The following is a 57,671-nucleotide window of genomic DNA, read 5'->3' as shown; positions in this document are numbered from 1 at the left end:
AGGAAAAACGGAAAAGCAAGTCCGCTTCTTTAAAGCGAAAGTTTTAGATGGTCACAGCGGCGAAGAAATCAATGAGGCTATTCAAGAATCCATTGATAATCAAAGTATTATTTTTACTGATAAAAGTTCCTCTTATGTGGACATTGCAGATTTTGTAGAACTTCATATTATGGAAAAAAGTTCAAAAGAAACCACAGAAGAAACCTTAAAATGGGTTCATATTGCTATCAGTAATACTAAAAGAAATCTTCTTGGTAATTACCATAAAATAAAGAGAAAATACCTCCAACTCTATCTCAATGAGTTTATTTACAAGCTAAATCGAAGATATTTTGGAGAAAAGTTATTTGAAAGGCTGATTATTGCTAATATCACAGCTTTAGGTTAGAAAACGGATATTCAAATAAAATAATGAACATAACAGAATAAAAGCAAGATTTATTCTGTTTTCTAGTAAATATTTTTGTCATTAACATTATATTTGCCATTAATTTTTCAGAATGCTTTACACCATAATAAAAGCGCTTCATATTATCTTCATGGTAAGCTATTTTGCGGGAATTTTTTATCTCGTAAGAATTTTTGTGTACTATAAAGATACCGATGAATTTGCGGAAGAAAAGAAGAAAATCCTCAGAGAACAATATACGTTTATGGCCCGAAGGCTCTGGAACATTATCACCGTTCCTGCCGGAGTAATTATGACGGTTTGCGGACTGACGATGATTTTCCTGAATTCAGGATTGATGAAAATGCCATGGTTTCATTTAAAACTAACCTTCCTGATCGGTTTAGCGGTTTACCATTACTGGTGCTGGAAAAAAGTTTTAAAACTGAAAGAACTCAACGGAAGTACACTGGAAACCGCCAATATAAAACTAAGACAGGCAAATGAAATCGCTACTTTCATTTTGTTCCTTGTCGTTTTCACCGTGATTTTAAAAGCTCAGGTTATTGAATACTGGTGGCAATTAATCGCCGGATTTTTCGTTCTGGTATTTTTAATCATGATGACGGTGAAGCTGGTAAATAAGAATAAGAAAAAGTAATGATTCGGTTGATGGTTGTGTGTTTATAGTTGCTGAATAGATTTTTACATCAAAAAAAGTCAGCTAAAAACAATCAACAATCAACAATCAACTAAAAACAATCAACATTTGACAATAAAACTATGATTGCAATTTTAAAAAAAGAACTTTGGAGCTACTTTGGAAACTGGAGCGCGTGGGTAATCATTGCTGCTTTCAGTCTGATCGCGACGCTGTTTCTGTTTTTTTTCGACAACGACTCCAACATTTTTGAGATCGGAATGGCTTCACTGCAAAGTTATTTCGTTCTGGTTCCTTGGTTACTGATGTTTATTATTCCCGCACTTTCCATGAAAACTTTTGCGGAAGAGCAGCAGACCGGAACCTTAAACTGGCTGTTTTCCCAACCGCTGAAAGTTTCAGATCTGGTATTCGGCAAGTTTCTTTCGGTTTGGATCGTTGGAATTTTATGCCTGATTCCATCGTTAATTTACCTTTACACAGTGTATGTTTTGGGCGTTCCTGCCGGAAATGTAGATCTGGGAATGACGTTCGGAAGCTATATCGGGTTAATTATTTTAATTGCAGCATTTTCAGGAGTGGGAATTTTGGCGTCTTCGCTTTCCCAAAACCAAATTATGGCTTATCTGTTGGGCGTTTTCATGTGTTTCATCATGTATTTCGGGATCGAGCAACTGGCAAGTTATAAATTGTTGGGAGGCGCAGATTTTATTTTGCAGAATGTAGGGTTTTACCAGCATTTCTTAGGCTTTACAAGAGGTCTTATTGATTTTAAAGATGTGGCTTATTTTGCTTTAATCATCGGTGTTACATTAGTTTTGTCCAATCATTTCATTAATAAAAAGAAGTAGAATGATGAAGAAGATACAGTTCAAATCTCCGTTAGGAATTTTACTTTTCGTGGTTTTGCCATTGGTGGTTATTCTTGCTATTTCAGGAATGAGGTTGGATTTAACCAAAGAAAAAAGATATACGCTTTCCGATAATACCGTTAAGGTTCTGGAATCTGTAAATAAACCTTTGGTCGTTGATGTTTATCTGGAAGGAGACTTTCCGGCAAGTTTCAAGCAGCTTCAGAGCGAAACGAAATTTATGCTGGAAGAATTCAGAAAAATTAATCCGAAGATCGATTTTAAATTCATCGATCCTATTAAAACCAAAATGTCTAAAGATACTTTGATGGCGATGGGAATGCAGCCTTCCATGCTTCCGGACATCAAAGACGGCAAAGTTTCTCAGATCATGCTCTTTCCTTATGCGGTTGTGAAATACGACAAAAGGGGAGTTTCCATTCCTTTGGTGGTTCAGCAGACAGGAATTGATGCCGATCAGCAGCTTACGAAATCCATTGAAAATTTAGAATACAATCTGGTTTCAAACATTAAAAATATTGCGGCGCATAAAAGAAAGAAAATCGGGATTCTGGTGAATCAGGATGAGCTGAATCCAAGAGAATTTCAGGGATTTATGCAACTGGCAACGGAAAGTTATGATGCAGGTCCTATTATTCCTAAAAACCAGACCGAACTTTCCAACGCAGATATTCCGACCTTAAAGCAAATGAATGCTTTGGTGATCGCAAAACCAAGAAAAGCTTTCACAGACGGTGAAAAAGTAATTCTTGACCAATACATCATGAACGGCGGAAAAACTTTGTGGATGATTGATGCCGTAAATGCAGAAATGGATACGTTGATGAGGTCTCAGAAAGTGATGCCTTTTCCTGTAGACATCAATATGACGGACTTTTTCTTCAACTATGGAATCAGGATCAATCCGGCTTTGGTAAAAGATGTGAAGAAGTTTGCGCTGTTGAGATTAGTAACGGGAGAAGTGAGCGGAAATCCACAGTACACCAGTCTTCCGTGGCCGTATTTTCCTTTGGGAATTGCAGAAAGTAACAATCCGATCACTAAAAACATCAATCCCGTAAAGTTTGAATTCCCGACTTCTATCGATACATTGGGCGGAAGAAAAAACATCAAAACGAACGTTCTTTTTGAATCCAGTGAAAGAACTTTACTAAAGCAGGTTCCGAATTATGTGGATCTGAAAGAAATTTCCAGTGTCGACAGTCTCGGACAAATGGAAAAACCAAGCACACCGAAGATTTATGCAGTATCTTTAGAAGGAAAATTCAATTCTGCATATGCTTCAAGAATCGAAAGAAAATCCTACCCGAATTTCAAAAGTTCGAGCCCTGAAAATAAAATGATAGTGATCGCCGACGGAGATGTTGGAAGAAATAAAGTTCTGAAAGGCGAACCGCTTCCTTTAGGCGTAGATCTGCTTACTAACGAACAGTTTGGAAACGAACAGTTCCTGAGAAATGCATTAGATTATCTTCTGGACGACAGCAATCTGATGGATCTCAGAAACCGAAACATCGAAGAAAGGCTTCTTGACCGACAGAGAATTACGGAAGAGAAAAACAACTGGCAATGGTTTAATTTGCTGCTTCCTTTAGTGATTATTGGTATTTTGGGAGGTTTGTTCTTCTGGCTGAGAAAGAAGAAGTTTGGATAACTGATATAGAAAAAGAGAAGTTTTTGGCTTCTCTTTTTTATTGTTTTTCTTCGAATTTGAATAGGTTAAGAAATCTAATCTTTGTATTCTAATTAAACAACCTCCTAAACTCCCCCGGAGACTGATTCGTCTTCTGTTTAAATAACTTACTGAACGACTGTGGATGCTCAAAACCCAGTTCATACGCAATTTCACTTACGGATAAATTCGTTGTACTCAGACGTTCCTTTGCAAGAGCAATCAGCTTATTCTGTATGTGTTGCTGCGTGTTCTGCTGCGTATGGATGCGTAATAAACTTCCCAGATAATTGGGTGAAATATTCAGTTGTTCGGCGATGGTTTTCACAGAAGGAATACCGTGTTCGAGAAGATTTCCGCTGTTGAAATACTGCGAAAGAACGTCCTCAAATTTATCCAGCAATTCGTGACTGGATTTTTTTCTGGTCAAAAACTGTCTTTCGTAAAAACGTTCAGAATAGATTAAAAATAATTCCAGTTGCGCAACAATAAGCTCCTGCGTGAATTTATCAATATTTGTCTGATACTCCTTTTCGATGTTTTTAAACAGATCCACAATAATTTTTTCTTCCTTATCCGACAGAAAAAGCGCTTCATTGATCTGATAACTGAAAAATTCGTAGGATTTCATTTTTTTGATGAGCGAAGTTCCCCAAAGAAAATCAGGATGAATCAGCAAAAGATATCCGGTCGGTTCAAACTCAACATCTGGCTTCATCTCAATTCTTAGAAACTGCATCGGCGAAACAAAACACAGCACGCCCGAATCAAAATCATATTCCTGCTGACCGTAATTAAACTTCGCGTTTACATTCCTTTTCAGCCCCACCGAATAAAAATTCTGGGTCCATTTCAGTTCCGTATCATTTACGGGATAGCGGACTTTGCTGTAATCAATCAAGCTGATCAGCGGATGATCCGGACTCGGCAGATTACAGAAAGCATGAAAATCGGAGATCGAATGAAAACGGAAGGTCTCTTTCATAATAACGAAGTTAATTGTTTTTACTGATTTTTTTTAAAAATAATTGTTCTTTTGTCTTGAAACAAAAGAACCAAAAATTCAAGACTTGGAACCTTTCACTAAAAATTTAAATTTAATCCTAAAATTCCCAAAACTCGCGCGGATTACTATTGATGTTTCGGTTCAAAACAGTACCCGCGCTCAAACAGTGGGAATTTTTTAACGGATTAAATTTAAATTTTCTTAACGCTTCAGTTTCCTATGTCGTCAGCTAAAATGAAAATAATTAAATTCCAGTAGAATTTGCTAAAACCTCCCATTTCCTTGCATCCCCAGTAATCGCATCTACTTTATTGGTAAGAAATTCCATGGTTCCTACGCCTAAAAGGAAATGTACCGGCGGATTTTTCTCTTTGCTCAGCTGAATCAGAACATCTGCTGCTTTTACAGGATCATTAGGCTGGTTTCCGTTGATTTCGTCAAGATGTGCCTGTTCCGAACTTCTTGCCGCTTCATAAGCCTGAATAGGATTTGCCGGAGTTTTCACCGAATCTTTAGCCAAAAAATCTGTACGGAAATATCCAGGATAAACTACTGTTGCATGAATTCCGAAATCTTTCGCTTCTTCAGCCAAAGCTTCTGTAAATCCTGCTACTGCAAATTTAGTAGAGCAGTAAATTCCCCAACCCGGAAAATTTCCCGAAAAACCTCCGATGGACGAAATATTGAAAATATTTCCCGATTTCTGCTCACGAAGATAAGGCATTGCATTTCTGATGACGTTTAAAGTTCCGAAAACATTTACTGCATAATTTTCCCTTGCTTCCTCATCCGTAAGCTCTTCCAGCGTTCCGATCTGTCCGTATCCTGCATTATTAACCACAACGTTAATCTGTCCGAAATGCTCTGTGGTTTTTGCAATGGCAGATTTTACATCATTATTGTCTGTAATATTTACACTTAAGGGCAGAAAGTTTTCCGAAGCCTCTCCGAAAGCAGATATTAAAGAATTTACAGTGCGGCTTGTTGCAGCCACCTGAAATCCTTCGGATAACAATTTTTTAACCAGTTCAAATCCTAAACCTTTTGACGCTCCCGTTACGAACCATACTTTTTTTGTTTCCATTTTTAAATGTTTTATTGTTTTTAATTGATGGTACAAAGATGGAAAGTTGTGCAGTGGGAAATGTAGCCGAATCGGGAAAGAATGTATTCAGATCGTGAATGATATAAAAACAAAAAAGAGAAACGGGAAAGTTTCTCTTTAATATACTAATCGTGAGTTCGATGTAAAATCAGGACAAAATATCAATAGGAATTGGCTTTAGCACATTTTAATAGGATGTTTAAACTTAATAGTTACAACCATCGCAAAGGCGAAAATATTTATTAAATACGGTCTCTTCCTAAGGCGCATAGATTTTATCTGCGATAAAATTAAGCATCAATCTTTATTGAAAATCTTTGATTTTCTTGCGCCTTAAAGATTTGAGATTAATAAAAATCTTGCGTCTTTGAGTTTTCCAACAAGAATATTTTATTTTTAAAAGTTTAAACAAATTCAATTAAAAAAAACAATTGGTTTTAGCCAAAAACTTATACTAAATTTCGGTTAAAATTAATTTTCAATCTTCTAACATCAAACTTACTTTAATTAAGATAAAATCAATCTTCCAAAACAGGAATAATATGTTCCCAATTCAGTTGTCGGGCAAAGTCCAAAGCTGTTTTTCCGGATTTTGTCTTTAAATTTTTATCCCCTCCTGCTGCAAGAATCACTTCCACAGAACTTAGATTTCCGGCAATTGTTTCCGCATGAAGCATAGAGTAGCCGTTAATATCCTGACCTGTAATCTCATCCGGATTTTCGCCGACGAATTTTACCAGCTCTTCCTTCATATTTCTGCTCATCGGATGCTCCACAAGATTTTCAGGATGTTCTTTCTGTTCATAGACAATTTCAATATCATTAAAATCTCCGAAATCCATTTGCCACGCATTATCATGTGCTTTTCTTTCTGCCAGAGGCATATCCGAACGCATTTTCTGGATCGTAAATCCGCCATAAGCTTTCGGAGGAAGAGATTCTGAAGAAGATGAAAACAGTTTTGAAAGTCCTTTCGTTTTTTTTGCACGTTGCGGCATGGCAAAAAGCCAGTCGCTGATTTCGTTTACAGAAATTTCCACATAATCTCCGACTTCAACATTGGTGAGTTTATTCGGTTTGTTGATGAGGTAGCCTTTGATAAGATCGCCATCGAAATGGATGTCATTGATCCACATATGTTCTACAATAGGTGAGTCTGAAGAAGGATCTTCCTGAGAAAAAGCCACTTTCACGCATGAAACGCTCAGTGCCGGAATAATTCTTCTGTATTCCCAAGATTGCTCTCTCCAGAAATATTTAAAGGTTTCCTGCGCTTTTTTATAAGCTTTAGACATTTCAGGATCTGCTGCGTCTGCGAAAAATATTTTATTTTCTGACATTTTGTTTTAATTATTAGTTTTTATTTTTTCAGTTTATATTTTGCTGAAAATTTATTCTGTTATTTTTATTTTGACCAAAATACAGAAAAATATAAGAACAGAAGGTTGAATTTTACATAAAAATCTGTTTAAACTTTTTATTTAACCGCAAAAGCCGCAAAAGATGAACTAAATGTTTATTTAAAGCTGGTAATTATAAATAAGAAGATCACAATAGTTTTTAAAAATCTTTGATTTTTATTCTTTTAAGTGCTTTGATTATTCTTGAAATTCGCTTTATCATTATTTTTTGCATCTTTTGCGGTTAATTCTGAAATTATTTTAATCACAAGTTTAAAAATATTTACGCGGCTTCCGATCCTGATTTGGATTAAAAAGATTCATCTTCTTGACACAAAACTAACCTTGAAATCTGTTTTCAGGCTTCGTGCAGCAAATTTCATTTGCCTTTGCCTTCTCAAAATTATACTGATAAAAATAATCTTTGCGTTAAAAAAATCCAAATTGAGAAAAGTCCTTAAATTTTTCTTTTGTTACCGCATTTCAGAATCAAAATAAGCTAATCTTAAATTAATAAGATCTGTTTTCAAGCTTCGCGCGGCAAATTTCATTTGCCTTTGCCTTCTCAAAATTATATTGATAAAAATAATCTTTGCGTTAAAAAAATCAAATTGAGAAAAGTCCTTAAATTTTTCTTTTGTTACCGCATTTCAGAATCAAAATAAGCTAATCTTAAATTAATAAGATCTGTTTTCAAGCTTCACGAGTCAAATTTCATTTGCCTTTGCCTTCTCAAAATTGTATTGATAAAAATAAATCTTTGCGTTGAAAAAATCAAATTGAAAAAAGTCCTTAAATTTTTCTTTTGTTACCACATTTAGGGCAGAATGTAGCGGTTTCCGTCCGGTAAGGTTTTCCGCAGTTTTCACAATCAGGACCATACATATCGATGAAATGATGCATGATGGCATTAGGATTTGTTTCTTCAAAACCGGTTAAATTATTGTAATAATCCAGCAGTTTTTTGAAATTTTCGTTTAAAGGCGTTTTTCTGGCTGTTTTAACTTCCTGAAATCCTTCAGTTAATAATTTCGAAGCAATTTTCCCCTCTTCTTCATCAAGCATGGGAACATCCATTCTGCACCTCCAGCAATATCTTATTTTCATGATATATTTTTGTATCCTTTAGAAACTATTTACTAAACATCTTTTATAAAATCCTCATATTCATAATAAAACCGCTCGAAGCCATCCATTTTTTCAACAAAAAATTCAAAGGCTTCCCGCCATGTATTTTTATTGAAAACAGAAATACCGTGCTTTTCAACCCAGATTCGGCTGATAACTTTTCCGTTTTCCAGCGTATAAAATTCTTCCTTGTGAAAATCGCCGATAAAATCCTTCAAAATATCTTCCAGTGACCATATTTTGTTGTAATACGCATCTCTGAAAACTTCATCCTTCATTTCGATATCCAGAGAAACTTCCGCTTTTTTCTTATCCGCATAAAATTTAAACGACATATCCTTGATTTTGGTATCGTACAAAATCCATTTTCTTGGAAAAGACTTTCCGAAAGCCGTCCAAAACTCTTTCTTTAACTGCTGTGCTTCCTGTTTACTGAACATGTGGCAAATTTAGGGATTTTGGACGGAAGAAGGAAGTACGAAGAAGGAAGTAATACGGTCTCTTAAAACTCCCGACCTCCATCTTCTAACTTCCGATCTCCTTATTATACATATCAAACAATTTTCTTATTTTTGTAGTAATGCTGTCTAAAAAATCTCAATACGCTTTCAAGGCACTGTCATATCTTGTAGAAAAGAGAAATGACGGACCGATTCTTATTTCCGAAATTGCCGAACACAAGAAAATTCCTTTAAAGTTTTTGGAAAATATCCTGCTTGAGCTTAAAAAAGCGGACATTCTCGATAGCAAAAAAGGAAAAGGAGGAGGCTATTTTTTCAAAGAAAATCCGGAAAATGTAAAGCTGGCGAAAATTATTCGTCTTGTGAACGGACCCATCGCACTGCTTCCTTGTGTAAGTTTAAATTTTTACGAAAAATGCGACGACTGCAGTGAAGATCATTGCGGTCTACACGACGTTCTGATTGAAGTTCGTGATGCTTCGCTGAATATTCTGGAGAAAAGAACGTTAATGGATTTGGTAGATTAATCAGATCCTTTTTTTTAAAATAATTAGTCTACTTTTTTGGTAGGATAATTATTTTATCTGATATTTGCATTACTTCAAATGAACAAAATATGATTTCAAAAGAAGATGCAGAGTTACTCAAACAGCTTTCCGCAGAAGAGGGACTGAAATTTATTTCTTCAAAAATTTCTGAAGGGGTTGTTTTTTCCACCTCACTCGGTCAGGAAGATCAGGTAATTACGGATATGATTTTCAAAAATCATCTGCCGGTAAAAGTGTTCACGCTTGATACAGGAAGACTTTTTTACGAGCACTACGAGTTGCTTTCCCAAAATAATTCCCGATATAAAACAAAAACCGAAGTCTATTTTCCGGAAAGTTCAGACGTAGAAAAATATGTGAATGAAAAAGGAATCAACGCATTTTATCATTCTATAGAAAACAGAAAAGAATGCTGTTTTATCCGCAAGGTTAAACCTTTAAACCGTGCGTTGGAAAATGCAAAAGTCTGGATTACAGGATTGCGTTCCGAACAGTCTGAAAACAGAGAAAATATGCCGGTTCTCGAATGGGACGACGATCGTAAACTTTACAAATATAACCCCTTAATTCACTGGAATTACCAGAATGTTTTAGATTATCTGAAAGAAAATAAAGTTCAGGAATTGTCTTTACACAAAAAAGGATTCATCAGTGTCGGTTGTCAACCCTGTACAAGAGCAATCGAAGAAGGAGAAAATCCGCGCGCCGGACGATGGTGGTGGGAAAGTTCACAGAAAGAGTGCGGTCTGCATTCTCATTAATTAAAAAAATAAAAAATGACGACACATACGTTAGATTATCTGGAGCAGTTGGAAGCAGAAAGTATCTACATTATGAGGGAAATTGCCGCTCAGTTTGAAAAACCTGCGCTGCTTTTCAGTGGCGGAAAAGATTCTATCACTTTGGTTCATCTGGCAAAAAAAGCTTTTGCTCCGATGAAAATTCCTTTTCCGTTAGTTCATATCGATACAGGACATAATTTTCCTGAAGTATTGCAGTTCAGGGATTATTTAGCAGAAAATATCGGCGCGGAACTGATTGTAAGAAAAGTGGAAGATACCATTAAAGCTAAAAATTTAACCGAACCGAAAGGAAAATTTGCTTCCAGAAACTGGCTGCAAACCCACACTTTATTAGATACAATTGAAGAATTCGGATTCGATGCATGCATTGGCGGAGCGAGAAGAGACGAAGAAAAAGCCAGAGCCAAAGAACGTTTTTTCTCTGTGCGTGATGAATTCGGACAGTGGGATCCGAAGCTGCAGCGTCCCGAATTGTGGAACATCTACAACGGAAGAATCAACAAAGGTGAAAATGTAAGAGTTTTCCCGATTTCGAACTGGACGGAGCTTGATGTCTGGAATTATATTAAAAAAGAAAATATCCAATTGCCATCCATTTACTTCGCACATGAGCGTGAGGTGATTGAGTATGACGGGCAGTTAATTGCCGTATCGGATTTTATTCAGATTGATGAAAATGATACGATTGTAAGTAAACAAGTCCGTTACAGAACCGTCGGAGACATGACCTGTACCGCCGCAGTAGAAAGTGCTGCCGAAACTTTGGATGAGGTAGTGAATGAAATCACCGCATCCAGAATTTCCGAGCGCGGCGAAACCCGAATCGATGATAAAGTGACGGAAGCTGCGATGGAAGACCGGAAGAAAGGAGGTTATTTTTAGGCTGGAAGTTGGAGGCAGGAAGATGGGAGCTAGAAGCTAGAAGATGGAAGATAGAAGTTGGAGGCTTGATGTTGGTAGATGGAAGTTTTTGTAGTAAGCCTTTAATCTTAATCTTAATCTTAGCCTAAACCTTAACCTCACTCTCAACCTCACTCAATTACTCATTATTAATAAAACAAACGTGGACATATTAAGATTTATCACGGCAGGAAGCGTAGACGACGGGAAAAGTACCCTGATCGGAAGACTTCTGTACGACAGTAAAAATATATTGATCGATCAGCTTGAAGCGCTCGAAAAACAGTCAAAAAATAAAAACGAAAACGGAGTAGACCTTGCTATTTTAACCGATGGCTTAAGAGCAGAAAGAGAGCAGGGAATTACCATCGATGTTGCGTACCGTTATTTTTCGACGCCGAAAAGAAAATTTATTATTGCCGATGCACCGGGACATATTCAGTATACAAGAAATATGATTACGGGAGCTTCCAATTCGCAACTGATTGTTATTCTGATTGATGCGAGACAGGGCGTGATTGAACAGACAAGAAGACACTCCATTATTGCTTCTTTATTGAAGATGAAAAATGTGGTGGTCGCCATCAATAAAATGGATCTCGTTGAGTATTCTGAAGAAGTTTTTAAGGATATAAAAGCTCAGTATGAATTGGTTGCAGAAAAATTAGGGTTAAAAAATGTAAATTATTTCCCGATTTCGGCATTTCATGGCGACAATATTGTTGAAAGATCAGAAAATATGGCTTGGTATGAAGGTTCTACGCTGTTGGATTTCCTCGAAACAGTTGAAATCAATTCAGATCAAAACTTTCAGAGTCCGAGATTTCAGGTTCAGTATGTCATTCGTCCGCAAACGGAGAATCTGCATGATTACAGAGGGTACGCAGGAGAAGTTCTTTCGGGAATTTACAAAAAAGGTGACGAAATTACGGTGCTACCTCAGAATATTCAGACTAAAATTTCAAAAATAGAAACAGGAGGCAAAGAAGTGGAATTTGTTTTTGCCAATCAGCCCGCAGTTCTGCATGTTGAAGATGATATTGATATCAGCAGAGGCGATTTTTTAGTAAAAACCGAAAGCCTTCCGAAGGTTGAAAATGAAATTGAAGCCGTTGTCTGCTGGCTGGATAAAAAGGAATTAAACGAAGGAAACAAATATTTCATTCAGCACAAAAGCAAACTTTTAAAAGCGATTATCAAAGAAATTGAATATAAAATAGACGTTAATACTTTAGAAAAAACGCCGGTTTCTGAAAGCATAAAATTAAACGAAGTCGTAAAAGTCCGTTTAAAAACAGCTTCACCCCTGGTTTTCGACAGCTTTGAAGAAAGCAATGCAACAGGCAACGCTGTATTGATCGACGAGACAGGCAATTCAACGGTGGGAGCCGTAATGATTTTGTAAATTAAACAAACATAATCTTAGTCATTTAGGAAAGATTTAAAAAGGTAAGCTGATTTAAAGTGAATTTTCTTAGCTGCATAAATATTTCAGTAATGGTTTAAAACGATAGAAAACAGAAAAAATGGTTATTTCAGGAAAAGTTCAGTTCAGGTTAAATGTATTTTTTGTGACGATCGCACTTCTGTCGGTTGTTGCCTTTACGATGTATGAACTGGGCTATCTGGATGAACTGTTCACTGTTTTAGCCAAAGACAATTACATTTTCTACTGGATGATGTTGGTGGGAGTTTTGGCAGAAATCGTTGCAGGATCAATGGGAATGGGATATGGTGTAATTTGTACGACCACGCTTTTGTTTCTCGGAATTCCGCCTCATGCGGTGAGTGCGAGTATTCATTCTGCGGAAAGCTTTACAACAGCAGCCGGAAGCATCAGTCATATCAGACTGAAAAACGTAAGCAAAAGTCTGGTGAAAAGACTCGCCATTCCTGCGGTTTTCGGAGCCGTTATCGGGGCGGTTTCGCTCACATATCTCGGAGAATATTATTCAAAAATCACCAAAACAATTATTTCTTTCTACACATTATATCTGGGAATTCAGATTTTATCCAATGCGTTTAAAAATAAGCAGGACAAAAAATTGAAACGGAAAACAAATTTAACGCGTTTGGGAGTGATCGGAGGTTTTATCGATTCCTTTGCCGGAGGAGGATGGGGACCGTTGGTAACGGGAACTTTAATTAAAAATTCCTTTACGCCGAGATTTGCGGTGGGAAGTTCTACGGTGGCAAAATTTATTTTAACCTTAACGGCAGCCATTACTTTTATTTTCACATTGGGAATTCAGCACTGGAATATCATTCTCGGTCTTCTGATCGGAGGAATTTTTACCGCTCCTTTTTCTGCGATGTTAACGGCAAAACTTCCTGTGAAAAGTATGTTTATCATCATCGGAACTCTGGTCATCGTGATGAGCTCAATTACCATTTACAAATCTGTTTTTTAGTGATAAAATCTGTTAAATGTGGAAAAATAAAAGCATGAAATATATTTTCGGTTTTGAAAATATTCTACATTTACACCACTAAAAAAATAACAATGAACATAAACGTAGTTGCGCTTTTCAGGTTTAATGAGAATTATCTGATGGAAGCAGTTGAACTTTTCCAGATTCTGGTAAGAGAAACCAGAAAAGAAGAGGGATGTCTGCAGTATGACCTTATTGAAGACAAAGATAACAAAGGAACTTTTTTCATGGTGGAATTGTGGGAAAGTGAAGAACACCTGAACCGCCACAACGGGCAGGATCATTTGCTGAATTTCAGAAGAGACGTTTCTAAAATGCTGGAAAGTTCTACTCAGGTATTTAAAGGATTTAAAACTCTGTAAACTGTAAGAAGAAAGTTAGTCACTTAAAAATAACTTTACTCTTCCTGAGGGAAGCATAAACTAAAAGGCTGTTCACTATTGCGGACAGCCTTTTATTAGAAAAAATAGAAAGTATTATCAATAAAGCTCCTGTGAACTTTTGTGATCCTGTGAAAAGTTTATTTTTTAATGAATTTTGATTTTACGATTTCTCCTTCCGCCGTTTCAATCAAGATGTAATAAACTTCGGTTTGAAGCGTACTGATGTCAAACGATCTTCCGGATAATTTTCCTTCGGCTGTTTTCTGACCTCCCGCTGAATAGATCTGAATTTTTTTCGGTTCTTTTTTAGCAACAAACTGCAATGCGGTATTGTCGGAATTCACGGCAAACTCTACACTTTCCTTTGATTTTGCCTGATCTGAAACTGCAAGTATCGAACTTACGGCATAAGAAATATCATCCAACTGAATCGCTGTGTGATTAAGACTTCCTACAATTCTGAAAGCAATATATTGTTTATTGGATGCAGGAATCGGTACGGAATACTGCGTATCTGTTGAAGTAAGCGTAATCGTATTTCCAATCTTTGTAAAACTTGCCATATCTGCTGTTGTAACGCCGTCCACAAATCCAACTTCAATAGTTCCGGTGCTTCCTGCGGAAGATCCTGCTGTAAGGGAAGATTTAAACGTAAGTGTCTGACTTCCATTAGGTGCAACAATTTGCGGAGCAATAGCATAACCCGGTGTATTCGTTGTGAAAAAGCTGTAATACTGGATATGTTTGTCCGCAGCATTTGAATTATCAACATATACCCAGGGTCCGGAACCACTCTGCACACGGTTCCAGTTATTTTGTGGCCATGCTGCACCTGTTCCTGCCGTAAAAGATTCAAAATTTTCATTAATCGCTGTTACTTGTGCATTTCCCGAAATCGCTGTAAGCAGTAAACCTCCAATAAGTAGTCCTAGTTTCATAACATTATTTTTATTTAGAATTATTCTACAAAATTATATAATTATTTTTAATTGTTCTAAATAAAATATTATATTTGTCAAAAATTTTTTGATCCTATGAAGAAGAAATTGCTTTCTGTTCTTGCTTTAACGATGATTTTGTGGATGGACGCGCAGAAAAAAGATTCTGTAAAGCTGGAAAAAATTGAAGAAGTTGTCCTTACCGGACAGTATACTCAGCAATCCATTAATAAATCAATTTATAAAGTGGAGGTCATCGACGCGCAGCAGATCAAAAATATGGCAGCAACCAATGTGGCAGATGTTTTAAATCAAAGTCTGAACATCCTGATTACTTCAGACCGCAATTCCGGAAATTCAACGGCGAGTTTACTGGGACTGGGTGGAGAATATACCAAAATCCTGATTGACAATATTCCTGTGGTGGGAGATGTGGGACTGGGAAACAATATAGATCTCACCAAACTCAATATCAATAATGTAGAACGTATAGAAGTGGTAAGAGGTTCAATGGGAGTGGATTACGGAAGTAATGCCGTTGCCGGAGTCATCAATATCATTACCAAAAAAAGCACTCAGAAAAAATTAACGTTAAATGCTTCCGTTCAGGAAGAAACCGTAGGAAAAGAATACAATTGGTACAAAAAAGGAGAAGGAAGACATATTCAAACGCTGAATGCAGGATATAACTTAAATGAAAACTGGTATATCGGAGCCAATATCAATCATAACGATTTTCAGGGATTCAAAGGAACGCAGGAAGGATATAAATATTTTGAACAGGACGGAAAAAGAGGATATCTGTGGCAGCCGAAAGATGTTCTGAATATCGACGGAGTAATTCGCTACAGTAAAAATAAAACTTCCGTTTTCTATAAATTCGGCTTCGTTAATGAACAACTCAATTTCTACAGCCCGATTGTTTCAGAACTTTATTTAGGAGAAGGCAACAGAACCTATACTTCTGCCGACAGAGATTACCTCACCACAAGATACGTTAATCAGTTAAATGTTCAGACCAAATTAGGCAACATCAATTATACAGGTGATTTTTCATATCAGACTCAGGACAGAAAATACAGAGATTTTACCTATGATATTCCGAACAGGAAAGTGATGGGAACCAAAGAAGCTTATCAGTCCTATAACAAAGCAGATGTCATTTATTCACGAGGTGTTTTCAGCAATTTTCTTGATGATAAAAAAATAGATTTCCAGTTGGGTTATGAACTCGATCATACCAAAGGATACGCAGGTTTTATAGCAGGAGATTTTGCAGGAAATAATGTAGACCGAAAAATTTTCAATTACGCCAATTTTATTTCTGCAGAATGGAATCCTACAGACTGGCTCTCATTAAGACCCGGTTACCGTTTGGCGCTGAGTGATAAATTTGATACACAGCACAATTATTCTTTAACGGTAAGAGGTAAAATTGATGATTCCAGTAATATCCGACTCGTTGCAGGAAGCGCGAACCGATTTCCGAATTTTGATGAACTCTACACCTACTTTGTAGACAGCAACCACGACATCAGAGGAAATGAAGATTTAAAACCGGAAGAAGGAATCACGATCTCTTTAAACGGAGACAAAAAATTCACGACCAATTCAGGATGGAATGTTCAGGTAGGAGCGAGCGCAACGTACATGGATCTCAAAAACAGAATAGAAGTTCTGCAGATCAATCAGAGTCCGTTGCAGTACAAATACATCAATATCAACAAATTCAGATCATTACTTTTTGAAGCCAATTTTAAAGTTCAGAAAAACCAGTTCAGTCTTGCTGCCAATGCCTCTTATTATGGCATCGGAAAAGAACTCTTTTCGGGAACTCTGGTTTCTCCCGATGATTTCTTTTACACATTCGAAGGAAAACTGGCTGCAAACTATACCCTCCCAAAAACCGGAACCAATGTTTCGTTGTTTTACAGACACGTCGGGAAACTTCAGATGTTTGTCTTAGACAGTCAGGATATTGCCCATCCTTTTTATTATGTGGGAGAGCGCGGCAACTTTAACATGATGGATTTCGTCGTAAGTCAGCCCTTTTTCAAAAATCATTTTGAACTCAGTGCAGGAGTCAAAAACATTTTTGATGTTTCATCCGTAAGAGACACCACCGTTGCCGGAACCGCACATGGAACCACCGATCCGAACTCGAACCTTTTCTACGGCAGAAGCTACTTCACCAGACTAACCTACAACTTTTAAAAATAATCATTGAAATGAAAAAAATACTGCTTTACCTCTTCATCGGGACATCATTTATCACCCAGTCCTGTATTAATGATAATGAAGATCCCGTTGCCATATCAAAAATTGAAGGTTCCATCGTGAATCCTACCGTTGGCGGACCTACACAGCCCAATCAGGTCTGGTTTGATCTGGGAACGGATTCTGAAGTGCTGACCAAAAGAACCGACTGGGATCTCGCTTTGTATTCAGGAAGCAATTTTAAAGTCATTCTTAATTCTTCTCTAATGATGGCAGCAGGAAAAATCCCGAATGCTGCGAATATCGATTTGGTCACAGAATCTCAGGTTTCCGGTTTGCAGGATCTTGTACAGGTTGCGAATTTTAACCCTTCCAACACCATTTATATTGATGATGTGAAAGGAAATTTTCCCATGGGTTACACCGCGATTGAAGAAATTAATCCCAGCGAATCTGAAAATGCAGTATACCTTCTGAACATGGGGAAAGGAATTTACACAGGAAATGTTCCTGCTGGAAGCGTTACCACAGCCGGAGAAAACAGAGGATGGATGAAAATTCAGATCTCGAGAACTTCAAACGGAGGATATAAAATAAAATATGCCCCATTAAATTCAACCTCTCACAAGGAATTAACCATCAATAAAAACTCCGCGTACAACTATAATTTCGTCAGCCTGAAAAATGAAAAAGAACTTTTCATTCAGCCTGAAAAAAAGAAATGGGATCTTTGCTTTTCGGTCTTTACCAATACCATTACAGGAGCTGGAAGCTATGTGTATGCAGACTTTATCACCATCAATAATGTAGGTGGAGCAGGAGCTTATGAAGTAAAAGCTTCAGGAACCACAACCGGTGTTGAAGCCTACAATAATTTTAAAGTTTCGGATATCGATCAGTCTAAATTCATTTATAACGATCAGCGCGTTATCGGAGGAAACTGGAGAGAAGTCGGACCTTCCGGATATCAGGTGAAAGGTGATGTATTTTATGTCATCAAAGATCCGGACGGATATTACTTTAAGCTGAGATTCACCAGACTTACGAGCAGCAGCGGCGAAAGAGGCTATCCGCAGTTCGAATACAAACCCTTGTTCTAAAAATTTTAAATCAAGTAAAAAGATATCATGAAAAAATTCATTCTTGCCGCATCTGTACTAATGGCAGTCTATTCCTGCAAAAAAGAAGGAGCTTCTACTGAAAATAAAACAGAACAAAGCTCTGAAGCTCCAAAATCTGCTCATAAAATCGTAACGCTGAATGGCGGAATCACTGAAATTGTAGCTGCTTTGGGTCACGAAAAAGAAATCGTGGGAACCGACGTGACAAGTACTTTTCCCGAATCTCTTAAATCGACAGCTAAAGATCTGGGACACGTAAGATCAATGACCATCGAGCCGATTATGGCAGTTTCTCCCACCTTAATTTTGGCTTCCGATAAAGACATCAATCCCGAACTGATGGGGAAAATTAAATCTTCCGGCATCAAAACAGAAATTTTTAAACAGGAATTTACCGTCGACGGAACTAAAAAACTGATCGCAGAAGTAGCGAAAGCAGTCGGAAATACAGATTATCAGAAACTGAATGATAAAATTGATGCCGATCTGAAACAGATTCAGCCGATTGCCAAAAAACCGAAAGTCCTGTTCATCTATGCAAGAGGAAATATGCTCATGGTTTCAGGAAAAAATACACCGATGGCTTCTTTAATTGAAATTGCAGGCGGACAGAATGCCGTTAATGGTTTTGAAGATTTCAAACCTTTAACACCGGAAGCGGTTGTAAAGGCAAATCCCGATGTATTATTCTTCTTCACGAGCGGATTGCAGGGAGCGGGAGGAAACGAAGGCGCGTTAAAAATGCCGGGAGTTTCCCAAACCAATGCCGGAAAAAATAAAAAAATTATTGCCATGGACGGCGGTCTTGTTTCCGGTTTCGGACCAAGATTAGGACAGGCAGCAGTAGAATTAAACCAACTTCTGATTGAAAGCACCAGGTAAATTATCCGTTTACATCATCATAAGCACCGTACTGCTTTGCATCATTGCAGTATGGTCGCTTAACACCGGAGTTTACGATTTCGGAGGTCAGTCTGCATTCACTGTTTTACAAAAAATAATGAACGGAGATCAGTCACTCACAATGAGCGATAAATATGTAGTCTGGGACGTAAGAGCAGCCAGAATTGTGATGGCGATCCTTATCGGAAGTATGTTGGCGGTTTCGGGAACCGGTTTGCAGGGATTGTTCAGAAATCCTCTGGCAACGGGAGATTTAATCGGGCTCACTTCCGGCGCAACCCTGCTTGCAGCCATTACCATCGTTTTGGGAGGATATTTCAGAGAATTTCTTCCTGAAGCCGTACAGTTTTCATTGGTGGGGATTGCTGCTTTTATCGGATCTTTTATTTCCATGCTTCTGGTGTACAGAATTTCAACCAGCGGCGGTAAAACCAATGTCGTGATGATGTTATTGTCGGGAGTTGCCATTACAGCGATCGGATTTTCCATTACAGGTTTCCTGATTTACATCTCAAAAGACGACCAGTTAAGAGATTTAACGTTCTGGAATTTAGGAAGTTTAGCCGCTGCAACATGGACGAAGAATATCATTTTGGGAATCGTATTGGTTATTTCATACACGGTTTTACTGCCAAAAGGTAAAGCGTTGAATGCAATGATGTTAGGCGAAAAAGATGCACAGCATTTGGGAATTAATGTAGAAAGATTAAAAAAGCAGATCATCCTTATTACGGCTTTAATGGTAGGAAGCTGTGTGGCATTTTCAGGAACCATTGGTTTTGTCGGGCTTATCGTTCCGTATATTTTAAGATTTTTGTTTAAATCAGACTATGCTGTTATTTTACCATTATCAGCGGTGTGCGGAAGCATTTTATTATTAACGGCAGATACTTTCAGCAGAAGTATTGTGGAACCTTCGGAACTTCCGATCGGGATTTTAACCGCTTTAATGGGAGGTCCGGTTTTCATTGCGATTTTAATTAAATTTAAAAAATCACTGTTATGATAAAAGCGCATCAGATCAGTTATCAGCATAAAACTTTTCATATTCTGGATTCGGTGGACGTTCATCTGGAATATGGCGAATTTCTGGCAATTGTCGGTCCAAACGGAGCAGGAAAATCGAGCCTTCTGAGTATTCTTGCTAATGAAATTAAATCTGAACAGCAGATTGTATTCAAAAACAGGCATATCAACGACTGGAATGTGAAAGAGCTTTCAAAACACAAAGCCAAATTTTCACAGCACAACAGCAACGATATTCCGCTGGAAGTAAAAGAGGTCGTGATGATGGGGCGTTATCCGTATTTCGATGCACAGCCCAAAACAGAAGACCATGAATCGACAAACCGAATGATGAATGAAACGGATATTCTGCATTTAAAAGAAAGAGAATACAACACTTTATCGGGAGGCGAAAAACAGCGCGTTCATCTTTCGAGGGTTTTTGCGCAGCTTCAGAACGAAATTGCCCACAAACTTGTTTTTTTAGATGAACCGTTAAATAATTTAGACATTAAACATCAGTACAAAGCATTGGAAATCATTAAAAATTTTACCAAAAAAGCCAATTCTGCGATTGTTGTTCTTCATGATCTCAATCTTGCCGCACAATATGCCGATAAAGTTTTATTAATGAAATCAGGAAAAGTTGCCGCATACGGAACTCCGAAAGAGGTTTTCACCGCAGAAAATATCCGGGAAGCCTACAATTTTCCGTGTACGATCTGCAATCATCCGGTAACTTCGCACCCAATGATTATTTTTGGATAATATGGATACAGAAAAACTGAAAATATTAGCACAGAATCTCGCCCATCCTCAAGGAGAAAAAGGAATCGAGATTGGCGAAATGATGAATGAAACCAACATCGGAATGACGTTGGAAAGCATACAGACCCTTTTAATAGAAGACAACGAACACGTTCTGGAAATCGGTCATGGAAATGCAGGGCATGTCGGAAATATTTTAAACAAAGCCATTGATGTAAAATATACCGGAATTGATATTTCGGAAACCATGCATCACGAAGCCATAAAACTGAATAAAGATTTTGAAAATCAGGCTGAATTTGTCCTGTATGAAGGAACAGAACTGCCTTTTGAAGACAAAACATTTGATAAAATATTTACCGTAAATACTGTTTATTTCTGGCAAAAACCAACATACTTTCTCAATGAAATTTACAGAGTTCTGAAAGACAACGGAACATTTGTTCTCACTTTCGGACAGCGGGATTTCATGGAAAAACTCCCTTTTACACAGTTCGGTTTTACGTTGTACAATACCGATGAAATGGAGGAAACCGTTTCCAAAAGTTATTTTAAAAGAATGAAAATTTCCGAACGGCAGGAAGAAGTAAAAAGCAAAACCGGAGAAGAAACCATCACAAGAAATTACACAATTTTAACCATTAAAAAATAAATAAATGAGCACATTAGTAAACGATCTGAAGGAAAAATGGGAAGCTCTTAAAGCTGAAAATCCGCATCTGAGAATCCGAAATGCCGCAGCAGAACTGGGAGTAAGTGAAGCAGATCTGTTGGCAACCAGCGTAGGAGAAGGCGTAAGGGTTCTGAAGCCGGAATTCCAGAATATTTTAGCAGAAGTGGAGCAGTTAGGAAAAGTAATGGCGCTTACACGCAACGAAGAGTGCGTTCACGAAAGAAAAGGAGTGTATCTGAACGGCGATTTCAGCAGTCCTCATGCACAGCTTTTCGTGGGAGAAGATATTGATTTAAGGATTTTCCTGAATCACTGGAAATTTGCTTTCGCAGTAGTGGAAGGAGATAAAAAAAGTCTTCAGTTTTTCGGAAAAGACGGTTTGGCGCTGCATAAAATTTACCTTACCAAAGACAGTAACGAAGCTGCATTCGATGAAATGGCAGAAAAATATAAAGCAGAAGAGCAGAACGGATCTTTCGATTTTGAAAAAGCAGCTCCGAAAGCAGAAGAAAAACCGGATGCCGAAATTGATGTAGAAGGCTTTCAAAAAGCATGGACAAATCTGAAAGATACCCACGATTTCTTTATGATGACCCGAAAATTCGGAGTGAGCAGAACGCAGGCGTTGAGACTGGCTCCCGAAGGTTTTGCAAAGAAAATTGAAAGCTCAAAAGTCGTAAACGTACTGGAAGATGCATCGGAAAAAGAACTTCCGATCATGATTTTTGTCGGAAACAGAGGAATCATCCAGATTCATACGGGAAATGTGAAAAAAACACTTTGGCATCAGCAATGGTTCAACGTGATGGATCCTGATTTCAATCTGCATCTGGACGTAACCAAAATTGCGGAAGCATGGATTGTGAAAAAACCGACGGAAGACGGAGAAGTGACCGCCATTGAAGTTTTCAATAAAGAGGGCGATTTTATCGTTCAGTTTTTCGGAAAAAGAAAACCCGGAATCCCGGAACTGCAGGAATGGAAAGACCTCGTTGCCGATCTTGAAAAATAAATTGAAATAGTTAGATAGTTTCTTTAAGCCGTTTTGTTTTTTACAGGCGGCTTTTTTTAATTTAAACGCAAATGGCACGAGTACTTTTCACAAATGACACAATGTAACGTTGATTTATTTTAATGCGAAGCTTTTTTAAACACGAATCGCACTAATATTTTTCACGAATGATACGATATTTAACGCGAAGAACGCGAAGTCTTTTTGACCTAATTGAGCATATTTTTTCGTTCGCAAGGGCACTTCGTTCAGCAAATGATAGAACTAGCCACTCAGCTAAGACATTGCCAAATGCAATCATAAAACGTTCGCTTAATAACAGATGAAATCTGAATAACTTTGCTTACTTTAAAATATTTACCTTAAAATATCTACTTTGCGTTAAAATAAATCAACGTTACCTTGTGTCATTCGTGAAACCATTTGTGATATTAGTGTTTAAAAAAAGCTTCGCGTTAAAATAAACAATGGATCATTAAAAAATTAAAGTTATATCGTGATATTCGTGAAACCATTTGTGATATTAGTGTTTAAAAAAACAACAGAAAATTAAAATTATATCGTGATATTTGTAAAGCCATTCGTGCTTAAAAAACAAAATTAAAATGAAAAATCTTTTCACCGCTCTGTTTATTTCTATGTTCTGCTCATTTCAGGCACAGCAATTTAAAGCCTATCAGTTTTACGACAAAAAAGGAAAATCAGTAAAGCCTGAAAAACTCATCAGACAACTGGCTGATTACGACGTGGTTTTCTTTGGTGAAAATCATAACAACTCCATCAACCATTGGTTACAGCTTAAAGTGACGGAAGGTTTGTATACTCAGAAAAACGGACAGCTTATTTTAGGTGCTGAAATGTTCGAAAGAGACAATCAGCCGCAATTGAATCAATATCTCAACGGGAAAATAGAAGCGAAAACACTGAAAGATTCCGCAAGACTCTGGAATAATTTCACGACCGATTATAAACCTTTGGTTGATTTTGCCAAAGCAAAAAAGCTGAACTTCATCGCAACCAATATTCCCAGAAAATATGCATCCCAAACCGCCAAAGAAGGTCTGGAATCTCTGAATAATTTATCTGAAAAAGAAAAATCTTACATCGCACAACTTCCCATAAAAGTAACGCTTGAAACACCGGGTTACCCTGAAATGAAAGCGATGATGGGCGATCACGCAGACGGAACCAAAGTGATGAATTTTATTTCCGCTCAGGCAATAAAAGATGCGACTATGGCGGAATCTATCCTGAAAAATCTGCAATCCGGAAAAACATTCATCCATTACAACGGAAACTACCACAGCAAGGAATTTGGCGGGATTTACTGGTACATTCAACAAAAGAATCCGAACCTGAAAATGGCGGTGATTTCTGTTTTTGAATCGGATGATCCTGAATTAAAAGTTCCTGAGAAAGATTACATTCCCACCGATTTTAATCTGATCATTCCCAGTGATATGACGAAAACGTATTGAGAAAGAGCCAGGTAAAAAGTGAAAAGTAAAAAGTTATGTTTTCATTTAGATTAAAAGTGTGTGAGAATTTCAAGCAGATTCTTCCTTCGTCAGAATGACAATGATTCGTTTAAAAGGCAATGAGGTCTGCATATTTTTCATTGCTTTTTATCAATATTCAAATAGGCTTTAACCAAAACAGACAAAACTTAGCCTGCAATATTTATCTTTGCAAAACATTCAGAAAAATGAAAAAAATATCCCTTCTTTTCATCCTTTTCATCGGTTTGATGAACGCTCAAAAACTGACACCAAACGAAATTTCCATTATCAATCAGGGAGATAAAAATTCTGCGTTGCCGATTTACCAGACCACAGATGAAAATCAGCACAAAACATTATTAAGCCTTTCTGCAGAAATCGATCCGTTGGATAAAAACACGGCAGTTTTAGTCAGCAGAATGAAAGAATCTTTACTTTCCACCGATGGCGGAGTGGGAATTGCCGCACCACAGGTTGGAATCAACAGAAAAGTAATCTGGGTTCAGCGTTTTGATAAAAAAGGCACACCGTTGGAATATTTCATCAATCCTGTCATTGTCTGGAGATCAGAATTACAGAATTTAGGTCCGGAAGGCGATCTTTCGATTCCCGATTTCAGAGATCAGTTTTACCGAAGCAAAGTCATTCAGCTTGAATATGTCGATTTAAAAGGTCAGAAATATTCGGAAATTGTGGAAAGTTTTACAGCTGTTATTTTCCAGCACGAAATCGATCATCTTTTCGGAATTTTAATTTCAGACAAAAAAGAAAAAGAGAAAAACGATTCTTATCAGAAAGTGGATGCTTTTAAGAAGAGCGATTCTGGGACGAGGTAATTCAGATATTCTGTGGAGTCCACATTTTCAGAAATTTAAATTTTTTCGGATATTCCTCTTTCGGACAAAATGCCAAAGCGACTTCTCTGTTGTCTAGTGAAGATTCCGTTAGTAAAACATAATCTGTCTCATTTTTAAAACTGTTAAACTCGGTTTCGTTTACGACACAAACTACTTTTTTGAATATTCCGCTGATCCATTGAATCATATTTTCGTTGTCCTCAAATTTTTTGTAGCAGGCTAAAGAAGCGTGTGCAGTAATTACAGGAACTAATTTGTCAGGAACAGTATTTAAAACGATGATGTACATTTTCATATAGTAACTTTTTACAATTTGAAAGATACAATAAGTTGTTTCAACTTTTATTGAACCAAAAAAGATGAGAGAAGTTTTTATTCTTTTGAGAACCTCAAATATCATAAACGCTTTAATTTTCTTTGTCTCTTTTGCGGTTAAAATCGAAATTACCTGTAAAAAAACAATCAATATCTTCTGATCTGCACATTCGAAACATTTCTGATCTTAATTTTTCTTCCGGCTTTTTTCAGCAAACCGGTTTCAGGATTTCTTTTAAAAACCGTAACATTATTCGTTGCCGTATTGGCGGTGATTAAAAATTGTCCGCTTGGATCGAGATTAAATGTTCTCGGATGTTTCCCTTTTACAGACTGATAACCGATTGTTTTCAGACTTCCATCGTCCTGAATCGAAAAAATAGCAATATTATTTTCTTTTCCGCGGTTGGAAGCGTACAAAAACTTTCCGTCCGGCGAAATATGAACATCAGAACTTTCAAAATCTTCTTTACAGGTTTCAGGATGGGTAAAAATCCTCTGAAGCGGATTCAGTTTTCCGTTTTCGTAAGCATAAACACTGACTGCACCGCCCATTTCTTCAATACAGTACGCGAATTTTCCATTCGGATGAAAGGTAAAATGCCTCGGTCCCGCTCCTAAAGTTGTTTTTATAAAAGGAATTTCAGCTTCCTGCAAAGGTGTATTTTTTTCATTGTTAAAACGATAGGCGCGAATTTTATCCGCTCCGAGATCAGGCAGAAATAGATAATCAGAATCCGGAGAAAAAACGGTGGAATGGATGTGCGCACGATTCTGTCTGTCAGGATTTACACTTCCTTCTGAAAATTTTATATTCTGCACAAAAGGTTCAAGAGTTCCGTTTTCTGAGATCGGGTAAACAGAAACGCTTCCTTCCGTATAATTTCCGTTAACGAGCCATTTTCCGCTTGGATGAACCGTCAGGTAAACCGGATTTTCACCACCGCTGCTTTGTTTACTGATGAACTGTAAAGTTTTTTTATCAGCATTAAATTCAAAACTGCTTACGCTTCCGCCGTTCTTTGTTTTGCTTTCCGTACACGCAAAAAGATATTTTCCGTTCGGTGACAAAGTGAGAAAAGAAGGATTTGAAATCCCCGAAACAGAAGCAATTTTCGATAGTTTTCCGTTTTGAGTATTCAATTCGTACACATAAATTCCCTCCGTTTCTTTTTCCCAGTTAAAGGAACCGAAAAAAACATACGTATGTTGAGCATACAACTGAAGATAGCTAAAAATTGTGATGAATAAGGTGAAAAGATTTTTCAAATGATTATGGTTTTTAAAGAAATTCTGTTTAAACTTTTTTACCGCAAAAGATGCAAAAGATTGTAACACTTTATTAGTTTAAGTTTAATACTCAAATGGGGAAAAAGAGCACATAAGTTTAAAAAATATCAAAGATTTTTTCTCTTTGCAGACTTTTGAAATACCTTGAATAAATCCAATAAAGACTTTTGTGTACCTTTTGCGGTTAAATTTAAAATGAGTTTAAACAAACTTTTTATCTATGTTTGAAGTTTACAACAAACATATAAACGTTTTTCGGATGAAACAAATTTCTGTTTAAAGTTTCTTATCCAACTAAACAAAAAAAATCTGCTTCCAAAGAAACAGATTTTGATATTTATTCCGTAAAATGCTGAATTAGTTGTTCGTAACTGAAAGTTTTACTTCGATATTATTTCTTGTCGCATTAGAGTACGGACAGATTTGGTGCGCTTTCTCTGTTAAAGCCTGTGCTTCCTCAATAGAAACTTCAGGAATGTTCACATCAAGCTGAACCGCCAATCCGAAACCGCCGTTTTCCAATTGTCCGATGCTTACTTCCGCCGTTACCGTAGTTTCTCCGGTTTTTGCTTTAGACAAAGAAATTACTCGGTTCAGTGCACTGTCGAAACATGCGGAATATCCTGCTGCGAAAAGCATTTCAGGGTTGGTGAAATCGTCATTGGCTCCGCCTAAAGCTTTAGGCATTTTCACGTCCAGATCAAGAACTCCGTTTTCGCTTTTTACGTGTCCGTTTCTTCCTCCTGTTGCAGTTACTTTTGTTGTATACAAAGTTTTCATTTATTTTTCTATTTTAGTTAATATTTTTTGAACATTTTCTTTCAGAGCTTTCCAGTCTTCAGGCGATGCTCCGATTTTCTGAAATAATTTTTCCGGAATTCCACAGGCTTTTTCCTGTAAATTTCTGCCGGATTCTGTGATGAAAACTTCCACCACACGTTCATCTTCTTTTTTTCTTCTTCTTTCGATAAATCCTTTATTTTCAAGTCTTTTAAGAAGCGGTGTAAGTGTTCCGCTGTCCAGATACAGCTTTTCGCCGATGCTGTTCACCGGAAGTCCGTCATGTTCCCAAAGCACCATCATCACAAGATACTGAGGATAGGTAATATCCAGCTCATCAAGAAAAGGACGGTAAAGCCCCGTAATTTCTTTCGCAATAACATATAAAGGAAAGCAGAGCTGGTTTTCTAATTTTAAAAATTCGGGATTTTCCATGATTTCTGAAAAATGAAAAGGTTTTATTTTTTGATGATGAATTCTTCCATCGGAATTCTTACTTTTTTCATGTGCGACAGCCAGTCGTTTTTCTCGTCTCTGTATCCTAAATACAGTAAACTCACACTTTTTAAGCCTAAATCTCTCAAGCCCAAAATTTCATCCACCACTTCATTGCTGAAACCTTCTGCAGGAGTGCTGTCTACTTTAAGTTCCGCAGCCTGAGCCATAGCAAGTCCTAAAGCAATATACGTTTGTCTTGCAGTATGCGCGAAATGTTCTTCTGGAGTCTGCGCACCGTAGATTTCTTTAATTTTATCGGTGTAGCTTGAAAATCTTCCTCTCGGCAAATCTCTTACATCGGTGTGATGATCGTACACTTTATCGATTTTCTCATCGGAGTAGCTGTCCCATGCCGCGAAAACCAGAACATGAGAAGAATCTCTCATTACTTCAGGATTCAAAGCTCCCTGAACCATTTTTTCTTTTAATTCCTGATTTTCTACTACGATCACACGGAAAGGCTGTAATCCGGAAGAAGTAGGAGCGAGTCTTGCGGCTTCTAAAATTTTATTTAAATCTTCTTCTGATACTTTTTTTGTTGGATCATATGCTTTTACAGCGTGTCTCCAGTTTAAATCTTCTATTAATGACATTTTGTTAATTTTTTTATTTGAATACTATGATGCAAAAATATTGCCAAATTAAATTGCACGCAATTTAATTTTGTTAAATTTAATTTAAAAATTTTTAAAACCTTCTTAAAACATCGCAGGAATCGGATTTTTTCTGAAGACTGAACTTTCCATTTTTGCTGAAGAATTTTAAACCAAAAACAATGCAGAGATTTAAAAACAAAACCGCTCTGATTACAGGCGGAACCAACGGAATGGGATTCACAACAGCACAACAGTTTATAGAAGAAGGAGGAAAGGCAATCATCACCGGAAGAAGTGAAGAAAATGTAAAAAATGCCGTAAAAAAGCTAGGCGAAAATGCGTTCGGAATTGTTTCGGATGCCGGAAAAATAAGCGATCTGATGAATCTTAGAAATGAAGCTGAAAAATTAACGGAACATATCGATCTGGTATTTGCAAATGCAGGATACGGAAGATTTGCTTCGATTGGAAATGTGGATGAACATCATTTTGATGAGCTTTTCAATATGCTGGTAAAAGGCAGCTTTTTTACAGTTCAGCAGATGCTTCCTTTAATGAAAGAGGGGAGTTCGGTTGTGTTTAATACTTCTTTTGTCACAGAATTCGGAATGTCCAATTTTTCAGTATATTCTGCTGCAAAAGCGGCGGTACAAAGTTTCATTAAGACTTTTGCTTCTGAGCTTATGGACAAGGGAATCCGCGTAAACGGAATCAGTCCGGGACATATCAAAACCAATATTTTTAATAATACGGGTTTAAATTCAGAACAGATTGATGAAGCGGTACAGCATATTATTCCTACCATTCCTTTTAAAAGACAGGGAGAACCCTCGGAAATTGCAAAAGCGGTACTTTTTCTTGCTTCCGATGAAGCATCTTACATTCACGGAGCCGAATTGAGAATTGATGCCGGAATATCTGTAATCAAATGATAATGTGATGAAAAGATTATTTTACGTCTTTGATCTGTCTGATAATATTGGTTTTATTTTCAATGCCAATATCATATTTTTTACTTTTCTTAAGACTTAAAGTTGCCTTTTCGATAAGATGAGTATAATCCTGAGATTTTTTTGAAAGATAGAAAACCTGCGCGCTGATTCCTATGGAAACACGGGCAAATTCCTGCGGCCGATCCGGATCATCTGTAATATCACTAATCACCGAATTGTTATACCATGTAATATTCTGTGAACTCTGATTGCCGGAGCAGGAAATGACCATCATTATTATGAAGAGAATATAGGTTAAGAATTTCATGAAAATATGATTTTAAAAAGCTCCTGCAAAATAACAAATAATTGCAGGAGCTATATAAAAGATTTGTTAGAATCCGCAGCTTGCTACACTTGGAGCCGGAACTGGAGAGCATCCGGACAATGTTGAAAATGTTGTCAGTACGCAATTCGTGTTTATATAATTGTTGTCATAAAGCAGCGAACCGGATGGGCTTCTGTAATATACATTTCCTGCCGTATTGGCGTAAGAAGAAGCAGAGGCGGAACCACAGCTTGTATTTACGCACGCATTTCTCCATGCAATATCAGTTACCGGTCCGGAGGTGAAAAGAGAAGGATCTATAATTCTTTTTTCCACCACACCGGAAGCATTTTTAAAGCTTACCAAAATAGCTACGTGATATCCCCACGAAACACAGCACGTTCCTGTAGAAGCTTTCAGGTTTCCGTAGACGAATTGTTTTTCGCAGTCATAACCTGCATTCAGAAGGATTTGTCTCATTTTATGAGCTCTTGCATAACATCCGTCTACTGCATATCTGAACGTGATGCATGGTGAAGAAGCTGTAGAAGTTCCGCAGGACTGATTTTTGATCTGTGTGAAAAGATTGTTCAGAGTCGCCTGATTCGGAATTACACTTACTGCTTTGCTGGTTTCGCTTTGAGTTTCTTTGGTGAAGATGGATTTGAAGTAAGTAACATCTTCATCTGTTGCTTTTTCAACTTTGGCAATTTCGTTGGAATTTTTTTTCAGAAAAACATGAACCGGAGTTTCATTTTCGACCGCTGATTGAATCATTGAGATGAAGGCTTCATTCTCTTTGCTGTCTTCAATTTCATAGAACTGCGCCGAAATGATGAAAGAAACTTTCAGTACATTGCCTTCTTTTTGAATCCCTACCGGAATAGTGCTGCCAAAGTCTCTCATGGCATTTTCATTGGTTTCTTTTGCAACAAGATTCGGATCCTGATTGGCACTGGAATCTGAACAGGCATTAGAGGAAAGTACCATCACAAATGCCATTGCGGATAGCAGAAATTTTTTCATAGTTTTAATTTTTGTGGTTAATGAGGTGCAGTTTATTCTTAATAGTTCACTGCGTTGTGATTTTAAAAGTAATAAAAAATTGAATATAAAATTCAAAATTTTTAAGAAATTTTATCATGCATTCAGATTACCGATGAATACTGGAAAAATTAAATTGGGCAAATGTATTTAACGTGAGTTCGATGAAATTAATGGGTCATAAATTGATCTTGTTTCATCACTCTTACCGAACTTCAGTCTGATGCGAAGATTACAATCAAGGTTAGGTTGGGCAAAATTGATGATAAGCTTTGGCTGAAATCTTTCTGTTTTTCTATTTAAGGTGAGTTCGGGATAAGTCTTCTTAACCGCAAGGTTAAACAAAGAGATTCAATTATCAGGAATTCAGCTTTTAAGATATACAAAGGCGTAAAACTTATCAAAGTAATACCATTTTTGTGTTTTTTAAATAAACGAAGTGCCTTTGTTTAGCTTACAAACTTTCAATAAGTAGAAAAAACTTTTGTTTTTCTTTGCGATAAATTAATACAATACTATAAATCAATTATTTAAATTTATTTCTTATCCCGAACTCAGGTTATTTAAGTTGTTTATAGTAAAAATCTTTGCTCCTTTAGGAGCAGAATCTGTGTAGAAATAATAATCAGTTCATCAATCAATCCGTAGGATTGATATCTGTAATTCTCAATGAATTTTCTAAAGATAGCGTTCCTACGGAACGCCGAACGTACGTCTAATATTGATTTTTTAATTAAAAATCCCTGCATATCGCAATATGCAGGGAAATGTTATTTAGTAAAAATTACTTAGCAATAAGTTCCGCTTCGAAAACCTCTGTAAAATGCTTTTTTATTTTCGCTTTAATATCTTCCATTTCTTCAGGAGTGAGTTCTCTTTCCAGTTCTCTTTTTAAGGAAGTTACCTGTTTGTCTTTAATTCCGCACGGAATGATGTATTCAAAATAACGCATATCCGTATTAACATTTAAGGCAAATCCGTGTAAAGTTACCCAGCGGGAAGCTTTTACGCCCATTGCACAGATCTTTCTCGCGTAAGGTCTTCCCACATCCAGCCAGACTCCGGTTTCTCCGGGAGAACGTTCGCCTTTCAATCCGTATTCGGCAATAGTTCTGATGATGACTTCTTCCAGATTTCTCATGTATTTATGAATATCCGTGAAGAAATTTTCAAGGTCTAAAATAGGATAACCTACAATCTGTCCGTAACCGTGATACGTAATATCTCCGCCGCGGTTTACCTTTACGAAAGTGGCATCAATCTCTTTCAGTTTATCAATTCCGGCAAGCATATTTTCTTCATGCCCGCTTTTTCCCAGTGTATACACATGAGGATGTTCCACGAGAAGAAAATGATTGGGCGTTTCGTTGTGCTGTTCCGCAGGAAGATCGCGGTTTTTAATTTTCAGATCTATGATGTTTTTCATCAGAGATTCCTGATAATCCCACGCCGACTGATATTCCCGCGTTCCTAAGTCTTCAAATTCTACTACTTTATTCTGAATTGTATTCATATCATTTTTTGAATACACAAATTTAGTGATTTTTAGGCTTTAATGGAATGGATGAAATCTATAGCTTTGGTCTTCCAGTCTCTATTTTGAAGTAAAATGTTGACGAAAGCAGTTCCGATGATTCCGCCATCCGCTTTTTCGGTTACATTTTCGAAGTCTTCTTTTGATTTGATTCCGAAACCGATCATCACCGGATTTTTCAAAGGAAGTGAAGCTAATCTTGAAAGATATTCCTCGTTTTTGAGAACAGCCTGATCGTTTCCGGTGGTTGAAGACGAACTTACCGCATACAAAAATCCTGAACTTAAGGAATCGAGGTATAAAATTCTTTCGTCCGAAGTTTCGGGAGTCACCAGAAAGGTGAAATTCAGATGGTATTTTGCTAAAATTTTCTGGTAATTTTTCTCAAATTCAATGGGAGGGAGATCGGGAATAATTAATCCTGAAACTCCGCTTTCCGAACATGCTGCACAGAATTCTTCAAATCCGAAACGCAGCACCGGATTGATATAGCCCATTAAAATTAAAGGAACTTTTATTTCGTTTTTAATGGATTTCAATTGTGAGAACAGTTTTTCGATCGTCATTCCGTTTTTCAGGGCTAATTCATGAGCCTGCTGAATAACGGGACCGTCTGCAACAGGATCGGAATACGGCATCCCGATTTCGATCATCTCTGCGCCGGAATCCTGAATTACCTGTATGATTTCAGCAGTATTTTCCAGTTCGGGAATTCCTGCGGTGAAGTATATATTTAGTTTTTTCATTTAAAAATGCTTTTTAATGATGTCATTTCGTAAAATCTGCTTAAAATGTTTTTTATTTTAACCGCAAAAGGTGCAAAAGATATTTATAATGTATGATTATAATATATTTTAAGCTTTCAAAAGTGTAAAAAATCAAAGATTTTTTGAAAACTGTTGAGATCTTTTTATTGATAAACACTAATCATTTAGTTTATCTTTTGTGACTTTTGTGGTTAAATAAAGTGTAAGTTCATCAGTTCTTTGTAATGACAAAAATTACTTTTTATGTTGACGATGCGATCCGGCTTGAACGGAGCTCTTTTTGTGCAGCAAAGCGGAACAAAAAAGCGGGAGTGGAAGACGGAAATTATCGCCCGAATTATTTTACAAATGTTTCAGATACGTTTCCATGTCTTTATCTCCGCGACCACTGAGACAAATGACTACAATATCGTCTTCGTTAAATTTCTTTTTATCGAAAACCGCGAGCGCGTGAGAGCTTTCCAGAGCGGGAATGATGCCTTCGAGTTTGGTGAGCTCAAATGCTGATTTCAAAGCCTCATCGTCGTTGATGCTGAAAAATTCTGCTCTTTGTTCCCTGAACAAATTCGCGTGAAAAGGTCCGATTCCGGGGTAATCCAGTCCTGCGGAAATGGAGTGGGGCTCAATAACCTGTCCGTCATTGGTCTGCATTACAAGGCTTTTGCTTCCGTGAAGAATGCCTAAAGTTCCCAGAAAAGTCGTTGCGGCAGATTTTCCGGATTCTACACCGAAACCACCGGCTTCAGCAGCAATAATTTTCACGTCTTTTTCGTTTACAAAATGGTAAAAAGCGCCTGCTGCATTGCTTCCGCCGCCAACACAGGCAATGATGTAATCCGGATTTTCTCTTCCTGCCTGTTCCAGAAGCTGTTCTTTTATCTCTTTTGAAATCACACTCTGAAATCTCGCCACAAGATCCGGAAAAGGATGCGGACCGACCACACTTCCGATCACGTAATGAGTGGTCACGGGATTGTTGATCCAGTCTCTTAAGGCTTCATTGACGGCGTCTTTCAGGGTTTTGGAACCTGAAGTTGCGGGAACGACTTTTGCGCCGAGCATTTTCATTCTTGCAACATTGGGAGCCTGTCTCTGGATATCGACTTCGCCCATGTAAACAATGCATTCCAGTCCTAAAAGCGCGCAGGCTGTAGCGGTGGCAACGCCGTGCTGTCCGGCTCCGGTTTCGGCAATAATTCTGTTTTTGCCGAGACGTTTTGCCAACAAAACCTGTCCTAAAGCGTTATTGATTTTATGTGCACCGGTGTGGTTGAGATCTTCTCTCTTTAAGTAAATTTTGGTATTGTATTTCCGGCTTAAATTTTTCGCAAAATACAGTGGTGTTGCACGTCCTACGTAATTTTTTAACAAATCCTGATATTCCTGTTGAAAATCTTCAGATTCAATAATGTCAAGATAGTTTTTTTGCAGTTCCTCTACGTTCGGGTAGAGCATTTCCGGGATGAAAGCGCCTCCGAATTCTCCATAATATCCGTGTTCGTCGGGGTTTCTATAATTCATTTTGTAATGTATTTATCAGTGAAAGGTTATAATCAAACTGCTGTCTGCTAATCTGTTTGTTCTGATGCAGCAAATGCAGTTTTGCAGTTAAATCTATTAAAATATCTAAATCTAATTTCGAGTTGTACATGGTAATCGCAATTTCAAGATTATCAACAAGATAATAAGAATCGAATTTCTCATACAGGCAGAAAATTTTACAGTAAACGATTCCGAAATCATATTTCACACCGGCTTTTACGTTGCTGTCGAGTAATTTATCGGCAATCACCACCAAATGATAGCTGTCCCAGAAATGAATGGTTTTAAAGAAATATTCGACATCTTCTTTGTGAAAATTTTTAATGATTTCGATGAAATCACTTAATAATCCTCCGATGTACCAATATTCTGTATTGCTGTCATTTTCAGAGACAAAATCATGCAGTCTTTCTACTTTTTCATTTTCAAATTTTTGAGAAAACAGGACTCTGCGAACGGATTTTCCGATCTCTTCAAGATTTAATTTCTTAAATTTTAAAAGCTTCAGTTTTCTCGAATAATATTTTTTCAATGTTTTTTGTTTTTTTATTATTGATTATCCGTTATTGATCATAATGCTTAATTTTAACGCAAAGAATCGCTAAGATTCTTTTATATACCAACTGTTTTTAAGTTCGCAAAGGCGTTTCACTCAGCAAAGAACTCAAAGGTTTTCTAATTACGACAAATTACGGACAATCATTTTTATTGTGTTTAATTTATGATCAGATCAGTTTTTCTTTAAATATTTTTATCTGGCTGATGTTTTTAACTCCGGGTTCTGTTTCAAACCTCGAATTGATGTCCAGAGCAAAAGGCTTTTGTTGTAAAATGCCGATGTTTTCTGTATTTTCTTCTGAAATTCCGCCACTTAAAAAATAGGGAAGGGGAATTTCAATGTCGTTTAACAGATTCCAGTCGAAGGTTTTTCCTGTTCCTCCAAATGTTTTTGAATCGGTATCGAAAAGAATATAATCGTTTGTTTGCGCATATTGATTGATTGTTTTCTGAAGTTCATCAGAGTTTTGGCTTCCAATTCGGATTACTTTGATGATTTTGATTTCAGAATTTAATTTTTTTCTTAATTCTGTAATAAAATTTTCATCTTCATCGCCGTGAAGCTGTATGAAATTCAGTTTTGCTTTTTCTGTTGTTTCAACTATTTTTTCTAAGTTTTCATTTACAAAAACGCCGACTTTCCCTGAATGTTCAATTGCTGAAATCTGTTCCGGATTCAAATGTTTCAAAACATACCTGAGCGATTTCTCATAAAAGATAAAACCGAGAAAGTCTGTCTGTAAAGATATTAACTTCTGAATCTGATCAGATTGGGTTAATCCACAAACTTTTAGCTTCAGAGCGGTTTTATTCGTCAATAGATCGTTGTCTGTAAAATTCATACCTGATTTTTAAATTCCTGTATTCGAAATAAATTCAGCTAATTTTTTTCCGGGATCTTCATGTTTCATAAAATATTCACCCATCAGAAATCCGTCGAAACCTTCATTTTTTAAGTATCTGAAATCTTCTTCGTTGTAGATTCCGCTTTCGGCAACAGACAGAATGTCTTTCGGAAGCTGATTTTTCAAATTAACGGAATGTTGCAGATCTACTTTGAAATCTTTTAAATTTCTGTTGTTAATTCCCACAAGATCAATATTTTTATGGATGTGTTTCAGCTCTTCTTCGGTATGGATTTCCAGTAATACTTCCAATCCCAACTCGTGAGAAAGTTCTGTAAATTCTGAAACCTGCTGCGGTGAAAGACAGGCTGCAATCAGCAAAATAACATCTGCACCGATGCTTTTGGCTTCATAAAACTGATATTCATCAATCATGAAATCTTTTCGCAGGATCGGAATATTTACAGAATTTCTTACATTCAGAATATCCTCAGAACTTCCTCCGAAAAAATCACGATCCGTTAAAACAGAAATTCCGCTCGCCCCGAACTTTTCATATGCGGAAACCACTTCTAAAGGTGAAACTGTATCATTAATAATTCCTTTTGAGGGTGACTGTCTTTTGAATTCAGCAATGATTCCGCTTCTCTTTTTTAAGCTTTCTTTCAGTGAAAAATTTTCTCTTCCGAAAAATTCAGATTCCTTCAATGCTGAGACTGAAGTATTCGATTTCGAGAAGGAAACCTCTTCTTTTTTTCTTTGTATGATTTTATCTAAAATATTCATCTTTCTTTTTAATTTACTATTCATTGTCATTTCGAACGTAATGAAATGAAGTGAGAAATCTGTTTTTAAATGTAGTTATGTGTACCTAAAGTTTTCAGCATATTCTGTGTTTTTATAGATTCTTCACTTCACTGCGTTTCGCTCTGAATGACAAAAGACCGATAATGAAATGAAAAAGTATTATTCCAAAAGAAGTTGCAGACTTCTTAATGCTTTTCCTCCATGTAAACTTTCTTTCGCCATCAAAAGGCAATCTTCATAGCTTCCGAATTTATCGGTGTGATAAAGGGCAACCGCTGCATTTGCCAATACGACAGCATTCTGTTGTTCCGTTCCTTTTCCCTGAAGAATATTTCTGAAAATTTTTGCCGTTTCCTGAGGTGTTTCGCCTGCTTTTATGCTTTCATGCGTGATAGAATCAAAACCTAGATCTTCTGTGGAATAGACTTCTTCTCCTTTTTTGGTAATAATTTTACTGTCGTGGGTAAGGCTGATCTCGTCGTAGCCGTCCATCCCGTGAACCAGAGTAAAGTGACGGTTATCTTTTTGCAATAAATACTGGTAAATTCTTGCGATTTCCAGATTGTAAACGCCGATCATGGAAAACTGAGGTTTTGCAGGATTCACAAGCGGACCGAGAAGGTTGAAGAAAGTTCTGAGACCTAAAGCTCTGCGCAGCGCACCAACCGATTGCAGTGCCGGATGAAAATAGGGTGCATGTAAAAAGCAGATGTTGGCTTTTTCAAGATCTTCCTGAAGTTTTTCCGAACTGTTTTTGAATTCGTAGCCCAGTTCTTCCAGTACATTGGAAGCTCCGGTGATGGTAGAAGCTCCGTAATTTCCGTGTTTCGTTACTTTCTGTCCCGCTCCTGCAACTACAAAACTTGCTAAAGTTGAGATATTGATAGTGTTTTTTCCGTCACCGCCCGTTCCTACAATATCAATGGCATCTCCGGAATCTATGTTTACGGGAACTGCCATTTGCAGAAGGGCTTCACGAAAGCCTTCGAGCTCTTTAAGCGTGATATTTCGCATGAGGAAAACACTTATAAAAGCCGTAACTTCGGTTGCATTGAATTTATTCTGGGCAATCTCAATCATAATCGCCTTTGCCTCAGATTTGGACAAGGTATGATGATTAAAAAGGTATTGCAGGATCTCTTTCATTTGTGGAGGTTTTATGGTTGAGGGAATTTGTGCTGTTTTCAATTGAGTAAAAAATTTTTAATGATAATTTCTCCCTGTGGAGTAAGAATGCTTTCCGGATGAAACTGTACGCCATGAACATCATATTTTTTGTGCTGTAACGCCATAATCATTCCATCTTTGTCTACTGCGGTAATTTCCAGTTCTTCCGGTAAATCTTCGCGGTTAACAACCCAGCTATGATATCTTCCGACTTCAATTCCGCTGGATAGATTTTTAAAAATTTTGGTATCTTCTTTTACGAAATCTGCGGAAGTTGCCACTCCGTGAAAAATTTCGGAAAGATTGGTTAAACTTCCTCCAAAAGCTTCTGCAATCGCCTGCTGACCGAGACATACGCCTAAAATGCTTTTTGTAGGAGCGTATTCTTTGATCAGATCCAGTAAAATTCCGGCTTCTTCCGGAATTCCGGGACCGGGTGAAAGTACGATTTTATCGTACTGATCGATTTCTTCCAGACTGATCTGGTCATTCTTTACCACATCCACTTTGGTATCCAAAACTCTCTCGATAATCTGAACCAGATTGTAGGTAAAGCTGTCGTAGTTATCGAATACGAGAACTTTAGCTGATGGCTTTTGGTTGTTTGTTGATGGTTCTGTATTATTCATTTTTATTTTTTTCTGTAATAATTAATAAATCCGTTTAGCAATTTTTGAAAAGGATTAAAACTTTTTCTTTTAGACAATTTTAAGTTGAATCATAAATTAAATTTGATAGTTTTCTGGATTCAGTCCAGACGTCTAAATTCTGTCAACTAGACTCAATCAACTATTCACTAATTTCTCCGCTTTTTCCACTGCTTTTTTCAGGGCATTCAGTTTATTGTTTACTTCCTGAAGCTCACTTTCGGGGTTTGATTTTGCTACAAGTCCGGCTCCTGCCTGATAATAAAGCGTATTGTTTTTACTTAAAAAAGTACGGATCATAATTGCCTGATTGCAGTCTCCGTTCAAGCCAATCATCCCGATGCACCCGCCATAATATCCTCTGGAATCTTTTTCATATTGGTTAATTAACTGCAACGCTCTGTGTTTCGGGGCTCCACTTAAAGTTCCCTGCGGAAAAGTTGTTGCCACCATTTCGAAAGGATTTACATTTTCCTGCAGATCTGCTGTCACTTCGCTTACCATGTGGATAACGTGCGAAAAAAGCTGTATTTCTTTTAATTTGGTTACCGTTACGTTTTTTCCGAGTTTTCCAAGATCATTCCTTGCAAGATCAACAAGCATAGTGTGTTCTGCATTTTCTTTTTCATCATTTTTTAAAGTTTCGATAGACTGGAGATCAGTTTCAAAATGTCCTCTTCTTTTGAATGTTCCGGCAATCGGATGAATAACGGCCTTGTTGTTTTTGATGATTAACTGGCTTTCAGGGCTTGAACCGAAGAGTTTGTAGTTGCCATAATCGAAGAAAAATAAATAAGGGGAAGGATTGATGTTTCTTAATGCACGGTAGACATTGAATTCATCTCCTTTAAATTTCTGCTGAAATCTTCTGCTTAAAACCAATTGAAAGACATCGCCTCTCATGCAATGTTTCTGAGCTGTTTTTACGAGTTCAATATATTCTTCATCCGTAATATTAGAAGTTTCTGCTCCTTCTTTTTCAAAAGGATAAATTACAGAATTCAGATTCTTGATTAAGCTTTCAAGAAGGTAAAATTCAGATTTTACACCTTCCATCTGATTTTCAATAATATGCATTTCATCATTGTAATGATTGATGGCAATAACATATTGATATAATCGGTAACGAAGAATCGGGATTTCAACTTCGGGACTCTGCGCTTTGAACTGAATATTTTCAAAAAACTGAACCGCCTCGAAACTGGTATATCCGAAAAGGCTTTGTGCAGTCTGTTCTATAGGATCTGCCGTTTTTTCGCATTCGAAAAGATCCGAGAAATTCTGAAAAACATCTTCAATTTTATTTTCAATGATAAATTGTTTTACAGGTTCCTGTCCCGGAAGCTTTATTTCAAAATCATTTAAATTTTTAATTTCGATTCCGGCAATCGCATTGATGGCAATGAAAGAAAAGTTATTATCGATATTTTTAGAATCTGAGCTCTCCAGAAGAATAGTATCTCTGAATTTGTCGCGAATCTGCAGATAGATATTCATCGGAGTCTGAAGATCTCCGAGTGTTTTTTTGGAAACGGTTTTTATTTTTATCTTTTTACTGAACATTGCAGTTGAATTTTAAAATGGATGAAACAAAAAAAGACTTCAACGGATTACGTCAAAGTCTTTATTATTTGTTATAAATTATTTCTGTTGGTTGTTTAGCATTAACAACATGACAATAACATCAGACCCGACGAAGAGTTTGAATGCCACCACCACATATTTTTGTTGTTAACCATAGTACAAATGTATATAATTTTTTTAATATGAAAACAAAAAAATTATGAAATTAAAAAAACTTAATCTGAAAACTGATGGCTTTCACTAATCAGAAAAATCTTTTAGCAGAAAAAATTTAATGAAATATCTTTAAAAATGGAGGTTTATCATAAGCTTGAAAGTTTATTTTTTATATTTTTGTCTAAATTTTTATAGGAAAAATAATGAAAAAAGTATTAGCAATCGCGTTTATCGGTGGTTTATTGGCAGCTAGCTGCTCTAAAAAGCCAAATCATGACTTACAGGACAGCAACACGATGTTGCCAGAGCCGGATGCTCCAACGGTGGTGGATTCTACTGCCAAAAAAACTGAAGCAGCAAAAGTAAATGCCGCAGAATCTCTTCCTGCAGCTGAAGCTAAAGCAGATACTCTTACAAAAAAATAATGAAAAATCTGTTTTTGACAGGATGTCTGGCAATGCTGATGTTTTCCTGTTCCAAAAAAGAAAATACACCTGTTGATACGGCTTCTCCCGAAGCTACATCAATGAATGAACCGGCGAAAAGTAATCTTTCCGGCGACAAAATTATTGAAACGCTGGACTGTTCCGGATGTCATGCGGTGAATGAAAGAATGATAGGACCTTCTTATCAGGAAATAGCAGATAAGTATTCTGAAAAAGATACAGAAATGCTGGCTTCCAAGATTATAGAAGGCGGAAGCGGAGTTTGGGGAGGCGTTCCGATGTCTCCACATCCACAGGTATCGAAAGAAGATGCCAAAAAAATGGTACAGTATATTTTAAGTCTGAAAAAATAATTGATGACTGAAAAGTCTGCTTTACACCCAAGAAATCTGCATCGTGATCCTTATGATTTCGAACAACTGATTTCCTGTGTACCGGAACTTAAACACTATGTTTTTGTGAACGCTTATCAAAGTGTAACAATTAATTTCAGTCTTCCGAAGGCTGTAAAATTGCTGAACAAAGCTTTACTGTTACACTTTTATAAGGTTCAGGATTGGGATATTCCCGATGGTAATCTCTGTCCTCCGATTCCCGGAAGAGCAGATTACATTCATTATATTGCCGATTTAATCGGTGAAAAAGATCCTGAGAATTTTGATATTAAAGGACTGGATATCGGGACAGGAGCAAATCTTGTCTATCCTTTAATTGCCCACCGTTCTTACGGATGGAAAATGACGGGAACTGATATTAATGACAATTCCCTGAAAAACGCAGAATATATTTTAAGTCAGAATCCGGATTTATTACCTTTTATACATCTGAAAAAACAGCCGGAAACTCAACGTATTTTCAAAAATATTATTGATAAAGAAGATCGTTTTGCATTTTCGATGTGCAATCCGCCTTTTCATGATTCCGAAGAATCTGCCATGAAAGGGAATTTCAGAAAGACAAAAAATCTCAAAAAATCTACGGTTAAAAAGCCATTACTGAACTTTGGAGGACAACAGTCGGAATTATGGTGTGAAGGCGGAGAACTGGCTTTCATCACAAAAATGATTCGCGAAAGCGCTCTGTATTCCTCTCAGGTTTTATGGTTTACCTGTCTTGTTTCCAAAAAAGAGAACCTCAGTAAATTAACATTCCTTTTAAAGAAAATAAAAGCAGTCGATTTCAGGATTATCGAAATGTCTCAGGGACAGAAAATCAGCCGTATATTGGCGTGGACTTTTGTTTCTCCCGACAAACATAAAAAATGGTGATCTATTTTAAAAAAACGTCCTACAAATATTTGTAAGACGTTTATGAATTATTGTGTTTTAGAATCGTATTTTAGAAATAATCTGCTTTCACATACAAATTGTCGTTTCCTGTACCGTATGTAGCACGAACCGACTGTCCACTCGAACATCCCGTTAATGCAAAAATATCAAGTCTGTAAGTTCCCGCAGGCAAACTCAGCATAGGATTGGAAGCAGACTGATAATTTCCGGTAACATTTGTTGTAGCACCGGTTAAAGAATTGACGTGTGAAACGGATGATAGTCCCATATTATCCTGAATAATTGTTGCGCCTGTAGAATCTGAAATCCTGATCCAGCTAATTGAAATACGCGGAGAACCATCTGTAATTACTCCTCCTGCAGCATTGGCAAATGACGTGGAGACCGATGAAAATATAGAAACAATGGCAGGTCTTGCTAAAGTAAATGTGGTATTATAAACAGACTGTGTTGCCGTTCCGATGGCTGAAGCTGTCGCTGTCGCATTAAGCACAACGGGAGAAGCATTAGGAATAACATTCGTATTGAAAATCAGCATTTCTGAGGCTTTACCCTGATAAATATCTCCTGTTGCGGTATCCAGTATTAAAGGAACCGTTGTGGTAGGACTTCCTGTTGCAATTGCCTGTAAGTTGCTTACTCTGATAGGAGCTGTTGCTGCATTCACTTCAAGTCTTCTTGCAGGAGTACTAGTTCCTATCCCGATATTTCCTGCCGGAGCAGCAAGAGTTCCGGTCATTCCTGTTCCGAAAATTGCATTCCCGATATTCATCTGGTTACTTGTGGTTGCAGACTGGATCTGTGTATTGTTTCCAATCGCGATATTGGTGCTGCCTGTTGTAATATTGGTTCCTGCAGAAGCTCCCAAGATTAAGTTGTTGCTTCCCGTGGTTAATCCCGAACCGGCGATGCTTCCCAAAACAGTATTGCTTGCTCCGGTTGTTAAAGATACACCGCCCGCCGTATCTCCCAGAAGAACATTATTAGATCCGGAACTGATTGCGGTTCCGGTATTAACACCAATAGCTATATTTGAATTTCCTCCATTATTAGAAATTAAAGCATTGTCACCGATGGCAATATTTCTCTGTATGGAAGCTGCTGTTGTACTGGATAAAGCATTTCCGCCAATAGCGATGTTGGTAGATCCTGTTGTGATCCCCCGTCCTGTATTTAAACCAATTCCGACATTTCTAGCCCCTGTTGTCACTGTATTTAAGGAAGTCGATCCGAATGCGGTGTTTCCGGTTCCGGTCACAGCGATGGGAATGGAATTATTTCCAAAAGATGTATTGGTTGTTCCCAAAATTCCGGACTGGATATTATTTCTTTTGAAGATAATATCCTGATTGTCTGTGGTTCCCATAAAGTTGGTTCCGGATGCTGTTCCGGAGTTTCCTGTAAGTCCCCAATTCTGCGCATTAACTGCCGAAGGAGTAGTAAGTCTCTGCCAAACCCCTCCTTCAAAATAATAATAACCAGTAGTTGTGATATTGACAGCCTGTCCTGTGGCGGATCCCGTTGCAATATCATTTACATAAATAAGTGTACCGGAAGGAACGGAAGTCATATTCAGGGCTCTTTCGCGATCCAGACGTGGAGCGAGAAGTCCGTCTACAGTAGTTGAGGTTCCTGTAGCATTTTTCGCAACAACGTCAAATGTAGCTGTAGGAGTAGTTGTATTTATCCCTACTTGTGCTTTAGTAATTGCTCCCATTGATAAAAGGGAGGATAATAGGATAATCCTTTTTTTCATAAGCTAACTATTTTATGATTAGTGGTAAACCAAAGATAATAAATAAAACTCATTTATAATTCATCATATAGTGATTATTAATATTTAATTTAAATTAATCGTTTAAATATAGTTTTATAAGAATTATTTACATTAATGATAAAGTATTATGGTATAAAATATTTACCTTAAGTTTAAGGTGAAATTTTGTAAATAATCACTAAATTTGTACGCTTTTAGAAAAATAAGAAATGCAATTATCAGAACAAGAAATCATTAGAAGAGAAAAGCTGAATAAGCTTGTTGAAATGGGGATTAATGCATTCCCGGCGGATGAATACATCATTACAGATACTACAGAATCTATAAAACAGGATTTCGCAGAAAGTAAACAGGTGAAGATCGCGGGAAGACTGATGTCGCGAAGAATTCAGGGGAAAGCTTCTTTTGCTGAATTGCAGGATTCTACAGGAAGAATTCAGGTGTATTTTAACAGGGATGAGATCTGTACAGGAGAAGATAAAACGTTATACAATGAAGTGTACAAACATCTTTTGGATATCGGAGACATTATCGGAATTGAAGGTGAGCTGTTTACAACACAGGTAGGAGAGAAGACGGTTTTGGTGAAAAATTTCACCCTGTTAACGAAATCTCTAAGACCGCTTCCACAGGCAAAAACCGATGAAAACGGTGTTGTTCACGATGCATTTAATGATCCGGAACTAAGATACAGACAGCGTTATGTAGATTTAACCGTAAATCCTCAGATTAAGGAAGTTTTCGTAAAAAGAACAAAATTGTTCAATGCAATGAGAACATTCTTTAATGATGCAGGCTATTTTGAGGTGGAAACTCCGATCTTACAGGCGATTCCGGGAGGAGCTGCAGCAAGACCTTTCATTACGCATCACAATGCTTTGGATATTCCTTTATATTTAAGAATTGCCAACGAATTATATCTTAAAAGATTAATCGTAGGTGGTTTTGACGGGGTTTACGAATTCTCCAAAAACTTCAGAAATGAAGGAATGGACAGAACCCACAATCCGGAATTTACTGCAATGGAAATCTATGTAGCATACAAAGACTACAACTGGATGATGGATTTCACAGAGAAATTATTAGAATTCTGTGCTATTCAGGTGAATGGAACAACAAAAGCTACTTTCGGAGAATATGAAGTGGATTTCAAAGCGCCTTACCAGAGAATTTCTATGACGGATGCAATTCTGAAATTTACAGGATTCGATATTACCGGAAAAACAGAACAGGAATTATTCGATTTTGCAAAATCTATCGGAATTGATGTGAATGAAACGATGGGTAAAGGAAAATTAATTGATGAAATTTTTGGTGAAAAATGCGAAGGAAACTTTATTCAGCCAACTTTCATTACAGATTATCCGATCGAAATGTCACCGCTTACGAAAAAACACAGAAGTAAAGAAGGCTTAACCGAGCGTTTCGAGCTGATGGTTTGCGGAAAAGAAATCGCAAATGCTTATTCTGAGCTTAATGATCCGATTGACCAGAGAGAGCGTTTTGAAGAGCAGTTAAAATTATCCGAAAAAGGAGATGATGAGGCAGGACAGTTTATCGATGAAGATTTCTTAAGAGCGCTGGAATACGGAATGCCCCCAACTTCCGGTTTAGGAATCGGAATGGACAGATTAATTATGTTCCTTACGAATAATGCATCCATTCAGGAAGTTTTATTCTTCCCTCAGATGAGACCTGAAAAAGCAGTTCCTCAAATTGAACTGGGTGAAGATGAAAAGGTTATTCTTGAAATATTGAAATCCGGAGAACAAATTGCTTTAAATGAAGTAAAGGAACAATCTAAACTTTCCGGTAAAAAATGGGATAAGGCTTCCAAAACTTTAACTAAAAATAATTTGGTGAAAGTGGAAAAAATAGACGAGAATGTTTTGATGAAACTGGTTTAAGATTTTATCAGTTCTAAATATAAAGGTTATCTTCGGATGACCTTTTTTTATTTCTTACTTAGTAATAATTTGTATATTCGAAAACTTTTAACCATACAATTAATTAAATGTCCAATAAAATTAAAATTCATCAGGCGATATCTGTTTATTCTGAACATGAAGAAAATGCCAAAACTTCAGCTTTTTTGAGTAAAGGACAGATCGTAGAATTCAATCGTGAAAAAAGGAGAAACGGGATCAACTGGATGGAAATCTATATTGAAGGTAAAAAAGCGTATATCAAAAAGGATTTTTCGAAAATATTCATCATGAAAAATGCTAAGCTTTCAGACGAGTCCTGCAGTATCTTATTTTTTGAGCCTAAAAAAGAAGGGTATCCGGAGTTTGAGGATATATTTGCCCCGTTTCAGAATGAGAGTAACAGTTTAGAAGAGATACAGGTCAGAAGGGTTTATGAGAGCGGAAAAAAAGAGAAACTCATAAGATTGTTTTATGATAAAGACGTTGCCGATGTTCATAAAAAAATTCTGGCTAAGAAGGATTCTCTCATAATTTCCGGAGAAAGAAGAAGCTTTATGGAGGTGTTGTATGGTAAAAAAGCAGGATACGTGCTTTCTGATATTTCTTATGATGAGCCTAAAGATTGGTGGATGATGCCTTTGATAATCACAATTATGATCATAGTGACCATCGGGATTTTTGCGGCAATACTTTCTACAGGCTGGATTGTCGTAGGACCAATATTATTGATTCCCGGATTTATCATTGCAGCTATTGCTATTGTTTTCATGCAAATTGTTATAGCAATACTGAGTGCGATTTTTAAAAGTATCAGAAAAAGACTGTGAAAATCTTTCTACTTTGTAGCAGACTATAATCCCACATTTTCCGTTGTCTATAAAACTTAAAATTGATGAAGGTCTTTTTTTTATTTTTACTTTTTTTCTTCTTTGTTAAAATTGATTCTCAGATGCTTAGTTCGGTTTATTTTGAGTACAACAGTTCTAAACTGACGAAAGAGTCACAAAGAAAACTTGACAGTCTGGCGCAACTTAGATATAATCTGAAATTCAGAATTTTTGGAAATTGTGATATTTCCGGAACTTCGGAATACAATAAAAAGCTGTCTGAAAATCGTGCTAATGCGGTTAATCAATATTTACAGTCAAAAATCGGAAATAATATCAAACTGGAAAGTGTGGTAGGATTGGGAAAAGAAAAACCCATCAATGACAACAGTACCGAAGAATTGCGCGGTAAAAACAGAAGGGTAGATGTATTTATCGATCGGGTGATGATTGCCGGAGAAATACATTCCGGGAAAACCTTTGAGAGCTTTTTCAGCAAAAAAGTTTCAGAAATGAAAATCGGAGAAACTTTTTCTTTGCCGAATGTTAATTTTATCGGAGGTCGCCACGTATGGCTGCCAAAAGGAAATAGTGTATTGATGCAGTTAGCGGAAATTTTAAAAAATAATCCAACAATCGAAGTAGAATTGCAGGGACATATCTGCTGTGATTATGACAATTTCGATGGTGAAGATTTAGATTTGAAAACATTTAACCTATCTTGGACTAGAGCCAATGCCATCAAAGAATTTCTGGAAAAACAGGGAATTGCTTCCACGCGCATCAAAGCAACCGGAATGGGACATCTCAATCCTGTTGTTTATCCCGAAAGAAAGGAAGAGGATTTCATGAAGAACAGAAGGGTGGAAATTGTTTTGCTTAAAAAATAGATTACAAGGTTTCGGCGCAGCAAAGCTGCGCCGAAACTATTATACTTATAAAATTATCTTCTCAGTTTACTGAATGAAGCCATCAGATAAAACAAAAACGGAAGGATGAAAACAGAGCCGAGCATTAACGCCCATCCCAAAGCCGAAATTGTTTTTGGCGCTGCAACGTTGTCTAATAAAGAAAGATGCTCTCCGTTTGCAAACAGAATAATATTCGGATTGTGCTGATAAGTAGCGGCAACCAGAATCATAATCACCTGAAATCCTGCTAAAGCTCTTACAGGTAAAAGTTTACGGCGATTCATTGCTCTCAGAATCAAAAAGAGACAGATGGTAGCAAAAACCGTTGCCATAATTCCCAAAGGTTTTGAGAAAACCCACATCAGTAAAGGAATATCGGAAAAATAAGCTGTGATAAAAACCAGAAGCCCTGCGATAACAACAAAGACCATGGTCTGTTTGGATTTTCTAATCATCATACCCAGTTCAAAACGGTCGGAAGTCTCTCTCAAAGCAAAAACGGAAGCAAGATATGCACAGATGGAAACGGTAAATAACCCGACTGCAACACCAAACCAGTTCAGCCAACTGAAAATATATAAATCTAAAAAATTGGTCGCCTCCGGATTAATGGAATGGGAGATCGTTGCTGCAGCCGTTAATCCCAGAAAAAAAGGAGTCAGTAAACTCGCAAAATAAAAAATCTGTGTGTAAATACGTTGCCAACTGTCTTCCACCGCATCATAATGCCGGAACGTAAATGCTGTCCCGCGTGCAATAATTCCCACCAGCATTAAAACCAAAGGAATATGAAGGTACGTGGAAAGCGTGGTGTAAACCTCCGGAAAACCGACAAAAAGAATAACAATGGCAATAATCAGCCACATATGATTGGCTTCCCAAACCGGAGCAATAGAAGTGTACATCAAAGTCTGCGTTTTGGGTCTGTTCTTTTTTCTGGTGAACTGTTCCACAATTCCCGCTCCGAAATCGGCTCCGCCTAAAATAACATACAGACATATCGATAGCCAGAGAAATCCTATAACAACGTAAATCATGACTTCTTATTTTTAGAGTTAAACTGAGGATCGGTAGGATCGTATAATTTGGGAACCATTTTAATCTGTCTTGTTAAAAGGAAAATAATAACCAAAGAGAGTGACGCGAAAATCGCAGTAAAAAAGTAAAAAGAATACTGAATTCCCGGCATTGGTGTCACGGCATCGGCTGTTTTCATAATTCCGTAGATAATCCACGGCTGTCTTCCCACTTCAGTTACTGTCCATCCCGCTTCCAGAGCAATATATCCGAAAGGAGTCGCATATAAAAATGTTTTCAGGAGCCAGTTTCTGGAAAGCCATTCTTTCCTGAAAAATGTTGCATACAGAAAAACGCTTCCAATAATAATCATCACAACACCAAAGAAAATCATGATCTGAAAAGCATAATGCACAACCGCAATCGGAGGCCATTCTTCTTTTGGAAAATCTTTCAGTCCTTTTACTTCCGCGTTAAAATCATTAGCCACTAAAAAACTCAGAACTTTCGGAATTTTTACGGCATATTTTATCTCTTCTTTTTTCTCATCCGGAATTCCGCCAATCACAAATGAGGCTCCTTTTTCCGTTTCAAAATGGGCTTCCATGGCAGCTAATTTTATAGGTTGTCTTTCTGCAACGGATTTTGCCGCAACATCACCACTTAAGGGAGCTCCGAATGCTCCGATCAAAGCAAATCCTGCTGCAATTCTAAAGGCTTTGGTATGAAATTCAACATTTTTTTTCTTTAGAATTAAAAAAGCATGAACTCCTGCAACGGCAAATCCAGTCGCACAAAACGCTGCAACCGTCATGTGTAACGCCTGAGGAAACCACGCTTCATTGAACATGGCTTTAATAGGATCTATATTTAAATATTGTCCGTTCACATAATCGAATCCTGCCGGAGAATTCATCCACGCATTTGCGGCAACCACTAAAATTCCCGAAGCTAAACCGCTTAATCCTACCAAAAATCCGCAGAACCAATGAAACCATTTATTAAATCTGTCCCATCCGTAAAGAAAAAATCCGATTGCGATGGCTTCAATAAAAAATGCAGTTCCTTCCAGTGAAAAAGGCATTCCGAAGATGGGTCCTGCGTGTTTCATAAATTCAGGCCACAGAAGTCCCAGTTCAAAAGAAAGCATCGTTCCGGAAACAGCTCCGGTCGCAAAAAGGATTGCTACACCCTTGCTCCATGCTTTTGTGAGACCTTTATAAACTTCGTTTTTTGTTTTTAAGTATTTCCAGTGTGCAAAAGCCATAAGAAAAGGCATAACCATACCTACACAGGAAAAAATAATGTGAAAGCCGAGTGACATTGCCATCTGTGCACGAGCTGCAAGAAAGTCGTCCATAAACCATTCATTTTGAGTAAATAAATTTACGGATAAATTATAGATCGTCATTATGATTTACAACAGTATTTGTTTGAGAAATAGGTTTTAACTTTGATATTTTTTAAGAGAAAATAATCTTTGCTTTTTGTGGAAAAATCAATACTTTTTTGACACTTTTTAACTTTCATACCTCGAAAAAAATCACGATATTTGTAAGTCTTTGCATTTAGCAGGATTTTTTAATATTTATATGAGTCAGAAACAATATACAGCTAGTAGTATTCAGGCATTGGAAGGAATGGAACACGTGCGTATGCGTCCTTCAATGTACATTGGTGATGTGGGAGTAAGAGGTCTCCATCATTTGGTTTATGAAGTAGTAGATAACTCTATCGACGAAGCGTTGGCAGGATACTGCGACACAATCTTTGTCAGCATTAAAGAAGGAAACGGGATCGAGGTTAGTGATAACGGTAGAGGTATTCCTGTGGATTTCCACGAAAAAGAACAAAAATCCGCTCTTGAGGTTGTAATGACGAAAATCGGGGCAGGAGGTAAGTTTGATAAAGATTCTTATAAAGTTTCCGGAGGTCTTCACGGAGTTGGGGTATCGTGTGTAAACGCACTTTCCAACGAAATGGTAACGACAGTTTACAGAGACGGAAACGTTTATCAGCAGATATATTCAAGAGGTAAAGCTCAGACGGGCGTTGAGGAAATAGGACACAGCGATCAGAGAGGAACAAAACAGTTCTTCCAGCCGGATGATTCTATCTTTACAGAACTGGTGTATAATTATGATACATTAGCAAGCCGTTTAAGAGAGCTTTCTTATTTAAATAAAGGAATTACCATTACCCTTACCGACGAAAGAGAAAAACTGGAAGACGGTTCTTTCAGATCAGAAGTTTTCCATTCTGAAGGTGGTCTAAAGGAGTTCGTTGCTTTTATCGACGGAAACCGTGAGTCGATCATGGAAAATGTAATTTTCATGGAAGGTGAAAGAGACGATATTCCTGTGGAAGTGGCAATGCGTTACAATACTTCATTTAATGAGAATCTTCACTCCTACGTTAACAATATTAACACTCACGAAGGAGGAACTCACTTAGCAGGTTTCAGACGTGCTTTAACGAGAACCTTAAAGAAATATGCGGATGATTTAGGAATTCCTCAAAAAGAAAAAGTAGAAATTACAGGAGACGATTTCCGTGAAGGACTTACGGCTGTAGTTTCTGTAAAAGTAATGGAACCTCAGTTTGAAGGACAGACCAAAACAAAATTAGGAAACTCTGAAGTTTCGGGGGCTGTTGATAAAATTGTTGGGGAAATGCTGACTAACTTTTTAGAAGAAAATCCCAACGAAGCAAAAATTATCGTTCAGAAAGTAGTCTTAGCTGCAAAAGCAAGACAGGCTGCGAAAAAAGCCCGTGAAATGGTTCAGAGAAAATCTCCGATGGGAGGTTCCGGGCTTCCCGGGAAATTATCCGACTGTTCTTCAAAAGATCCGGCAGAATCAGAAATTTTCTTAGTTGAGGGAGATTCCGCGGGTGGAACGGCAAAACAGGGACGTGACAGATTCTTTCAGGCAATTCTTCCGTTAAGAGGTAAAATTCTGAATGTTGAGAAATCAATGCTTCATAAAGTATATGATAATGAAGAGATTAAAAATATATATACCGCTTTAGGAGTTTCCGTTGGTACGGAAGAAGACAGCAAAGCGTTGAATATGGCGAAGCTAAGATATCATAAAATCGTTATCATGACCGATGCCGATATCGATGGTTCTCACATCTCAACGTTGATCTTAACCTTCTTCTTCAGATACATGAAAGAACTGATTGAGAACGGCTATATTTATATTGCTCAGCCGCCTTTATATTTATTGAAAAAAGGAAACAAAAAAGTATATGCTTATAACGAAAAAGAGCGTGAAGAATTTACTTTGGAAATGTCTCCGGATGGAAAAGGCGTTGAAGTTCAGCGTTATAAAGGTCTTGGAGAGATGAATCCTGAACAGCTTTGGGAAACCACTCTGAATCCTGAACACAGAATTCTGAAGCAGGTAACCATCGACAATGCAGTAGAAGCTGACAGTGTATTTTCTATGTTGATGGGAGATGAGGTTCCGCCAAGAAGAGAATTTATAGAGAAGAATGCTAAATATGCGAAAATTGATGCATAATTGAATTCAAAAAATACGATTATAAAAGACTTCAGCAATGGAGTCTTTTTTTATTTACCTTATAAAATCTTCAAAACAATAAAAAAAAATTTTGTCAGTTATAAGATTTCATTATTTTTGCTAAATTTTAATAACCATGATGAAAATACTTTGTATTGGAGCGCTTTCGATGGCTTCTTTTTACTACTCACAAAATTTTCCGGTTTCTGCTATTCCTGAGAATCTGAAGAAAAATGCAGATGCGGTAATCAGGAAAGATTTCACAACCATTCAGATCAATAAAATAGATGATATCAGATATCAGTATTACACGGTGACCACTGTTTTAAATAAAGACGGCGATTCCGATGCGCAGATTTATATTCCTTATGAAAAAGGCAATAGTATTTCAGACGTCAAGGTGAATATTTACGATGAATCCGGAAAAAAGATCAAATCATTTTCGAAATCAGATTTTGGAGATTTTGCCAATAATAATCAAGGAACTTTTTATTCGGATAACAGAGTGATGGCTTTATCTTATACTCCTACGCAATATCCTTACACCGTGGAATTTTCTTATCAGATTGGTGATGACAATACGGTTTTTCTGCCGGATTTTATTCCTTTCAGATCAACTAATATTTCACTGGAAGAATCGCAGATGAAGATCATCAATAAATCCGGTATTGAACTTAAAACAAAAACATATCCTTCGCTTTATAACTATACTTCAGTTACAGAAAGCGATAATGCAGGAGAAAAAATATATTCTTATAAAAATGTTCCGGCTATTGATGATGCCTTTTTACTTCCCCAACCGATAAAAATTTTGCCAAAAGTAAGTTTTGCGTTAACGAAATTCAATCTTGAAGGAAAACAGGGGAATATAAACAACTGGGGTGAGTTCGGATCTTGGTATTACAACAGCATTTTACAGCCGGTTTCTTTATCAACGCCTGCAATCAAAGCGGAAGTCGCAGCATTGAATTTACAGGGAACAACCGAAGAAAAGGTAAAAAAACTGTATCAGTATATGCAGAGCAAGACAAGGTATATTTTTGTAGCCTTGGGAATCGGCGGTTGGCAGCCGATGCTTCCGGATGAGGTTCAGAAAAAAGGATATGGTGACTGCAAGGGATTAACGAATTACATGAAAACTTTACTGGATGAAGCCGGAATTCCGTCTTATTATTCGGTGATCAATTCCGGTTCCTCTCCGGTTTCGTTTGATAAAGATTTTCCCAAAATGGGAGGAAACCATGTTATTCTGATGGTTCCTGCAGAAAAAGGAAATATCTGGCTGGAAAATACATCTCAGCAAATAGCTTTTAATCATCTAAGTTACGGAACCACAGAAAGAAATGTGCTTTCCATCAGAAAAAACGGAATTGAATTAATTGATACTCCGGTTTATGCGGCAGACCAAAGCAAAGAAAAACAGCTTTTAAAAATAAAGCTTAATGAAGACAACAGTATTTCCGGCGAAGGTAATTTTGCGTACACGGGAATTCAGTATGATAACAATCTAGTTCTGGCAACAATGTCACCAAAAGAAAGAAACGAAGCCATAAAAAATCTTCTGGATGTTCTTCATTTTGAAAAGATTGAAATGAAAAATTTCCTGAACGATAAAGACAATGCCGTTGCAAAATTTGATCTTGATTTTAAAGCCAATAATTATTCTAAAAACGCAGGAAGCAGCATCATTTTCAGAGCAGTACCTATTTATTCAAACAATGTTTACAAAACAGACGAAAACAGGGAATTGCCTTTTGAATTAAGACAGTCTTTTCAGGATGAATACGAAATCAACTTTGCGCTTCCTAAAAACTATAAAATAGAAGAACTTCCTGAGAATGTAACCTTAAATTCAGAATTCGGAAGCTATCAGTTAAGCTTTGTAAAAAATGGCGAAGAACTGAAAGTCAGCCGAACCATAAGAATTAATAAAGGACTTTATCCTAAAGAAAAGTATAACGATTACGTTAATTTCCGAAAAAAAACCATTAACATCGACAACTCAAAAATTTTAATTTCTAAAATTTAACATGAAAAAAATATTTTTTACAGTTTTTTGCTCTGCAAATTTAATTTTCGTTTCTGCTCAGAAACATGACTTTCTGCATTATCCAAAATTCAATGAAAATGACTTATCAAAACAAAAATCATCTTTAGATGGAAATGCTCCGGCCGAGATTTTATATAAATCTTTGCATTTTACTGTTGATCATAGTTCAGGAAATCTTATCAAGACTGTTTTTTACAGAGTTAAGATTTATGATAAAGATAAGTCAGAAGATTGGTTAAACCTTGAAATTCCTCTTTACCAAAATGGAAGTGAACAAGAAACTATTTCCAAGATAAAAGCATTTACTTACAATTTGGAAAACGGTACTTCCATAGCTACGAAAGTTGATAAAAGTTCAAAATACAAAAGTAAGGAAAGTAAAAACTATTCAGTTACCAAATTTGCTTTTCCTAATGTAAAAAATGGGTCGATTATTGAATATTATTATGAAATAAACTCACCATACCTTTTTAGTGTTCCTGAGATTATGATAGAAACAGATACTCCATCTATATATACTGAATATGTTTTAGATAGTCCGTTAAATATTGCTTATAACGTAAATTATACAGGTTTTCTATTGCCAAAATATAAAGAAGTTGAAGAAAGAATGATGTATGGAACGAGTTACAGAACATATCGCTTCGGATATGAAAATGTAAAAGGTTTTAAGACGGAGAAATTTGTAAATAACGACCGGAATTACAGAACAAAAATAGGAGCAGAACTTCATTCAACAAGCTTCAGAGAGCTTAAGTTATATTCATCATCTTGGGAGCAGATTAAAGACAGATTATATGAAAATGAATATTTCGGAGGAGAATTAAAGAAGACAAGACTGGCAAAAGACAATATGCCTGCAAATATTTCAGGTATTTCAGGAGAGATAGAAAAAGCCAATGCAGTTTTTAACTATGTAAAAAATACTTTTACATGGAACAAAGACAGAGGGATTTATACAGAAGACGGTATCAAAAAAATGCTGGAAACAAAAACCGGAAATGCGGCAGAAATCAATCTTTTTCTGGTCATGATGCTTCGTGAAGCCGGAATTAAAGCAGATCCGCTTACGATTTCTACGGTGAGCAACGGTTTTATTAATATCGCTTCACCCAATGTTTCCAACATGAATTTTGTAATTGCTGCCGTTCAGACAAAAGATGGCTTTCATTTGTATGATGCCACTTCAAAGCAGTCTTCGATCGATCAGTTACCGCCAAGAGACTGGAACCAGTTCGGAATTTTAATGAATAAAGATAAAGTTCAGCAGTTATCCATGATCAATGCGAAAACAAGTTTTACCTATCTTACGGCGGAGGCAAAAATTAATGCAGACGGAAGCATTTCGGGAACCTATTCCGATAAAGACACAGGAACGTATGCTATTTTTGCAAAAGAGAGCTATGACGATAATGCAGAGAAATACAAAAAGCAGTATAAAGATAATTTTGCGATAGACTTTACCAATATCGATTCAAAAGTACATGAAAACGGTGATTTTGAAAGTACCATGAAGTTCTCTTCCGAGAATTTAATCGACAGGATCGGAAAAAAAATGATTATCAATCCTATGTTGTTTTTAAATAAAAACTCAAACGAATTCGATCAGACCGAAGAAAGAAAATACCTTATCGATTTTACTTCGCCGTTCACAAGAATTAAGAAAATAGTTTTGGAAATTCCGGAAGGATATGCCATTGAAGAAATGCCGAAAAACAAAAAAATTGTAACAGACGATAAAGAAATCGAATACAGTTATATTGCTGAGCAAAAAGGAAACAAGATCGAAGTAATTTCCACCACCAAAGTTAAGAGTCCGAATTATGAGAAAGAATATTATCCGGCTTTTAAACAGATTTGGGGAGTGGCTTCCAAACAGGAAAACCAGGTCATCAGTCTTGTAAAAAAACAGTAATTAAATTTTTTTTCAAAAATAATCTCAAACCATTCATTTTTTGAATGGTTTTTGCATTGAAGAAGGAAAATCAGAATTATGAAAAATACCATTGCTGTCTTGGCACTTTCTTCTTTCTTTATTTTTTCTGCCTGTAAAAAGACGGAAAGCAATAATATAAATGAAACAGAAGCTGCAGCTCCCGAAATGTTTACAGTAGATTCCGTGAAAATCAGCGATTCAACTAAGCTTAGCGATTCTTTAACCGTTAAATATACTTCCAAAATGTTGCTGTTCCCGACAGTTAAGGATAAAAAATTATTAGACAGCATTTATTTTACAGAAAAAAATATTGGCGATTTTTCCAGAGAAGGATTGCTGAATTATCTTCAGAAAAGCAAAAACGAATATTTTAATAACATCAGAAAAGATTCAAAAGACTGGATTTCAGATATTTCATTCTCTCAGGAATGGTATTCGGATACAGCAATGAAAGTAAAATCCAATACCAATGATTATCTCCAGATAGAATACTTTTGGGCTTCTTATGAAGGAGGTGCACACGATAATTATGGTTATTCCGAAAGAGTTTTTGATTTAAAAAACAATAAAAAGCTTGAATTAAAAGACATTACTTCCATGCCGAAAGAAAAGCTGGAAGCTCTTTTAATGAAAAACATCAACAAAACCAACAGCGGAGCAACAGACGAGAAGGGAGACGTTAATAATTCTGAAATGCTTCTGGTAGATAAAATTCCGGCGACGGAAAATTTTTATTTCGATGACAAAAACCTGTATTTCCATTACAGTCCGTACGAAATTACAGCTTTTGCAGCAGGAGATATTATAATCCCTGTTTCTTGGACAGAGCTTAAAGGAACTCTTACTCCAGAATTTATGAAAAGAATGAAAATTAAATAACAATCATGCTTCCACATCGGGAGCATTTTTTATTTTTGCACTAATGGAAAAAGTCGCTTTCATCATCAATCCTTTTTCGGCGAAAAAAAATTATCAGCCGTTTCTCAACGAACTGAAAGCAAAGGTGAAAGATCCTTTGTATTACATCTCCGAATCTATTCCCGGAACCGATCAGTTTATTCAGGATCATTTTAACACCGTGGATATTTTTGTAGCCATCGGAGGCGACGGAACCATTTCTACCGTAGCCAGAAACCTCATTGATACAGAAAAAATTCTGGCGATTTTTCCGGCAGGTTCCGGAAACGGATTTTCCAACGAAACCCAGTTCAGCAAAAATCTGGACGAACTTCTGGAAAAGATCAGAACCAAAAATTCCAGAAAGATTGATACGTTCACTGTAAATGAAAGACTTTCCATTAATGTTTCCGGGACCGGATTCGACGGTAAAGTCGTAAAGGAATTTGAAAAAACCACAAGAGGATTTAAAAATTATATCAAAGTCTCTTTTAAAACCTTTTTCAGCTACAAGCCAATCAAGCTTAAGTTTTTTGACGAAAAATACAAGCAGTACAACGGGAAATATTTAATGGTGAACATCGCCAACACAAGACAGTTTGGAAACAACGCTTATATTGCACCTCATGCAAGTAAAAGTGATGGTTTGGTGGATATGGTTCTCGTTAAAAAATTCCCCTTCTTCTATTCCATGCTTTTTGCGTTCAGAATGTTTACCAAAAAACTGAAACAGGACGATTATGTTACCTATTTGCCTGTTTCCGAAATAGAATTTAAGGTGAATACCAAAAACTGGCATCTCGACGGAGAGTTCAACAAAATAAAATCTCCGGTTCATGTAAAAGTTCAGCCTTCGAGCTTAAGGATTTTAATCTAAAAACCGTCATTCCGGTAAAAAAGAAATTGTTATCTATTTAATTTTAG

General features: G+C 36.9%; 55 protein-coding genes and 1 pseudogene (1 of these 56 running past the window's edge). 31 read left to right on the top strand and 25 right to left on the bottom strand.

What is annotated here, in order from left to right; translation table 11 throughout:
* The 4 genes and pseudogenes from QWT87_RS12715 to gldG all read left to right on the top strand — a co-directional run.
* Nucleotides 1-388 (top strand): annotated as a pseudogene (locus tag QWT87_RS12715) (IS1595 family transposase); its annotated part reaches 38 nt to the left of the window's first position; the annotation flags it as partial.
* 112 nt (nucleotides 389-500) lie between these two features.
* Nucleotides 501-1,049 (top strand): CopD family protein, encoded by a 549-nt coding sequence (locus tag QWT87_RS12710; protein ID WP_076393202.1) that lies wholly within the window; start codon nucleotides 501-503, stop codon nucleotides 1,047-1,049.
* Between the two features lie 122 nt (nucleotides 1,050-1,171).
* Nucleotides 1,172-1,900 carry an ABC transporter permease gene (locus QWT87_RS12705; protein WP_087711056.1) on the top strand — a complete coding sequence of 243 codons (729 nt, stop codon included), beginning with the start codon at nucleotides 1,172-1,174 and terminating at the stop codon, nucleotides 1,898-1,900.
* A 4-nt stretch (nucleotides 1,901-1,904) separates the two neighbouring features.
* Nucleotides 1,905-3,575, top strand: a complete 1,671-nt coding sequence (gene gldG, locus QWT87_RS12700) for a gliding motility-associated ABC transporter substrate-binding protein GldG (protein ID WP_302716407.1) — start codon at nucleotides 1,905-1,907, stop codon at nucleotides 3,573-3,575.
* 88 nt (nucleotides 3,576-3,663) lie between these two features.
* Here gldG and QWT87_RS12695 read toward each other — a convergent pair whose 3' ends face one another.
* The 5 genes from QWT87_RS12695 to QWT87_RS12675 all read right to left on the bottom strand — a co-directional run bounded on the left by QWT87_RS12695 (nucleotide 3,664) and on the right by QWT87_RS12675 (nucleotide 8,672).
* Complete coding sequence (locus QWT87_RS12695; RefSeq protein ID WP_273136315.1) at nucleotides 3,664-4,578, bottom strand: helix-turn-helix domain-containing protein; 915 nt, start codon at nucleotides 4,576-4,578, stop codon at nucleotides 3,664-3,666.
* A 265-nt stretch (nucleotides 4,579-4,843) separates the two neighbouring features.
* Nucleotides 4,844-5,683 carry an SDR family oxidoreductase gene (locus QWT87_RS12690; protein WP_302716384.1) on the bottom strand — a complete coding sequence of 280 codons (840 nt, stop codon included), beginning with the start codon at nucleotides 5,681-5,683 and terminating at the stop codon, nucleotides 4,844-4,846.
* A gap of 539 nt (nucleotides 5,684-6,222) precedes the next feature.
* On the bottom strand, nucleotides 6,223-7,044 hold the full coding sequence (locus tag QWT87_RS12685) for a DUF2314 domain-containing protein (protein WP_302716383.1): 822 nt from the start codon (nucleotides 7,042-7,044) through the stop codon (nucleotides 6,223-6,225).
* An 852-nt stretch (nucleotides 7,045-7,896) separates the two neighbouring features.
* Nucleotides 7,897-8,211 carry a hypothetical protein gene (locus tag QWT87_RS12680; protein ID WP_302716382.1) on the bottom strand — a complete coding sequence of 105 codons (315 nt, stop codon included), beginning with the start codon at nucleotides 8,209-8,211 and terminating at the stop codon, nucleotides 7,897-7,899.
* Between the two features lie 32 nt (nucleotides 8,212-8,243).
* Nucleotides 8,244-8,672 (bottom strand): DUF4268 domain-containing protein, encoded by a 429-nt coding sequence (locus QWT87_RS12675; RefSeq protein ID WP_076393214.1) that lies wholly within the window; start codon nucleotides 8,670-8,672, stop codon nucleotides 8,244-8,246.
* A 140-nt stretch (nucleotides 8,673-8,812) separates the two neighbouring features.
* Here QWT87_RS12675 and QWT87_RS12670 point away from each other — a divergent pair, with 140 nt between their 5' ends.
* The 6 genes from QWT87_RS12670 to QWT87_RS12645 all read left to right on the top strand — a co-directional run bounded on the left by QWT87_RS12670 (nucleotide 8,813) and on the right by QWT87_RS12645 (nucleotide 13,738).
* Complete coding sequence (locus tag QWT87_RS12670; protein ID WP_076393217.1) at nucleotides 8,813-9,220, top strand: RrF2 family transcriptional regulator; 408 nt, start codon at nucleotides 8,813-8,815, stop codon at nucleotides 9,218-9,220.
* 89 nt (nucleotides 9,221-9,309) lie between these two features.
* Nucleotides 9,310-10,002, top strand: coding sequence for a phosphoadenylyl-sulfate reductase (locus tag QWT87_RS12665; protein WP_302716381.1), 693 nt, complete (start codon nucleotides 9,310-9,312; stop codon nucleotides 10,000-10,002).
* Between the two features lie 15 nt (nucleotides 10,003-10,017).
* A complete protein-coding gene (gene cysD, locus QWT87_RS12660) occupies nucleotides 10,018-10,926 on the top strand; it encodes a sulfate adenylyltransferase subunit CysD (protein WP_302716380.1) in 909 nt (302 codons plus the stop codon).
* A gap of 181 nt (nucleotides 10,927-11,107) precedes the next feature.
* Nucleotides 11,108-12,349: a sulfate adenylyltransferase subunit 1 gene (locus tag QWT87_RS12655; RefSeq protein ID WP_302716379.1), complete on the top strand. Its 1,242-nt coding sequence runs from the start codon at nucleotides 11,108-11,110 to the stop codon at nucleotides 12,347-12,349.
* A gap of 121 nt (nucleotides 12,350-12,470) precedes the next feature.
* Complete coding sequence (locus QWT87_RS12650) at nucleotides 12,471-13,355, top strand: sulfite exporter TauE/SafE family protein (RefSeq protein ID WP_302716378.1); 885 nt, start codon at nucleotides 12,471-12,473, stop codon at nucleotides 13,353-13,355.
* 92 nt (nucleotides 13,356-13,447) lie between these two features.
* Nucleotides 13,448-13,738, top strand: coding sequence for a putative quinol monooxygenase (locus QWT87_RS12645; RefSeq protein WP_087711034.1), 291 nt, complete (start codon nucleotides 13,448-13,450; stop codon nucleotides 13,736-13,738).
* A 158-nt stretch (nucleotides 13,739-13,896) separates the two neighbouring features.
* Here the strand turns inward: QWT87_RS12645 and QWT87_RS12640 are convergent, their stop codons facing one another.
* Nucleotides 13,897-14,697: a T9SS type A sorting domain-containing protein gene (locus QWT87_RS12640; protein WP_302716377.1), complete on the bottom strand. Its 801-nt coding sequence runs from the start codon at nucleotides 14,695-14,697 to the stop codon at nucleotides 13,897-13,899.
* Between the two features lie 96 nt (nucleotides 14,698-14,793).
* Here QWT87_RS12640 and QWT87_RS12635 point away from each other — a divergent pair, with 96 nt between their 5' ends.
* The 9 genes from QWT87_RS12635 to QWT87_RS12595 all read left to right on the top strand — a co-directional run bounded on the left by QWT87_RS12635 (nucleotide 14,794) and on the right by QWT87_RS12595 (nucleotide 24,731).
* The gene (locus tag QWT87_RS12635) at nucleotides 14,794-16,911 is read left to right on the top strand and encodes a TonB-dependent receptor plug domain-containing protein (protein WP_302716376.1); all 2,118 of its coding nucleotides are present in this window, start codon (nucleotides 14,794-14,796) and stop codon (nucleotides 16,909-16,911) included.
* A 14-nt stretch (nucleotides 16,912-16,925) separates the two neighbouring features.
* Nucleotides 16,926-18,014, top strand: a complete 1,089-nt coding sequence (locus tag QWT87_RS12630) for an HmuY family protein (protein WP_302716375.1) — start codon at nucleotides 16,926-16,928, stop codon at nucleotides 18,012-18,014.
* Nucleotides 18,015-18,041: 27 nt separating this feature from the next.
* Nucleotides 18,042-18,917 carry a heme/hemin ABC transporter substrate-binding protein gene (locus tag QWT87_RS12625; protein WP_302716374.1) on the top strand — a complete coding sequence of 292 codons (876 nt, stop codon included), beginning with the start codon at nucleotides 18,042-18,044 and terminating at the stop codon, nucleotides 18,915-18,917.
* On the top strand, nucleotides 18,901-19,944 hold the full coding sequence (locus QWT87_RS12620; RefSeq protein ID WP_268053672.1) for a FecCD family ABC transporter permease: 1,044 nt from the start codon (nucleotides 18,901-18,903) through the stop codon (nucleotides 19,942-19,944). The genes QWT87_RS12625 and QWT87_RS12620 overlap by 17 nt, the downstream gene beginning before the upstream one ends.
* Entirely contained in the window at nucleotides 19,941-20,711 is a 771-nt protein-coding gene (locus QWT87_RS12615) for a heme ABC transporter ATP-binding protein (protein WP_302716373.1), read from the top strand. The genes QWT87_RS12620 and QWT87_RS12615 overlap by 4 nt, the downstream gene beginning before the upstream one ends.
* Nucleotide 20,712: 1 nt before the next feature.
* Entirely contained in the window at nucleotides 20,713-21,363 is a 651-nt protein-coding gene (locus QWT87_RS12610; RefSeq protein WP_302716372.1) for a class I SAM-dependent methyltransferase, read from the top strand.
* A gap of 4 nt (nucleotides 21,364-21,367) precedes the next feature.
* Nucleotides 21,368-22,396, top strand: a complete 1,029-nt coding sequence (locus QWT87_RS12605) for a hemin-degrading factor (protein WP_302716370.1) — start codon at nucleotides 21,368-21,370, stop codon at nucleotides 22,394-22,396.
* Nucleotides 22,397-23,001: 605 nt separating this feature from the next.
* Nucleotides 23,002-23,874, top strand: a complete 873-nt coding sequence (locus QWT87_RS12600) for a ChaN family lipoprotein (RefSeq protein ID WP_302716369.1) — start codon at nucleotides 23,002-23,004, stop codon at nucleotides 23,872-23,874.
* 227 nt (nucleotides 23,875-24,101) lie between these two features.
* On the top strand, nucleotides 24,102-24,731 hold the full coding sequence (locus tag QWT87_RS12595; RefSeq protein ID WP_302716368.1) for a peptide deformylase: 630 nt from the start codon (nucleotides 24,102-24,104) through the stop codon (nucleotides 24,729-24,731).
* Nucleotide 24,732: 1 nt separating this feature from the next.
* On the opposite strand, the gene QWT87_RS12590 is transcribed toward QWT87_RS12595, so the two are convergent.
* From QWT87_RS12590 to QWT87_RS12570, 5 genes are all read right to left on the bottom strand, one after another.
* Nucleotides 24,733-25,047: an aminoacyl-tRNA hydrolase gene (locus QWT87_RS12590; RefSeq protein WP_108410600.1), complete on the bottom strand. Its 315-nt coding sequence runs from the start codon at nucleotides 25,045-25,047 to the stop codon at nucleotides 24,733-24,735.
* Nucleotides 25,048-25,214: 167 nt separating this feature from the next.
* Entirely contained in the window at nucleotides 25,215-26,336 is a 1,122-nt protein-coding gene (locus tag QWT87_RS12585) for a lactonase family protein (protein ID WP_302716367.1), read from the bottom strand.
* Nucleotides 26,337-26,714: 378 nt separating this feature from the next.
* Nucleotides 26,715-27,137, bottom strand: coding sequence for an organic hydroperoxide resistance protein (locus QWT87_RS12580; RefSeq protein ID WP_116097987.1), 423 nt, complete (start codon nucleotides 27,135-27,137; stop codon nucleotides 26,715-26,717).
* Nucleotides 27,138-27,572, bottom strand: a complete 435-nt coding sequence (locus QWT87_RS12575) for a MarR family winged helix-turn-helix transcriptional regulator (protein ID WP_302716366.1) — start codon at nucleotides 27,570-27,572, stop codon at nucleotides 27,138-27,140.
* Nucleotides 27,573-27,595: 23 nt separating this feature from the next.
* The gene (locus QWT87_RS12570) at nucleotides 27,596-28,228 is read right to left on the bottom strand and encodes an NAD(P)H-dependent oxidoreductase (protein WP_087711009.1); all 633 of its coding nucleotides are present in this window, start codon (nucleotides 28,226-28,228) and stop codon (nucleotides 27,596-27,598) included.
* A 182-nt stretch (nucleotides 28,229-28,410) separates the two neighbouring features.
* On the opposite strand from QWT87_RS12570, the gene QWT87_RS12565 reads away from it, so the two are divergent.
* Nucleotides 28,411-29,163, top strand: coding sequence for an SDR family oxidoreductase (locus tag QWT87_RS12565; RefSeq protein WP_302716365.1), 753 nt, complete (start codon nucleotides 28,411-28,413; stop codon nucleotides 29,161-29,163).
* A 16-nt stretch (nucleotides 29,164-29,179) separates the two neighbouring features.
* On the opposite strand, the gene QWT87_RS12560 is transcribed toward QWT87_RS12565, so the two are convergent.
* From QWT87_RS12560 to QWT87_RS12510, 11 genes are all read right to left on the bottom strand, one after another.
* The gene (locus QWT87_RS12560; protein WP_302716364.1) at nucleotides 29,180-29,491 is read right to left on the bottom strand and encodes a hypothetical protein; all 312 of its coding nucleotides are present in this window, start codon (nucleotides 29,489-29,491) and stop codon (nucleotides 29,180-29,182) included.
* Between the two features lie 66 nt (nucleotides 29,492-29,557).
* On the bottom strand, nucleotides 29,558-30,517 hold the full coding sequence (locus tag QWT87_RS12555; protein WP_302716363.1) for a protein-glutamine glutaminase: 960 nt from the start codon (nucleotides 30,515-30,517) through the stop codon (nucleotides 29,558-29,560).
* An 802-nt stretch (nucleotides 30,518-31,319) separates the two neighbouring features.
* Entirely contained in the window at nucleotides 31,320-32,048 is a 729-nt protein-coding gene (lipB, locus tag QWT87_RS12550) for a lipoyl(octanoyl) transferase LipB (protein ID WP_302716362.1), read from the bottom strand.
* Nucleotides 32,049-32,080: 32 nt separating this feature from the next.
* The gene (gene trpA, locus QWT87_RS12545) at nucleotides 32,081-32,815 is read right to left on the bottom strand and encodes a tryptophan synthase subunit alpha (protein WP_235131212.1); all 735 of its coding nucleotides are present in this window, start codon (nucleotides 32,813-32,815) and stop codon (nucleotides 32,081-32,083) included.
* Nucleotides 32,816-33,178: 363 nt separating this feature from the next.
* The gene (gene trpB, locus QWT87_RS12540) at nucleotides 33,179-34,357 is read right to left on the bottom strand and encodes a tryptophan synthase subunit beta (protein ID WP_302716360.1); all 1,179 of its coding nucleotides are present in this window, start codon (nucleotides 34,355-34,357) and stop codon (nucleotides 33,179-33,181) included.
* Nucleotides 34,347-34,910: a hypothetical protein gene (locus QWT87_RS12535; protein WP_302716359.1), complete on the bottom strand. Its 564-nt coding sequence runs from the start codon at nucleotides 34,908-34,910 to the stop codon at nucleotides 34,347-34,349. Before QWT87_RS12535 ends, trpB begins: the two co-directional genes overlap by 11 nt.
* A gap of 193 nt (nucleotides 34,911-35,103) precedes the next feature.
* The gene (locus tag QWT87_RS12530) at nucleotides 35,104-35,778 is read right to left on the bottom strand and encodes a phosphoribosylanthranilate isomerase (protein ID WP_302716358.1); all 675 of its coding nucleotides are present in this window, start codon (nucleotides 35,776-35,778) and stop codon (nucleotides 35,104-35,106) included.
* Between the two features lie 9 nt (nucleotides 35,779-35,787).
* Nucleotides 35,788-36,567, bottom strand: a complete 780-nt coding sequence (gene trpC / locus QWT87_RS12525; protein ID WP_302716357.1) for an indole-3-glycerol phosphate synthase TrpC — start codon at nucleotides 36,565-36,567, stop codon at nucleotides 35,788-35,790.
* 180 nt (nucleotides 36,568-36,747) lie between these two features.
* Nucleotides 36,748-37,734, bottom strand: a complete 987-nt coding sequence (trpD, locus tag QWT87_RS12520; protein WP_302716406.1) for an anthranilate phosphoribosyltransferase — start codon at nucleotides 37,732-37,734, stop codon at nucleotides 36,748-36,750.
* 38 nt (nucleotides 37,735-37,772) lie between these two features.
* Nucleotides 37,773-38,384 (bottom strand): anthranilate synthase component II, encoded by a 612-nt coding sequence (locus tag QWT87_RS12515; protein WP_076393270.1) that lies wholly within the window; start codon nucleotides 38,382-38,384, stop codon nucleotides 37,773-37,775.
* A gap of 156 nt (nucleotides 38,385-38,540) precedes the next feature.
* Complete coding sequence (locus QWT87_RS12510; RefSeq protein ID WP_302716356.1) at nucleotides 38,541-39,965, bottom strand: anthranilate synthase component I family protein; 1,425 nt, start codon at nucleotides 39,963-39,965, stop codon at nucleotides 38,541-38,543.
* Nucleotides 39,966-40,345: 380 nt separating this feature from the next.
* Between QWT87_RS12510 and QWT87_RS12505 the strand changes: the two genes are divergently transcribed.
* Genes QWT87_RS12505 through rlmF form a run of 3 tightly spaced genes read left to right on the top strand, consistent with a single transcriptional unit; the run spans nucleotide 40,346 to nucleotide 41,856 of the window.
* Nucleotides 40,346-40,567, top strand: a complete 222-nt coding sequence (locus QWT87_RS12505; RefSeq protein WP_076393272.1) for a hypothetical protein — start codon at nucleotides 40,346-40,348, stop codon at nucleotides 40,565-40,567.
* Nucleotides 40,567-40,941, top strand: a complete 375-nt coding sequence (locus tag QWT87_RS12500) for a c-type cytochrome (RefSeq protein WP_302716355.1) — start codon at nucleotides 40,567-40,569, stop codon at nucleotides 40,939-40,941. The genes QWT87_RS12505 and QWT87_RS12500 overlap by 1 nt, the downstream gene beginning before the upstream one ends.
* A 3-nt stretch (nucleotides 40,942-40,944) precedes the next feature.
* Nucleotides 40,945-41,856, top strand: coding sequence for a 23S rRNA (adenine(1618)-N(6))-methyltransferase RlmF (rlmF, locus tag QWT87_RS12495; RefSeq protein WP_302716354.1), 912 nt, complete (start codon nucleotides 40,945-40,947; stop codon nucleotides 41,854-41,856).
* Nucleotides 41,857-41,926: 70 nt separating this feature from the next.
* Here rlmF and QWT87_RS12490 read toward each other — a convergent pair whose 3' ends face one another.
* Entirely contained in the window at nucleotides 41,927-43,633 is a 1,707-nt protein-coding gene (locus QWT87_RS12490) for a beta strand repeat-containing protein (RefSeq protein WP_302716353.1), read from the bottom strand.
* Nucleotides 43,634-43,863: 230 nt separating this feature from the next.
* Between QWT87_RS12490 and lysS the strand changes: the two genes are divergently transcribed.
* The 3 genes from lysS to QWT87_RS12475 all read left to right on the top strand — a co-directional run bounded on the left by lysS (nucleotide 43,864) and on the right by QWT87_RS12475 (nucleotide 47,299).
* A complete protein-coding gene (gene lysS, locus QWT87_RS12485; RefSeq protein WP_302716352.1) occupies nucleotides 43,864-45,561 on the top strand; it encodes a lysine--tRNA ligase in 1,698 nt (565 codons plus the stop codon).
* A gap of 107 nt (nucleotides 45,562-45,668) precedes the next feature.
* On the top strand, nucleotides 45,669-46,409 hold the full coding sequence (locus QWT87_RS12480; RefSeq protein ID WP_302716351.1) for a hypothetical protein: 741 nt from the start codon (nucleotides 45,669-45,671) through the stop codon (nucleotides 46,407-46,409).
* 122 nt (nucleotides 46,410-46,531) lie between these two features.
* Nucleotides 46,532-47,299, top strand: a complete 768-nt coding sequence (locus QWT87_RS12475; protein ID WP_302716350.1) for an OmpA family protein — start codon at nucleotides 46,532-46,534, stop codon at nucleotides 47,297-47,299.
* Between the two features lie 53 nt (nucleotides 47,300-47,352).
* Here QWT87_RS12475 and QWT87_RS12470 read toward each other — a convergent pair whose 3' ends face one another.
* Both QWT87_RS12470 and QWT87_RS12465 read right to left on the bottom strand, forming a co-directional pair.
* Nucleotides 47,353-48,357, bottom strand: coding sequence for a cytochrome d ubiquinol oxidase subunit II (locus QWT87_RS12470; protein ID WP_302716349.1), 1,005 nt, complete (start codon nucleotides 48,355-48,357; stop codon nucleotides 47,353-47,355).
* Nucleotides 48,354-49,697, bottom strand: coding sequence for a cytochrome ubiquinol oxidase subunit I (locus QWT87_RS12465; RefSeq protein WP_302716348.1), 1,344 nt, complete (start codon nucleotides 49,695-49,697; stop codon nucleotides 48,354-48,356). The genes QWT87_RS12470 and QWT87_RS12465 overlap by 4 nt, the downstream gene beginning before the upstream one ends.
* A 232-nt stretch (nucleotides 49,698-49,929) precedes the next feature.
* On the opposite strand from QWT87_RS12465, the gene gyrB reads away from it, so the two are divergent.
* The 5 genes from gyrB (at nucleotide 49,930) to QWT87_RS12440 (ending at nucleotide 57,624) form a co-directional block, all read left to right on the top strand.
* Nucleotides 49,930-51,864 carry a DNA topoisomerase (ATP-hydrolyzing) subunit B gene (gyrB, locus tag QWT87_RS12460; protein ID WP_087710974.1) on the top strand — a complete coding sequence of 645 codons (1,935 nt, stop codon included), beginning with the start codon at nucleotides 49,930-49,932 and terminating at the stop codon, nucleotides 51,862-51,864.
* 136 nt (nucleotides 51,865-52,000) lie between these two features.
* Nucleotides 52,001-53,893: a DUF3857 domain-containing protein gene (locus QWT87_RS12455; protein ID WP_302716347.1), complete on the top strand. Its 1,893-nt coding sequence runs from the start codon at nucleotides 52,001-52,003 to the stop codon at nucleotides 53,891-53,893.
* A gap of 1 nt (nucleotide 53,894) precedes the next feature.
* Nucleotides 53,895-55,829, top strand: coding sequence for a transglutaminase-like domain-containing protein (locus tag QWT87_RS12450; RefSeq protein ID WP_302716346.1), 1,935 nt, complete (start codon nucleotides 53,895-53,897; stop codon nucleotides 55,827-55,829).
* Nucleotides 55,830-55,907: 78 nt separating this feature from the next.
* Nucleotides 55,908-56,729 (top strand): RsiV family protein, encoded by an 822-nt coding sequence (locus QWT87_RS12445; protein WP_302716345.1) that lies wholly within the window; start codon nucleotides 55,908-55,910, stop codon nucleotides 56,727-56,729.
* A gap of 43 nt (nucleotides 56,730-56,772) precedes the next feature.
* Nucleotides 56,773-57,624, top strand: a complete 852-nt coding sequence (locus QWT87_RS12440) for a diacylglycerol/lipid kinase family protein (protein ID WP_302716344.1) — start codon at nucleotides 56,773-56,775, stop codon at nucleotides 57,622-57,624.
* The last annotated feature ends 47 nt before the right edge of the window (nucleotides 57,625-57,671 follow it).

Origin of the sequence: Chryseobacterium urinae (assembly GCF_030518295.1) — a bacterium.
GTDB classification, from domain to species: domain Bacteria; phylum Bacteroidota; class Bacteroidia; order Flavobacteriales; family Weeksellaceae; genus Chryseobacterium; species Chryseobacterium mucoviscidosis.
The sequence above is the reverse complement of the archived record's forward strand: the minus strand, read 5'-3'. Positions and strand labels throughout refer to the sequence as shown.

What these genes read in the sequence shown, in the direction of transcription:
- QWT87_RS12710 (WP_076393202.1), top strand. Translation starts at nt 501, where the DNA reads ATGCTTTACACCATAATAAAAGCGCTTCATATTATCTTCATGGTAAGC.
- QWT87_RS12705 (WP_087711056.1), top strand. Translation starts at nt 1,172, where the DNA reads ATGATTGCAATTTTAAAAAAAGAACTTTGGAGCTACTTTGGAAACTGG.
- gldG (WP_302716407.1), top strand. Translation starts at nt 1,905, where the DNA reads ATGAAGAAGATACAGTTCAAATCTCCGTTAGGAATTTTACTTTTCGTG.
- QWT87_RS12695 (WP_273136315.1), bottom strand. Translation starts at nt 4,578, where the DNA reads ATGAAAGAGACCTTCCGTTTTCATTCGATCTCCGATTTTCATGCTTTC.
- QWT87_RS12690 (WP_302716384.1), bottom strand. Translation starts at nt 5,683, where the DNA reads ATGGAAACAAAAAAAGTATGGTTCGTAACGGGAGCGTCAAAAGGTTTA.
- QWT87_RS12685 (WP_302716383.1), bottom strand. Translation starts at nt 7,044, where the DNA reads ATGTCAGAAAATAAAATATTTTTCGCAGACGCAGCAGATCCTGAAATG.
- QWT87_RS12680 (WP_302716382.1), bottom strand. Translation starts at nt 8,211, where the DNA reads ATGAAAATAAGATATTGCTGGAGGTGCAGAATGGATGTTCCCATGCTT.
- QWT87_RS12675 (WP_076393214.1), bottom strand. Translation starts at nt 8,672, where the DNA reads ATGTTCAGTAAACAGGAAGCACAGCAGTTAAAGAAAGAGTTTTGGACG.
- QWT87_RS12670 (WP_076393217.1), top strand. Translation starts at nt 8,813, where the DNA reads ATGCTGTCTAAAAAATCTCAATACGCTTTCAAGGCACTGTCATATCTT.
- QWT87_RS12665 (WP_302716381.1), top strand. Translation starts at nt 9,310, where the DNA reads ATGATTTCAAAAGAAGATGCAGAGTTACTCAAACAGCTTTCCGCAGAA.
- cysD (WP_302716380.1), top strand. Translation starts at nt 10,018, where the DNA reads ATGACGACACATACGTTAGATTATCTGGAGCAGTTGGAAGCAGAAAGT.
- QWT87_RS12650 (WP_302716378.1), top strand. Translation starts at nt 12,471, where the DNA reads ATGGTTATTTCAGGAAAAGTTCAGTTCAGGTTAAATGTATTTTTTGTG.
- QWT87_RS12645 (WP_087711034.1), top strand. Translation starts at nt 13,448, where the DNA reads ATGAACATAAACGTAGTTGCGCTTTTCAGGTTTAATGAGAATTATCTG.
- QWT87_RS12640 (WP_302716377.1), bottom strand. Translation starts at nt 14,697, where the DNA reads ATGAAACTAGGACTACTTATTGGAGGTTTACTGCTTACAGCGATTTCG.
- QWT87_RS12635 (WP_302716376.1), top strand. Translation starts at nt 14,794, where the DNA reads ATGAAGAAGAAATTGCTTTCTGTTCTTGCTTTAACGATGATTTTGTGG.
- QWT87_RS12630 (WP_302716375.1), top strand. Translation starts at nt 16,926, where the DNA reads ATGAAAAAAATACTGCTTTACCTCTTCATCGGGACATCATTTATCACC.
- QWT87_RS12625 (WP_302716374.1), top strand. Translation starts at nt 18,042, where the DNA reads ATGAAAAAATTCATTCTTGCCGCATCTGTACTAATGGCAGTCTATTCC.
- QWT87_RS12615 (WP_302716373.1), top strand. Translation starts at nt 19,941, where the DNA reads ATGATAAAAGCGCATCAGATCAGTTATCAGCATAAAACTTTTCATATT.
- QWT87_RS12610 (WP_302716372.1), top strand. Translation starts at nt 20,713, where the DNA reads ATGGATACAGAAAAACTGAAAATATTAGCACAGAATCTCGCCCATCCT.
- QWT87_RS12605 (WP_302716370.1), top strand. Translation starts at nt 21,368, where the DNA reads ATGAGCACATTAGTAAACGATCTGAAGGAAAAATGGGAAGCTCTTAAA.
- QWT87_RS12600 (WP_302716369.1), top strand. Translation starts at nt 23,002, where the DNA reads ATGAAAAATCTTTTCACCGCTCTGTTTATTTCTATGTTCTGCTCATTT.
- QWT87_RS12595 (WP_302716368.1), top strand. Translation starts at nt 24,102, where the DNA reads ATGAAAAAAATATCCCTTCTTTTCATCCTTTTCATCGGTTTGATGAAC.
- QWT87_RS12590 (WP_108410600.1), bottom strand. Translation starts at nt 25,047, where the DNA reads ATGAAAATGTACATCATCGTTTTAAATACTGTTCCTGACAAATTAGTT.
- QWT87_RS12580 (WP_116097987.1), bottom strand. Translation starts at nt 27,137, where the DNA reads ATGAAAACTTTGTATACAACAAAAGTAACTGCAACAGGAGGAAGAAAC.
- QWT87_RS12575 (WP_302716366.1), bottom strand. Translation starts at nt 27,572, where the DNA reads ATGGAAAATCCCGAATTTTTAAAATTAGAAAACCAGCTCTGCTTTCCT.
- QWT87_RS12570 (WP_087711009.1), bottom strand. Translation starts at nt 28,228, where the DNA reads ATGTCATTAATAGAAGATTTAAACTGGAGACACGCTGTAAAAGCATAT.
- QWT87_RS12565 (WP_302716365.1), top strand. Translation starts at nt 28,411, where the DNA reads ATGCAGAGATTTAAAAACAAAACCGCTCTGATTACAGGCGGAACCAAC.
- QWT87_RS12560 (WP_302716364.1), bottom strand. Translation starts at nt 29,491, where the DNA reads ATGAAATTCTTAACCTATATTCTCTTCATAATAATGATGGTCATTTCC.
- QWT87_RS12555 (WP_302716363.1), bottom strand. Translation starts at nt 30,517, where the DNA reads ATGAAAAAATTTCTGCTATCCGCAATGGCATTTGTGATGGTACTTTCC.
- lipB (WP_302716362.1), bottom strand. Translation starts at nt 32,048, where the DNA reads ATGAATACAATTCAGAATAAAGTAGTAGAATTTGAAGACTTAGGAACG.
- trpA (WP_235131212.1), bottom strand. Translation starts at nt 32,815, where the DNA reads ATGAAAAAACTAAATATATACTTCACCGCAGGAATTCCCGAACTGGAA.
- trpB (WP_302716360.1), bottom strand. Translation starts at nt 34,357, where the DNA reads ATGAATTATAGAAACCCCGACGAACACGGATATTATGGAGAATTCGGA.
- QWT87_RS12530 (WP_302716358.1), bottom strand. Translation starts at nt 35,778, where the DNA reads ATGAATTTTACAGACAACGATCTATTGACGAATAAAACCGCTCTGAAG.
- trpC (WP_302716357.1), bottom strand. Translation starts at nt 36,567, where the DNA reads ATGAATATTTTAGATAAAATCATACAAAGAAAAAAAGAAGAGGTTTCC.
- trpD (WP_302716406.1), bottom strand. Translation starts at nt 37,734, where the DNA reads ATGAAAGAGATCCTGCAATACCTTTTTAATCATCATACCTTGTCCAAA.
- QWT87_RS12515 (WP_076393270.1), bottom strand. Translation starts at nt 38,384, where the DNA reads ATGAATAATACAGAACCATCAACAAACAACCAAAAGCCATCAGCTAAA.
- QWT87_RS12510 (WP_302716356.1), bottom strand. Translation starts at nt 39,965, where the DNA reads ATGTTCAGTAAAAAGATAAAAATAAAAACCGTTTCCAAAAAAACACTC.
- QWT87_RS12505 (WP_076393272.1), top strand. Translation starts at nt 40,346, where the DNA reads ATGAAAAAAGTATTAGCAATCGCGTTTATCGGTGGTTTATTGGCAGCT.
- QWT87_RS12500 (WP_302716355.1), top strand. Translation starts at nt 40,567, where the DNA reads ATGAAAAATCTGTTTTTGACAGGATGTCTGGCAATGCTGATGTTTTCC.
- rlmF (WP_302716354.1), top strand. Translation starts at nt 40,945, where the DNA reads ATGACTGAAAAGTCTGCTTTACACCCAAGAAATCTGCATCGTGATCCT.
- QWT87_RS12490 (WP_302716353.1), bottom strand. Translation starts at nt 43,633, where the DNA reads ATGAAAAAAAGGATTATCCTATTATCCTCCCTTTTATCAATGGGAGCA.
- lysS (WP_302716352.1), top strand. Translation starts at nt 43,864, where the DNA reads ATGCAATTATCAGAACAAGAAATCATTAGAAGAGAAAAGCTGAATAAG.
- QWT87_RS12480 (WP_302716351.1), top strand. Translation starts at nt 45,669, where the DNA reads ATGTCCAATAAAATTAAAATTCATCAGGCGATATCTGTTTATTCTGAA.
- QWT87_RS12475 (WP_302716350.1), top strand. Translation starts at nt 46,532, where the DNA reads ATGCTTAGTTCGGTTTATTTTGAGTACAACAGTTCTAAACTGACGAAA.
- QWT87_RS12470 (WP_302716349.1), bottom strand. Translation starts at nt 48,357, where the DNA reads ATGATTTACGTTGTTATAGGATTTCTCTGGCTATCGATATGTCTGTAT.
- QWT87_RS12465 (WP_302716348.1), bottom strand. Translation starts at nt 49,697, where the DNA reads ATGGACGACTTTCTTGCAGCTCGTGCACAGATGGCAATGTCACTCGGC.
- gyrB (WP_087710974.1), top strand. Translation starts at nt 49,930, where the DNA reads ATGAGTCAGAAACAATATACAGCTAGTAGTATTCAGGCATTGGAAGGA.
- QWT87_RS12455 (WP_302716347.1), top strand. Translation starts at nt 52,001, where the DNA reads ATGATGAAAATACTTTGTATTGGAGCGCTTTCGATGGCTTCTTTTTAC.
- QWT87_RS12450 (WP_302716346.1), top strand. Translation starts at nt 53,895, where the DNA reads ATGAAAAAAATATTTTTTACAGTTTTTTGCTCTGCAAATTTAATTTTC.
- QWT87_RS12445 (WP_302716345.1), top strand. Translation starts at nt 55,908, where the DNA reads ATGAAAAATACCATTGCTGTCTTGGCACTTTCTTCTTTCTTTATTTTT.
- QWT87_RS12440 (WP_302716344.1), top strand. Translation starts at nt 56,773, where the DNA reads ATGGAAAAAGTCGCTTTCATCATCAATCCTTTTTCGGCGAAAAAAAAT.